At 66.0% G+C, this 54,450-nt stretch carries 61 protein-coding genes and 1 tRNA gene (2 of these 62 running past the window's edge); 38 read left to right on the forward strand and 24 right to left on the reverse strand.

Features of this window, described 5'->3' with window-relative positions:
* The 4 genes from ilvC to miaA form a co-directional block, all read right to left on the reverse strand.
* Positions 1-488, reverse strand: the beginning of a protein-coding gene (gene ilvC, locus AC0QC4_RS13050; protein WP_483660351.1) for a ketol-acid reductoisomerase. The gene continues 559 nt to the left of window position 1, outside the view; the window shows 488 of its 1,047 coding nt (coding positions 1-488); it begins with the start codon at positions 486-488; its stop codon lies off the left edge, out of view.
* Between the two features lie 95 nt (positions 489-583).
* A complete protein-coding gene (ilvN, locus tag AC0QC4_RS13055; protein ID WP_483660352.1) occupies positions 584-1,099 on the reverse strand; it encodes an acetolactate synthase small subunit in 516 nt (171 codons plus the stop codon).
* A 5-nt stretch (positions 1,100-1,104) separates the two neighbouring features.
* Positions 1,105-2,901, reverse strand: a complete 1,797-nt coding sequence (locus AC0QC4_RS13060; protein ID WP_483660353.1) for an acetolactate synthase 3 large subunit — start codon at positions 2,899-2,901, stop codon at positions 1,105-1,107.
* A 79-nt stretch (positions 2,902-2,980) separates the two neighbouring features.
* Positions 2,981-3,955, reverse strand: coding sequence for a tRNA (adenosine(37)-N6)-dimethylallyltransferase MiaA (miaA, locus tag AC0QC4_RS13065; RefSeq protein ID WP_483660354.1), 975 nt, complete (start codon positions 3,953-3,955; stop codon positions 2,981-2,983).
* Between miaA and serB the strand changes: the two genes are divergently transcribed.
* Positions 3,915-4,829, forward strand: a complete 915-nt coding sequence (gene serB, locus AC0QC4_RS13070; protein ID WP_483660355.1) for a phosphoserine phosphatase SerB — start codon at positions 3,915-3,917, stop codon at positions 4,827-4,829. The genes miaA and serB overlap by 41 nt on opposite strands.
* Positions 4,830-4,835: 6 nt before the next feature.
* Here the strand turns inward: serB and AC0QC4_RS13075 are convergent, their stop codons facing one another.
* On the reverse strand, positions 4,836-5,303 hold the full coding sequence (locus AC0QC4_RS13075) for a TlpA disulfide reductase family protein (protein ID WP_483660356.1): 468 nt from the start codon (positions 5,301-5,303) through the stop codon (positions 4,836-4,838).
* Between the two features lie 98 nt (positions 5,304-5,401).
* Here AC0QC4_RS13075 and AC0QC4_RS13080 point away from each other — a divergent pair, with 98 nt between their 5' ends.
* Positions 5,402-7,360, forward strand: coding sequence for an energy transducer TonB (locus AC0QC4_RS13080; protein WP_483660357.1), 1,959 nt, complete (start codon positions 5,402-5,404; stop codon positions 7,358-7,360).
* A gap of 36 nt (positions 7,361-7,396) precedes the next feature.
* On the opposite strand, the gene AC0QC4_RS13085 is transcribed toward AC0QC4_RS13080, so the two are convergent.
* Positions 7,397-8,659 carry an SPOR domain-containing protein gene (locus AC0QC4_RS13085; protein WP_483660358.1) on the reverse strand — a complete coding sequence of 421 codons (1,263 nt, stop codon included), beginning with the start codon at positions 8,657-8,659 and terminating at the stop codon, positions 7,397-7,399.
* A gap of 176 nt (positions 8,660-8,835) precedes the next feature.
* On the opposite strand from AC0QC4_RS13085, the gene AC0QC4_RS13090 reads away from it, so the two are divergent.
* The 8 genes from AC0QC4_RS13090 to AC0QC4_RS13125 all read left to right on the forward strand — a co-directional run bounded on the left by AC0QC4_RS13090 (position 8,836) and on the right by AC0QC4_RS13125 (position 16,169).
* Positions 8,836-9,558, forward strand: coding sequence for an AAA family ATPase (locus tag AC0QC4_RS13090; protein WP_483660359.1), 723 nt, complete (start codon positions 8,836-8,838; stop codon positions 9,556-9,558).
* Between the two features lie 13 nt (positions 9,559-9,571).
* On the forward strand, positions 9,572-10,234 hold the full coding sequence (locus tag AC0QC4_RS13095; protein WP_483660360.1) for a hypothetical protein: 663 nt from the start codon (positions 9,572-9,574) through the stop codon (positions 10,232-10,234).
* Positions 10,235-10,265: 31 nt separating this feature from the next.
* Positions 10,266-11,765: an SPOR domain-containing protein gene (locus AC0QC4_RS13100; RefSeq protein ID WP_483660361.1), complete on the forward strand. Its 1,500-nt coding sequence runs from the start codon at positions 10,266-10,268 to the stop codon at positions 11,763-11,765.
* A 126-nt stretch (positions 11,766-11,891) separates the two neighbouring features.
* Entirely contained in the window at positions 11,892-13,316 is a 1,425-nt protein-coding gene (locus AC0QC4_RS13105) for a circularly permuted type 2 ATP-grasp protein (RefSeq protein WP_483660362.1), read from the forward strand.
* A 157-nt stretch (positions 13,317-13,473) separates the two neighbouring features.
* The gene (locus tag AC0QC4_RS13110; protein ID WP_483660363.1) at positions 13,474-14,403 is read left to right on the forward strand and encodes an alpha-E domain-containing protein; all 930 of its coding nucleotides are present in this window, start codon (positions 13,474-13,476) and stop codon (positions 14,401-14,403) included.
* A 31-nt stretch (positions 14,404-14,434) separates the two neighbouring features.
* Positions 14,435-14,815 carry a transglutaminase N-terminal domain-containing protein gene (locus AC0QC4_RS13115; protein ID WP_483660462.1) on the forward strand — a complete coding sequence of 127 codons (381 nt, stop codon included), beginning with the start codon at positions 14,435-14,437 and terminating at the stop codon, positions 14,813-14,815.
* A gap of 12 nt (positions 14,816-14,827) precedes the next feature.
* Positions 14,828-15,316 (forward strand): transglutaminase-like domain-containing protein, encoded by a 489-nt coding sequence (locus AC0QC4_RS13120; RefSeq protein ID WP_483660364.1) that lies wholly within the window; start codon positions 14,828-14,830, stop codon positions 15,314-15,316.
* A gap of 115 nt (positions 15,317-15,431) precedes the next feature.
* Positions 15,432-16,169: a proteasome-type protease gene (locus tag AC0QC4_RS13125; protein ID WP_483660365.1), complete on the forward strand. Its 738-nt coding sequence runs from the start codon at positions 15,432-15,434 to the stop codon at positions 16,167-16,169.
* 5 nt (positions 16,170-16,174) lie between these two features.
* On the opposite strand, the gene AC0QC4_RS13130 is transcribed toward AC0QC4_RS13125, so the two are convergent.
* The gene (locus tag AC0QC4_RS13130; protein WP_483660366.1) at positions 16,175-17,374 is read right to left on the reverse strand and encodes an alpha/beta hydrolase; all 1,200 of its coding nucleotides are present in this window, start codon (positions 17,372-17,374) and stop codon (positions 16,175-16,177) included.
* 109 nt (positions 17,375-17,483) lie between these two features.
* Between AC0QC4_RS13130 and trxB the strand changes: the two genes are divergently transcribed.
* Positions 17,484-18,449, forward strand: a complete 966-nt coding sequence (trxB, locus tag AC0QC4_RS13135) for a thioredoxin-disulfide reductase (RefSeq protein ID WP_483660367.1) — start codon at positions 17,484-17,486, stop codon at positions 18,447-18,449.
* Between the two features lie 12 nt (positions 18,450-18,461).
* Here trxB and AC0QC4_RS13140 read toward each other — a convergent pair whose 3' ends face one another.
* The gene (locus AC0QC4_RS13140; RefSeq protein ID WP_483660368.1) at positions 18,462-19,010 is read right to left on the reverse strand and encodes an MOSC domain-containing protein; all 549 of its coding nucleotides are present in this window, start codon (positions 19,008-19,010) and stop codon (positions 18,462-18,464) included.
* 56 nt (positions 19,011-19,066) lie between these two features.
* Between AC0QC4_RS13140 and AC0QC4_RS13145 the strand changes: the two genes are divergently transcribed.
* A tRNA-Ala gene (locus AC0QC4_RS13145) sits at positions 19,067-19,142 on the forward strand.
* A 148-nt stretch (positions 19,143-19,290) separates the two neighbouring features.
* Here the strand turns inward: AC0QC4_RS13145 and AC0QC4_RS13150 are convergent.
* The gene (locus AC0QC4_RS13150) at positions 19,291-20,310 is read right to left on the reverse strand and encodes an aldo/keto reductase (RefSeq protein ID WP_483660369.1); all 1,020 of its coding nucleotides are present in this window, start codon (positions 20,308-20,310) and stop codon (positions 19,291-19,293) included.
* A gap of 134 nt (positions 20,311-20,444) precedes the next feature.
* On the reverse strand, positions 20,445-21,050 hold the full coding sequence (locus AC0QC4_RS13155) for a trypsin-like serine peptidase (RefSeq protein ID WP_483660370.1): 606 nt from the start codon (positions 21,048-21,050) through the stop codon (positions 20,445-20,447).
* Positions 21,051-21,214: 164 nt separating this feature from the next.
* Between AC0QC4_RS13155 and AC0QC4_RS13160 the strand changes: the two genes are divergently transcribed.
* Positions 21,215-21,421 (forward strand): hypothetical protein, encoded by a 207-nt coding sequence (locus AC0QC4_RS13160; protein WP_483660371.1) that lies wholly within the window; start codon positions 21,215-21,217, stop codon positions 21,419-21,421.
* 50 nt (positions 21,422-21,471) lie between these two features.
* Here AC0QC4_RS13160 and AC0QC4_RS13165 read toward each other — a convergent pair whose 3' ends face one another.
* The 3 genes from AC0QC4_RS13165 to AC0QC4_RS13175 all read right to left on the reverse strand — a co-directional run bounded on the left by AC0QC4_RS13165 (position 21,472) and on the right by AC0QC4_RS13175 (position 23,966).
* Entirely contained in the window at positions 21,472-22,614 is a 1,143-nt protein-coding gene (locus AC0QC4_RS13165; RefSeq protein ID WP_483660372.1) for a hypothetical protein, read from the reverse strand.
* Between the two features lie 71 nt (positions 22,615-22,685).
* The gene (locus AC0QC4_RS13170; RefSeq protein WP_483660373.1) at positions 22,686-23,270 is read right to left on the reverse strand and encodes an N-acetyltransferase family protein; all 585 of its coding nucleotides are present in this window, start codon (positions 23,268-23,270) and stop codon (positions 22,686-22,688) included.
* Positions 23,271-23,315: 45 nt separating this feature from the next.
* Positions 23,316-23,966 carry a LysE family translocator gene (locus AC0QC4_RS13175; protein ID WP_483660374.1) on the reverse strand — a complete coding sequence of 217 codons (651 nt, stop codon included), beginning with the start codon at positions 23,964-23,966 and terminating at the stop codon, positions 23,316-23,318.
* 2 nt (positions 23,967-23,968) lie between these two features.
* Here AC0QC4_RS13175 and AC0QC4_RS13180 point away from each other — a divergent pair, with 2 nt between their 5' ends.
* Complete coding sequence (locus AC0QC4_RS13180) at positions 23,969-24,439, forward strand: Lrp/AsnC family transcriptional regulator (RefSeq protein ID WP_483660375.1); 471 nt, start codon at positions 23,969-23,971, stop codon at positions 24,437-24,439.
* Between the two features lie 190 nt (positions 24,440-24,629).
* On the opposite strand, the gene AC0QC4_RS13185 is transcribed toward AC0QC4_RS13180, so the two are convergent.
* The gene (locus AC0QC4_RS13185; RefSeq protein ID WP_483660376.1) at positions 24,630-25,505 is read right to left on the reverse strand and encodes a heme-binding protein; all 876 of its coding nucleotides are present in this window, start codon (positions 25,503-25,505) and stop codon (positions 24,630-24,632) included.
* A gap of 190 nt (positions 25,506-25,695) precedes the next feature.
* On the opposite strand from AC0QC4_RS13185, the gene AC0QC4_RS13190 reads away from it, so the two are divergent.
* The 3 genes from AC0QC4_RS13190 to AC0QC4_RS13200 all read left to right on the forward strand — a co-directional run bounded on the left by AC0QC4_RS13190 (position 25,696) and on the right by AC0QC4_RS13200 (position 27,596).
* On the forward strand, positions 25,696-26,238 hold the full coding sequence (locus AC0QC4_RS13190; protein WP_483660377.1) for a hemerythrin domain-containing protein: 543 nt from the start codon (positions 25,696-25,698) through the stop codon (positions 26,236-26,238).
* Positions 26,239-26,330: 92 nt separating this feature from the next.
* On the forward strand, positions 26,331-26,561 hold the full coding sequence (locus AC0QC4_RS13195) for a hypothetical protein (RefSeq protein ID WP_483660378.1): 231 nt from the start codon (positions 26,331-26,333) through the stop codon (positions 26,559-26,561).
* 45 nt (positions 26,562-26,606) lie between these two features.
* A complete protein-coding gene (locus AC0QC4_RS13200; protein WP_483660379.1) occupies positions 26,607-27,596 on the forward strand; it encodes an LLM class flavin-dependent oxidoreductase in 990 nt (329 codons plus the stop codon).
* Positions 27,597-27,697: 101 nt separating this feature from the next.
* Here the strand turns inward: AC0QC4_RS13200 and AC0QC4_RS13205 are convergent, their stop codons facing one another.
* A complete protein-coding gene (locus AC0QC4_RS13205; protein ID WP_483660380.1) occupies positions 27,698-28,309 on the reverse strand; it encodes a hypothetical protein in 612 nt (203 codons plus the stop codon).
* Positions 28,310-28,791: 482 nt separating this feature from the next.
* Between AC0QC4_RS13205 and AC0QC4_RS13210 the strand changes: the two genes are divergently transcribed.
* From AC0QC4_RS13210 to queE, 7 genes are all read left to right on the forward strand, one after another.
* On the forward strand, positions 28,792-29,979 hold the full coding sequence (locus tag AC0QC4_RS13210) for an acetylornithine transaminase (RefSeq protein ID WP_483660381.1): 1,188 nt from the start codon (positions 28,792-28,794) through the stop codon (positions 29,977-29,979).
* Positions 29,980-30,136: 157 nt separating this feature from the next.
* Entirely contained in the window at positions 30,137-31,066 is a 930-nt protein-coding gene (gene argF / locus AC0QC4_RS13215; RefSeq protein ID WP_483660382.1) for an ornithine carbamoyltransferase, read from the forward strand.
* A 107-nt stretch (positions 31,067-31,173) separates the two neighbouring features.
* The gene (gene hslO / locus AC0QC4_RS13220; protein ID WP_483660383.1) at positions 31,174-32,103 is read left to right on the forward strand and encodes an Hsp33 family molecular chaperone HslO; all 930 of its coding nucleotides are present in this window, start codon (positions 31,174-31,176) and stop codon (positions 32,101-32,103) included.
* A gap of 176 nt (positions 32,104-32,279) precedes the next feature.
* Positions 32,280-32,687 carry a DUF3617 domain-containing protein gene (locus tag AC0QC4_RS13225; RefSeq protein ID WP_483660384.1) on the forward strand — a complete coding sequence of 136 codons (408 nt, stop codon included), beginning with the start codon at positions 32,280-32,282 and terminating at the stop codon, positions 32,685-32,687.
* A 246-nt stretch (positions 32,688-32,933) separates the two neighbouring features.
* Complete coding sequence (locus AC0QC4_RS13230) at positions 32,934-33,503, forward strand: hypothetical protein (protein WP_483660385.1); 570 nt, start codon at positions 32,934-32,936, stop codon at positions 33,501-33,503.
* Positions 33,504-33,546: 43 nt separating this feature from the next.
* Positions 33,547-34,242 (forward strand): 7-cyano-7-deazaguanine synthase QueC, encoded by a 696-nt coding sequence (gene queC / locus AC0QC4_RS13235; RefSeq protein ID WP_483660386.1) that lies wholly within the window; start codon positions 33,547-33,549, stop codon positions 34,240-34,242.
* Positions 34,243-34,261: 19 nt separating this feature from the next.
* Positions 34,262-34,894 (forward strand): 7-carboxy-7-deazaguanine synthase, encoded by a 633-nt coding sequence (gene queE, locus AC0QC4_RS13240; RefSeq protein WP_483660387.1) that lies wholly within the window; start codon positions 34,262-34,264, stop codon positions 34,892-34,894.
* Positions 34,895-35,021: 127 nt separating this feature from the next.
* Here the strand turns inward: queE and AC0QC4_RS13245 are convergent, their stop codons facing one another.
* Both AC0QC4_RS13245 and lipB read right to left on the reverse strand, forming a co-directional pair.
* Positions 35,022-35,393, reverse strand: coding sequence for a hypothetical protein (locus AC0QC4_RS13245; protein ID WP_483660388.1), 372 nt, complete (start codon positions 35,391-35,393; stop codon positions 35,022-35,024).
* Positions 35,390-36,082 carry a lipoyl(octanoyl) transferase LipB gene (lipB, locus tag AC0QC4_RS13250; RefSeq protein ID WP_483660389.1) on the reverse strand — a complete coding sequence of 231 codons (693 nt, stop codon included), beginning with the start codon at positions 36,080-36,082 and terminating at the stop codon, positions 35,390-35,392. The genes AC0QC4_RS13245 and lipB overlap by 4 nt, the downstream gene beginning before the upstream one ends.
* Positions 36,083-36,197: 115 nt before the next feature.
* Here lipB and AC0QC4_RS13255 point away from each other — a divergent pair, with 115 nt between their 5' ends.
* Together AC0QC4_RS13255 and AC0QC4_RS13260 are read left to right on the forward strand one after the other, a co-directional pair.
* Positions 36,198-37,025: a hypothetical protein gene (locus tag AC0QC4_RS13255; protein ID WP_483660390.1), complete on the forward strand. Its 828-nt coding sequence runs from the start codon at positions 36,198-36,200 to the stop codon at positions 37,023-37,025.
* A 26-nt stretch (positions 37,026-37,051) separates the two neighbouring features.
* Entirely contained in the window at positions 37,052-37,951 is a 900-nt protein-coding gene (locus AC0QC4_RS13260) for a hypothetical protein (RefSeq protein WP_483660391.1), read from the forward strand.
* Positions 37,952-37,972: 21 nt separating this feature from the next.
* Here the strand turns inward: AC0QC4_RS13260 and hemF are convergent, their stop codons facing one another.
* Positions 37,973-38,845, reverse strand: a complete 873-nt coding sequence (gene hemF / locus AC0QC4_RS13265) for an oxygen-dependent coproporphyrinogen oxidase (RefSeq protein ID WP_483660392.1) — start codon at positions 38,843-38,845, stop codon at positions 37,973-37,975.
* Positions 38,842-39,306, reverse strand: a complete 465-nt coding sequence (locus AC0QC4_RS13270; protein ID WP_483660393.1) for a tRNA (cytidine(34)-2'-O)-methyltransferase — start codon at positions 39,304-39,306, stop codon at positions 38,842-38,844. Before AC0QC4_RS13270 ends, hemF begins: the two co-directional genes overlap by 4 nt.
* Before the next feature lie 221 nt (positions 39,307-39,527).
* On the opposite strand from AC0QC4_RS13270, the gene petA reads away from it, so the two are divergent.
* From petA to AC0QC4_RS13295, 5 genes are all read left to right on the forward strand, one after another.
* A complete protein-coding gene (gene petA, locus AC0QC4_RS13275; protein ID WP_483660394.1) occupies positions 39,528-40,097 on the forward strand; it encodes a ubiquinol-cytochrome c reductase iron-sulfur subunit in 570 nt (189 codons plus the stop codon).
* A gap of 11 nt (positions 40,098-40,108) precedes the next feature.
* Positions 40,109-41,413: a cytochrome b gene (locus AC0QC4_RS13280; RefSeq protein WP_483660395.1), complete on the forward strand. Its 1,305-nt coding sequence runs from the start codon at positions 40,109-40,111 to the stop codon at positions 41,411-41,413.
* A 21-nt stretch (positions 41,414-41,434) separates the two neighbouring features.
* Positions 41,435-42,271, forward strand: coding sequence for a cytochrome c1 (locus AC0QC4_RS13285; RefSeq protein ID WP_483660396.1), 837 nt, complete (start codon positions 41,435-41,437; stop codon positions 42,269-42,271).
* Between the two features lie 116 nt (positions 42,272-42,387).
* Complete coding sequence (locus AC0QC4_RS13290) at positions 42,388-42,735, forward strand: hypothetical protein (RefSeq protein ID WP_483660397.1); 348 nt, start codon at positions 42,388-42,390, stop codon at positions 42,733-42,735.
* Between the two features lie 82 nt (positions 42,736-42,817).
* Positions 42,818-43,126: a hypothetical protein gene (locus AC0QC4_RS13295; RefSeq protein WP_483660398.1), complete on the forward strand. Its 309-nt coding sequence runs from the start codon at positions 42,818-42,820 to the stop codon at positions 43,124-43,126.
* Positions 43,127-43,342: 216 nt separating this feature from the next.
* On the opposite strand, the gene AC0QC4_RS13300 is transcribed toward AC0QC4_RS13295, so the two are convergent.
* From AC0QC4_RS13300 to serS, 4 genes are all read right to left on the reverse strand, one after another.
* Positions 43,343-44,110 (reverse strand): DUF1134 domain-containing protein, encoded by a 768-nt coding sequence (locus AC0QC4_RS13300; RefSeq protein WP_483660463.1) that lies wholly within the window; start codon positions 44,108-44,110, stop codon positions 43,343-43,345.
* A 163-nt stretch (positions 44,111-44,273) separates the two neighbouring features.
* A complete protein-coding gene (locus AC0QC4_RS13305) occupies positions 44,274-45,335 on the reverse strand; it encodes a peptidoglycan DD-metalloendopeptidase family protein (protein ID WP_483660399.1) in 1,062 nt (353 codons plus the stop codon).
* A 126-nt stretch (positions 45,336-45,461) separates the two neighbouring features.
* Complete coding sequence (gene surE / locus AC0QC4_RS13310) at positions 45,462-46,238, reverse strand: 5'/3'-nucleotidase SurE (protein ID WP_483660400.1); 777 nt, start codon at positions 46,236-46,238, stop codon at positions 45,462-45,464.
* A gap of 101 nt (positions 46,239-46,339) precedes the next feature.
* The gene (gene serS / locus AC0QC4_RS13315; protein WP_483660401.1) at positions 46,340-47,614 is read right to left on the reverse strand and encodes a serine--tRNA ligase; all 1,275 of its coding nucleotides are present in this window, start codon (positions 47,612-47,614) and stop codon (positions 46,340-46,342) included.
* Between the two features lie 189 nt (positions 47,615-47,803).
* Between serS and AC0QC4_RS13320 the strand changes: the two genes are divergently transcribed.
* The 3 genes from AC0QC4_RS13320 to AC0QC4_RS13330 all read left to right on the forward strand — a co-directional run bounded on the left by AC0QC4_RS13320 (position 47,804) and on the right by AC0QC4_RS13330 (position 50,568).
* On the forward strand, positions 47,804-48,826 hold the full coding sequence (locus tag AC0QC4_RS13320; RefSeq protein ID WP_483660402.1) for a hypothetical protein: 1,023 nt from the start codon (positions 47,804-47,806) through the stop codon (positions 48,824-48,826).
* A gap of 716 nt (positions 48,827-49,542) precedes the next feature.
* Positions 49,543-50,025, forward strand: a complete 483-nt coding sequence (gene dksA / locus AC0QC4_RS13325; protein ID WP_483660403.1) for an RNA polymerase-binding protein DksA — start codon at positions 49,543-49,545, stop codon at positions 50,023-50,025.
* A 147-nt stretch (positions 50,026-50,172) separates the two neighbouring features.
* Positions 50,173-50,568 carry a PilZ domain-containing protein gene (locus AC0QC4_RS13330; RefSeq protein WP_483660404.1) on the forward strand — a complete coding sequence of 132 codons (396 nt, stop codon included), beginning with the start codon at positions 50,173-50,175 and terminating at the stop codon, positions 50,566-50,568.
* Positions 50,569-50,702: 134 nt separating this feature from the next.
* Here AC0QC4_RS13330 and AC0QC4_RS13335 read toward each other — a convergent pair whose 3' ends face one another.
* Complete coding sequence (locus AC0QC4_RS13335) at positions 50,703-50,879, reverse strand: DUF465 domain-containing protein (protein ID WP_483660405.1); 177 nt, start codon at positions 50,877-50,879, stop codon at positions 50,703-50,705.
* Between the two features lie 188 nt (positions 50,880-51,067).
* Between AC0QC4_RS13335 and AC0QC4_RS13340 the strand changes: the two genes are divergently transcribed.
* The 4 genes from AC0QC4_RS13340 to AC0QC4_RS13355 form a co-directional block, all read left to right on the forward strand.
* Positions 51,068-51,265 (forward strand): YdcH family protein, encoded by a 198-nt coding sequence (locus AC0QC4_RS13340; RefSeq protein WP_483660406.1) that lies wholly within the window; start codon positions 51,068-51,070, stop codon positions 51,263-51,265.
* Positions 51,266-51,392: 127 nt separating this feature from the next.
* Positions 51,393-51,899, forward strand: a complete 507-nt coding sequence (locus AC0QC4_RS13345) for a DUF1465 family protein (protein WP_483660407.1) — start codon at positions 51,393-51,395, stop codon at positions 51,897-51,899.
* A gap of 110 nt (positions 51,900-52,009) precedes the next feature.
* The gene (locus AC0QC4_RS13350) at positions 52,010-54,142 is read left to right on the forward strand and encodes an autotransporter assembly complex protein TamA (protein ID WP_483660408.1); all 2,133 of its coding nucleotides are present in this window, start codon (positions 52,010-52,012) and stop codon (positions 54,140-54,142) included.
* Positions 54,142-54,450, forward strand: partial view of a translocation/assembly module TamB domain-containing protein gene (locus AC0QC4_RS13355; RefSeq protein ID WP_483660409.1) — the beginning only. Its footprint extends 3,879 nt past the window's final position; only the first 309 of its 4,188 coding nucleotides appear in the window; it begins with the start codon at positions 54,142-54,144; its stop codon lies beyond the right edge, outside the window. Before AC0QC4_RS13350 ends, AC0QC4_RS13355 begins: the two co-directional genes overlap by 1 nt.

Below are 54,450 nucleotides of genomic sequence, written 5' to 3' on the forward strand. Positions count from 1 at the left end.
GCGCTGCCTTCGCCGCTGGCTTCCTGCGCAACGGCAATCAGGCAGGGGACGCCGCCGCCCTTCTGATACTCGCTGCGCACGGTGTGGCCGGGGCCCTTGGGCGCGACCATGAACACGTCGATGTCGCTGCGCGGATCGATCAGGCCGAAGTGGATGTTGAGGCCATGGGCAAAGGCAAGCGCGCTGCCCGGCTTCATGTGCGCGGCGAGATCGTCGGCATAGATTTTGGCCTGATGCTCGTCGGGCGCAAGGACCATGATGACGTCGGCCCATTCGGCGGCTTCGCGGTTGCTGAGCACCTTGAAGCCAGCGCCTTCCGCCTTCTGCGCGGTGGCGGAGCCGGGTCGCAGCGCGATGGCGACATCCTTGACGCCGCTGTCGCGCAGATTCTGCGCATGGGCGTGGCCCTGGCTGCCGTAGCCGACGATGGCGACCTTCTTGTCCTTGATCAGTTGCTGATCGGCGTCGGCGTCGTAATAGACTTGCATTGGTAGTTCCTGCCCTGCTGTTCGTGTTCCCCTGCGAAGGCAGGGGTCCAACTGATGACTTCGGTGATGGGCCCCTGCCTGCGCAGGGGAACAGGTTACGCCCCCTCGGCCCCCCGCCCGATGGCGACCACGCCGGTACGCCCCACTTCGACCAGCCCGCACTCGCGCATCAGCGTGATGAAGCTGTCCACCTTGTCGGACGTACCGGTAATCTCGAAGATGAAGCTGGTCAGCGTGGTATCGACCACCTTGGCGCGGAACACGTCGGCCATCCGCAGCGCCTCGATGCGCTTCTCGCCCGTGCCCGCCACCTTGACCAGCGCCAGCTCGCGTTCGACATGCGCGCCGGTTTCTGTGAGATCGGTGACGCTGTGGACGGGCACCAGCCGGTCGAGCTGGGCGATGATCTGGTCGATCACAGCGGGTGGCCCGCTGGTCACGATGGTGATGCGGCTGAGTGCATGGTCGGCGCTGATGTCCGCCACCGTCAGGCTCTCGATATTGTAGCCGCGCGCCGAAAACAGCCCGGTGATCTTGGCGAGGATGCCGGCTTCATTGTCGACGGTGACGGCGAGGACGTGGCGTTCCGCCTTGGCTTGGGTGATTTTCATGTCGCTTACACCAGCGCCTTCGCTTCGTCGTCCATCGTGCCGGTGACCTCGGCGGCCTGCAGCAGCATTTCGGTATGCGCCGCGCCCGAGGGGATCATCGGGAAGCAGTTGGCCTGTTTCGACACGCGGCAGTCGACGATCACCGGCCCCGGCGTGTCGATCATCCGCTGGATTGCGCCGTCGAGTTCGCCGAGCGTGTCGATGCGGATGCCGGTCCAGCCATAGGCCTCAGCCAGTTTGACGAAATCGGGCAGGCTGTCGGAGTAGCTGTTGGAATAGCGGCTTTCATAGGTCAGCTCCTGCCATTGGCGGACCATGCCCATCCATTCATTGTTGAGGATGAAGATTTTCACCGGCAGACGATACTGGCTGACCGTGCCCATCTCCTGGATGTTCATCTGCAGGCTCGCTTCGCCCGCGATGCAGATCACCAGCCGGTCGGGGAAGGCGACCTGCGCGCCATTGGCGGCGGGGAAGCCATAGCCCATGGTGCCGAGCCCGCCGCTGGTCAGCCAGCGGTTGGGGCCGTCGAATCCGAAATGCTGTGCCGCCCACATCTGGTGCTGTCCGACTTCGGTGGTGACGATCGGGTCGAGATGGCGGGTCGCGTCATAGAGCGCCTTGACCGCGCGCTGCGGCATGATTTCCGCCGACGGGTCCGTCTTCTCCGGGAAGTCGAGGCAGCGCGTCGCGCGCCAGCCATCGATGCGCCGCCACCATTCGCCGAGGTCGTTGGCCTTGTGCCCCTGCGCCTTCCATTCGGCGATCATGGCTGCGAGCGCGCGGCTGGCGTCGCCGACGATGCCGACGTCGACGGGCACGATCTTGTTGATCGAGCTGCGGTCGATGTCGATGTGGATCTTCTTCGAGTTCGGCGCAAAGGCATCAAGCCGCCCGGTGACGCGATCGTCGAAGCGCGCGCCGACCGCGATGATCAGGTCGGCGCGGTTCATCGCGAAATTGGCTTCATAGGTGCCGTGCATGCCCAGCATGCCGAGCCAGTTGGCATCGGTCGAGGGAAATGCGCCAAGGCCCATCAGCGTCGAGGTGACCGGTGCGCCGGTCAGCGCCACCAGTTCGCGCAAGCGCTCGCTCGCCTCCGGGCCGGCATTGATGACGCCGCCGCCGGTGTAGAATACCGGCTGCTTGGCTGCCGCGATCAGCGCGACCGCATCGGCGATGGCCGTGGCATCCGGCTCGACCTGCGGGCGGTAGCTGCGGTGCTCGATCTGTTCGGGCACGACATATTCTGCTGTGGCGACCTGCACATTCTTGGGGATGTCGATCACCACCGGGCCGGGGCGGCCGTTGGTGGCGATGTAGAAAGCCTCATGCATCACCGGGCCGAGCCGGGCCGGGTCCATCACCAGATAGTTATGCTTGGTGCAGTGCCGGGTGATGCCGACAGTATCGCATTCCTGGAAGGCATCGGTGCCGATCAGCGTCGTCGGCACCTGCCCGGTCAGCACGACCATCGGGATCGAATCCATCAGTGCATCGGTGATGCCGGTGACGGCATTGGTCGCGCCGGGGCCGGAGGTGACCAGCACCACGCCGGGCTTGCCGGTGGCACGGGCATAACCCTCTGCCGCATGGGTCGCCGCCTGCTCGTGGCGGACGAGGATGTGCTTGATCTGCGGATGCTCGAACAGCGCATCATAGATCGGCAACACTGCGCCGCCTGGATAGCCGAACACGGTGTCGACGCCCAGATCCACCAGCGCCTGCACGACGATGTCCGCACCCGACAGTTCGCGCGGGGGTGCCGTATCGGTGGTGGGAGCGGGGAAAGGGGCGGTCATCGTAGAAACACTGTACCTATGTGCGGCGGTGGCGGGAGCGCCTTAGCACCGGTTGGGCGGGGCGGATAGGCGGTAGAATCTATCCTGTCAACAGCTTATCGCGTAATTTAGTTACAATATGACCTACGTCTTGATTATTTAATGCGTGTTCCACGCGATCCCACGCTGACGGGAACTGGCCGCGGAAAAAAGTATACTGCCGCTTGGCATATTGGCGCGTGGCACGCTGGCTGTCGGCGAGCGGCCAGGCGGTGCCGTCCTGCGGGGCGAATTCGCCGGTCAGCCAGGCGGCAATCTGGGGCACGCCGATGGCATTCATCGCCGGCAGTGTCGGGTCGAGGCGCCGGTCGAGCAGCGCCTGCACTTCTTCCACCGCCCCGCCCGCGAACATCGTCTCCAGCCGCGCATCGCAGCGCGCGCGCAGCCAGTCGCGCGGCGGCAGCAGCAAGAGGGACGTGAGTGCGATGCGGTCGCCGATGCCGCCGACGGTCTGCTGCTGCCATGCACCGAGCGGACGCCCGGTGCCCAGCATGACTTCGAGCGCCCGCTGCACGCGGGTTGTATCGGTCGGGCGCAGCCGTGCCGCAGAGGCAGGATCGACGGTCGACAGTCGCGCATGCGCAGCGCGTGCGGACAGCGCCCGCACAGCGGCGCGGACCTCGGCGGGAATGTCCGGCACCGGCGCGATGCCTTCCAGCAATGTCTTGATATAAAGGCCGGTCCCGCCGGCGATGATCGGGATGACGCCGTGCGCCGTGGCGGAATCGATCGCGGTGCGTGCCTCTTCGACCCAGCGGGCGGCATTGCAGCTGTCGGCGGCATCGATGTGCCCGACCAGCGCGTGCGGCACTTCGGCCTGGTCGGCGCGGCTGGGCTGTGCCGACAGGACGGGGATATCGCGATAGACACCGCTCGCGTCGGCATTGACGATCAGCGCCTCGCGCCCGGCCGCGCGCAGGCTCCGCGCCAGCGCCATCGCCATTGCGCTCTTGCCGCTGGCGGTCGGCCCTGCAATGAGCGCCACCGCAGGGAGAGTGTTCGTGTCCGCATTCATCGCAACGCTGGTAGCACCGCAGAGGCTGGGTCCGGGAGATATTTCGGCAGCGTGCGATCTTGTCGGCGGGACGGGGGGGCCGGTAATCGACGGCATGGCTTGCCAGATAGCCTTCGGTCGCACGGCCTCGCCACCGGGCCGCGGGGCGGCCGATGTGCGGGAGCGGCTGGAAGCGGCCTTGCCGCATCTCGATGTCATCATCCGTCCCGCCGACGCGCCGTTGCCGCGCCTGCTGGTCGCCGACATGGATTCGACGATGATCACTGTCGAATGCATCGACGAACTGGCCGACTATGCCGGGATCAAGCCGCAGATTGCCGCCATCACCGAACGCGCGATGCGGGGCGAGCTGGATTTTGCGGCGGCGCTGACCGAGCGGGTGGCGTGCCTCGCCGGGCTCGACGAGAGCGTGATCGACCGATGCCTGGCCGAGCGGGTCCGCCCGATGCCGGGCGCACAGGCGCTCATCCGCACGCTGGCCGCGCATGGCACCCGCTGCGTGCTGGTGTCAGGCGGCTTCACCCGCTTCGCCGAACCGGTGGCGGAGCTGATCGGCTTTCACCGGGCGGTGGCCAATGTGCTGGCGATAGAAAACGGCAAGCTGAGCGGCCGGGTGCTGCCGCCGATCGTCGACAGCGCCACCAAGCTGAGCGTGCTGCAAGCCGAAGCCGCGGCGCTCGGCATCGGCATGGAAGACTGCATCGCCATAGGCGATGGTGCCAACGACATCCCGATGATCGCCGCAGCAGGGCTGGGCATCGCCTATCACGGCCACCCCAAGGCGGTCGCAGCAGCCGATGCAGCGGTGCGCGTCGGCGACCACCGCAGTCTGCTTTATGCGCTGGGGCTCAAGTCCGGTGAGCGGTCGGTCTGACTGGCCCTAGTTGCCGCAAATAGTGCGCCATCGCTCGAGAAGGGCTGCCGTCACGCCGACGTAATGGATTGCGCAAATCCGGCCATCGGCATCGACTGCGATCGACACCGGCAACGCAGCGCGGCCCCCTGTCAACCGCTGCAGCATGGTCATGCCACCTTCGGGAGGGAGGTACATTTGATCGGGTCGCAGTGAGCGGAGCAGGGGCTGCCACTGCCTGCGCGGCTCGATAGGAATAATGACCACGCGCAGCGGTGCGGCGGCGCGCTCAAGCTCAGCGATATCCCTGACTTCGGCTTGGCAAGGGGCACACCATGATGCCCAGAAAAGCAGGACCGCCGATGGTGGCAGCGGAACGCCGCTTTCCGCCTGTGCGGGTGTGGTATGCGACAGACCGAATGGCAGCGCCGTGGCCGCAAACATGGCAACCACTATGTAACGCAGTCCAACAGACAGTTTATCGAAAGTTTTCATCGCGATACTTGCGTCGCCTACCGGTTCAATTATTGATGGACATTATCAACAGATTGGTCTGGCTGCCAGTCATGTGAATATTGGGTGACGGAGAATCAATGGTGTTGATCGCAGCTCTGCTCCTGCAGTCGGGGGCCGCCGATGCTCCGCCAGTAGCCGTCGAATCGATGACGGTTCAGCAGCAGTTTGACGCAGCTTCGGCCGACGCCGCGCAAGGCCGTTGCGCCGAGGCCGTGACGATGTTCGAAACATTGGAAGCGCGCCTGACCCCGCGCAGCAGCACGCTGGTCAGAGGGACGATCGGCGTTCGAAAAGGCATTTGCCAAGAGGCCCTGTTTCGGGACGGCGAGGCCATATCCTCCCTTGAGCAGGGCATGGCGATTCTTCCCGCAGACAATTCCGTCACGCAAGCCGATCGCTATTCTGCCTATCTGGCACTGGGCCGCCTGTATGGACGCCGGCTGGATTACACACGTGCGCGCGTTGCGTTCAGGGCGGCGTTGGCGCTGGCACCGCAGGAAAACCGTTTCGAACCTTTGGTGAGATTGGCACGGGCAAGCAGTTTTGAAGATCAGGCCGCGGGTCTGGCATATGCTGACGAGGCACTGGCCCTTGCTTTGGCAGGTGGACGCGACAACCGGATCAACATCGCCTCGGCGAGGGCGGCGCGCGCCCGAATCTTGTTGAACCAGGGGGATTATCGCGGCGCCAATGTCGAGTTGCGCCAAGCTGTGGCGGACCAAGGCGGGCTGGATCGGTCGGTAACCGCGAGTGAGCTTGTGACCCGAGCCGATTTGGCCATCGCAGCGACGCTGTCCGGCGACACGGATACTGCCAGGCGCTATTTTGCCTTCACCGGTACCGGGCGTTTGGGAGATGGCGTATTCGGCAGCGCTGCCGACATGGCGCCCCCGCCGTGCGGCGGCCCGACAGGTCTTGCGCCAGACGACAGGGCGGTCGTCGAATTCGGCATCGCCGAGACGGGGGCCGTCAGTTATGCGACGCCGGTCTATGTCTCGCGCGGTGGTGATGCCGCCGCGCGGACATTTGCCGATGCAGTAATGCTATGGTCATGGCGACCTGAGGACGTCGTCAATATGCAGCCGCTGCTGCGAGCATTTGTCCGTGTGGAGTTGCGTTGCTCGACCGCGGGCGGCGCGCCGCCCATCGATGCATTTCTGTGGTCGGAGGTTGGTGCCTGGGTCAATGCGCAGGCCATCGAGCCATTCGATGCCGGCGATTCACAGGCCGGCGTTCTGATGCAGGCGCGTGCCGAACTGGCCCGTCGCAGGGCCGGACAGACAGGGATCGGCCTTATTCCGGTGCTGATGGCCATCACCACCAACAAAATTGCCACGACGGAAGAATCGATTGCCGCTGGGGAAGAGGCGATCGCCCTTGCGCGGGCGGCGCAGGCGCCTGCGACGGTCCTGGCGGGTCTTGAGCTGGCTGTACCCCGTTACGATACGACCGACGCCCGAGCCTTGCTCGTCCAGAGCCGCAGTCTGCTGGATCGCCCCGAGTTTGCCAACGATTCCACGGTCTCTTCGGTCCTGCGGATCCAGATTGCAGAAGCGCTTATTGCGCGGCGGCGCAACGTCGACGCGCTGCCGGTATTGCAAGCGGTCGTCGATGACGCCCGGCTTTCCCGAGACCATCCATTGCGGGTGGCTGCTTTGGTCAGGTTGGCGAATGTTCAGGCAGCATCCGGCACGCTCGAGGCAGCGCGCGCCAGTTACGCGGCAACCGGGATCGACGCGCAGCAATGTTCGCTTGTCGACGCACAGCCGACCCGAACGCGCACGGGCGCCTCGTCAGCCGATTATCCGCAAGCTGCCCTCAACTGGGGCTTCGAAGGCTGGGCGCGGGTAGAATATGATATTCGTCCCGATGGCCGGACCGAACGCCAGCGGGCTGTTATCAGCTATCCCCCGTTCGTCTTCAATGATGCCGCAGAGGGCGTCGCACGCGATGCGCGATACACGCAAAGCTATCGTCCGGGCGGAGACCCCGGCTGCGGTGGAGCAAGCAGCACGGTCATCTTCCAGATACCTTGAAAATCGCGGCGCGGCGCTGGCGAGAGGCGCGCGGTTTCACCGCGCAACAACGAAACAATCCGGCGAATCTGCGCGCACTGCGGCGCAGGCCTGCGTGGCTGCGGCGCGGCTGGGGTAGCCGCCGGCTTGCAGGCGGACGACATTGCCGACGCTGGTGTAGCTGGGCGATGCGCCGGAGAGGCGGGCCTGCACCCGGGCCCAGCGCTGTTCGGCACCGCGGCGGTTGCTGAAGGCGCCGAGCTGGATGCGCCAGCTGCCGCCGCTGCTTTCCGCTGCGCCGGGGCTGGCGGGCGCGGGCCGCGCCGCTGGCGGGACGGCCGGGGCCGCCCGTGCGGTACGAACCGGCGGCACTGGCGCAGGTGCAGGTGCGGCTTCGGGCGCAGTGCCGCTGCCGAGCGAGGCCGAGAGGCCGGGGCGCAGGCCGTCATCGGAGGGCGCGGCAGCGGCCGCCGTGGCAGCGCTGCGGGGATCCATGCTCCGGGTAACCGCTGGCGGAGCGACAATGGGTGCCGGTGGCGGGGGCGGGCCGAGGCGCTGGTCGGGGGCGACGGCGGTTGCCGCCTCCGCCACGTGGACCGGCGCGGGCAGCGGCTCGATCGGCGGCGGGGTGTAGCTGGTGCCCGGCTGCGAGGGTGGCAGATCGGCGGTGCGGATGGTCGGCGTGCCGGCGGCGCGCGGCGGGGCGGCGCTCGACATGGCCGCTAGCCGCGCCTGCGGTTCGCTTGCCTCCATCGCTGCCGCCATCTGCAGGCCCTGCTGCCGCTGCTCGAGCGGGATGATGCCATCCATCTGCACCAGCGCGCCTGCAGCGCGTTGCAGCCCGGCATCGCTGGCGCGCTTCATGAAGGCATAGGCGCGCGGCCAATCGCGCGAGATGCGTTCGCCATTGAACAGCTCCGCGCCCATCACGAACTGGGCGCGCGGTTCGCCACGCGCGGCGGACTGCTGCAGCCACGGCAAGGCGTCGGCGCGGTTGCCCATATCATAGAGCACGAGGCCGAGATTGTCCTGCGCCTGCAGATGGTTCTGCCGGGCAGCGCGGCCGAACCAGTCGGCTGCCTGGGCCAGATCCTGCGGCACGCCGCGCCCGAGCTTGTAGGCCTGGCCCAGATTGAACTGGGCGTCGGCATCGCCGGCAACCGCCAGCGGCCGCCATTCGCGCACGGCACGGTCGAAATCCCCCGCTTCCCAAGCGGTGACGCCGGCAAGGACATCGGCCATCGCCGGACTGGCTGGCGCGAGCGCTCCCAGCATCAGGCAGGCCGTGGTCAGCAGCAGGGCAGGGCGGGTACGGGGCATAGATTTTGTCGTCCGGTCGCTGGAACAAGGAGCGGCTTTCCTAGCAGTGTAGTGGTGAATGCAATGTTAGCAATGTCGTGCGCATTGTTCCGCCCCGTCGCAACTTGTTAACCAGATTTTAGGGCGGAAATGAAAAACAGGCTCCCGGATTACTGCATTTCGCAAGGGGACCGGGTTTGCGCGTTCTGGCATTGGCATCGCAAAAGGGTGGATCGGGCAAGACGACCCTGTCCGGCCATCTTGCCGTTCAGGCCCAGCGCGCCGGGGCTGGCCCCGTCGTTCTGATCGACATCGACCCGCAGGGCAGTCTGGCCGACTGGTGGAACGAGCGCGAAAGCGAATATCCCGCCTTTGCCCAGACCACCGTCGCGCGGCTGGCCTCCGACCTCGACGTTCTGCGGCAGCAGGGCTTCAAGCTCGCGGTCATCGATACGCCGCCGGCGATCACCATGGCGATCCAGAGCGTCATCTCGGTTGCCGAGCTTATCGTCGTTCCGACTCGGCCGAGCCCGCACGATCTGCGTGCCGTCGGCGCCACTGTCGATCTGTGCGATCGCGCCGGCAAACCGCTGATCTTTGTCGTCAACGCCGCGACGCCCAAGGCAAAGATCACCAGCGAGGCCGCTGTCGCGCTTTCCCAGCATGGCACGGTCGCTCCCGTCACGCTGCACCACCGCACCGATTATGCCGCGTCGATGATCGATGGCCGCACGGTGATGGAAGTCGACCCCAACGGTCGCTCGGCGCAGGAAGTCGAAGGGCTGTGGGAGTATATCTCCGACCGGCTCGAGAAGAATTTCCGCCGCACCATCTTCAGCGCCCCGGCGATGCAGCAGGCCGCGATGCCTGGCGCCATCCGTCCGCTCGGTGGCGGCTTCGGCCGCCGCGTGGCTGGCTGAGGAGGGCGCAACCATGGCCGAATCCAAGCCGCTCGCTTCCCTTTCCGCCGGTCTGCTCGCCCGCAAGGGCAGCGCCCGCCCCGCGATGCGCCGTCAGACGGCGCCGGGCGTGGGTGCGGGTTTCCATGGCCATGACGATCTTGGCTGGAACGACATGGGCTATGACGTCAATCCGCATCATCTGGCGGTGGAGCCGCCGCGCGGAGCAAGCCACGGCCTCTCGCCGATGCTGAGCTCTGTCGACCCGGCAGCCGATGAGGTCGATGCCATCGACGCGCTCGCCGACGCCGTCGAGCGGGCGATGCCCGAGCCCGAACCTGCGGTTTCGGCGAGTGTCGCCCCTTTCGTGGCCGACGCGCCCTTGCCGGCCGCCAGCGAACCGCCGCTGGTGGTGCGCCAGCGGGCGATGATTGCCGCCGCGGTCGAAGAGATGGCCGAGCCCGCGCCCCGCCGCCCGCAGCGCAAGCCCGCAGCGCGTGCGCAGGCCGGCACGCGCGGCAACTATGCCTTCACGCTGCGTCTGGACCCCGATCGCCACCTCAGGCTGCGGCTCGCCAGCGCGACCTCCAATCGTTCCGCCCAGCAGATACTGATCGCGCTGGTCGACGAGTTTCTGTCCACCCAGCCTGAAATCGATGCCTTCGCCGCCCGGCTCCCGGCGAATGCCCGTTGCTGATGCAGAGCCTGCCCACAGGGAATAGACTGTCATGACCCGCTCAGTTTCGTTCAAATTCGCTGCCTTCGGCCTGACCATGCTGGCCGGTATCGCCGTGCCGCAGGCGGGCGCGATCGCCGACGATGGCGCCAGCCAGCAGAGCAACCCGGCGCGCGCTGCCCGCGCTGCCGAACGTGCCAGCGAAGCGCTGGAGCGCGGCCGGCATGAGCGCGCCGTGCGCTTTGCGGAAGAGGCGGTCGCCGCGGCGCCCGTCAACGCCGAATATCGGGTGCTGCTGGGCCAGGTCTATATGGCGGACGGGCGCTTTGCCTCGGCCGAGGCAAGCTTCGATGCGGCGCGCCAGCTCGGCGCCGATCATCCGCGTGTCATCATCGGCCATGCGCTGGCGCTGATCGCCACCGGCCGCAACCAGCAGGCGCTCGACCTGATCGATGCCAATGCCGGGACGCTGCCCGCGTCCGACTTCGGTCTGGCGCTGGCGCTGGCCGGACAGGCCGAGCGCGGGGCGCTGGTGCTGACCGACGTGGTCCGCGCCGGCGATTCGACTCCGCGTGACCGCCAGAATCTGGCGCTGGCTTATGCGCTGGCCGGTCGCTGGCTCGAAGCACGGCTGATCGGCGCGCAGGACATCGGCCCCGCCCGCATCGCGGAGCGCATGCAGCAGTGGGCAGCGATGGCCCAAGCCGGCGATCCGCGGCATCGCATCGCCGGGCTGATCGGCGCGGACATCGTCGAAGATCCCGGCATGCCGGTGCGGCTCGCGCTGGGCAGCAGCCCGGCGATGCAGATGGCAGCGGCACCCGTTGCCGATCCCGCCCCGCTCGCCGAATTTGCGCCCGCGCCGCTCGAAAGCGGGGCGCAGCTTGTTGCCGAATTGCTCGACGAGGCCGAACCGGCAGCCCAGCCGGCGCCGACCCCGGCCGTCGCGGTGGCGGCTGCCGAAACCGCTGCTCCCGCCGCGGCCCCGGCCGCGCAGCAGGGTGTGATGCACGACGGCATCCTGTTCGTCTCCAATCCGATCATCCAGCCTTTGCGCGGCGTGGTGGCGATGGTTGCGCCGCTGGCCGAGCCTTCGGCGAATGCCGCCGCAGCGCCTGCGCCTGCGCCCCGCCCGGTGCGCGTTGCCGGCCGCGCGAGCGTTGCGCCGGCAGCCCCGGCTGGTCAGGCAGCCACCGCTCCTGCCGCTGCACCCGCTCCGGCAGCCGCGCCGAGCGGCCCGGTGCGCACGTCCGGCTGGGCGATCCAGCTCGGCGCATTCGACAGCGTCGGCGTTGCCCGCAACGGCTGGACCAGCCATGCGCGTCGCTACAGCCAGTTGGCCGGTCATGACGGCGTCAGCGTTTCGGCGACGGTGGGCGGGCGCACCGTCTATCGGCTGGTCGCCACCGGTTTCGACAGCCGTGCCGATGCGCAGGCGACCTGCAGCGCGATGCGCCGCCAGGGCAGCGATTGCTTCGTGCGCAATGTCGCGCCGAACGAGCCGGTGCGCTGGGCATCGCGCCAGACCCCGACCCGGGTGGCTGCGCGCTGACAAGGCTACTGCGGTTCCGATGTTGCCAAAAGGCCACCGACGCCACGTCGGTGGCCTTTTTGTTACGCTCCCCTTGCACTGCAGCAAAAACCCTTGCCATAACCCGCCTGAGCAGCGGGAGCGGGCATGGCCTTCGACGAATATCGCGATACCGACGGGACGATCCGCGCCGCCTATGCCGAGGTCGGCCGCTGGATCGAGGCCAACGGGCTCGACGCGCTGGCGCAGCGGCGGGAAGAGGCCGAGGCCATCTTCCGCCGCATCGGCATTACCTTTGCGGTCTATGGCGAGGGTGGCGATCCAGAGCGGCTGATCCCGTTCGATCTGATTCCGCGGGTGTTTTCAGCGCCCGAATGGGCCGTGCTCGATCGCGGCATTCGCCAGCGGGCGCGGGCGTTGAACGCCTTTCTGCACGACGTCTACCACCGCGGCGAAATCATCCGCGCCGGCATCGTCCCCGCCGAGCTGGTCTATGGCAACGCTGCCTTCGTGCCGCAGATGCTGGGGTTCGATCCGCCGGGCGGGGTGTACAGCCACATCGTCGGCATCGACATCGTCCGCACCGGCGAGCGGGAATTCGCGGTGCTGGAGGATAATTGCCGCACGCCGTCGGGCGTTTCCTACATGCTGGAGAACCGGGCGATCATGCAGCGCATGTTCCCGCGCCTGTTCACCGGCGGGATGGTGCGCCCGGTCGAGACCTATCCGCAGATGCTGTTCGATACGCTGCGCGAGGTCGCGCCGCCCGCCGCCAAGGGCGAGCCGATGGCGGTGGTGCTGACGCCCGGGCCGTTCAATTCGGCCTATTACGAGCATAGCTATCTGGCCGACCTGATGGGTGTCGAGCTGGTCGAATCGGCGGATCTGTTCGTCGATGCCGAGGGCGTGTGGATGAAGACCACGGCGGGGCCGCGCCGGGTCGATGTCATCTACCGCCGGGTCGACGACGATTATCTCGATCCGCTGGCCTTCCGGCCCGATTCGCTGCTGGGCGTGCCGGGGCTGTTCCACGCCTATCGCGCCGGGCAGGTGACCATCGTTTCGGCACCGGGCGCGGGCATCGCCGACGACAAGGCGATTTACGTGTTCGTGCCGCAGATGATCAAATTCTACCTGGGCGAGGAGGCGATCCTGCCCAATGTGCAGACGTGGCGCTGCGCGCTGCCCGATGAGCGCGCCTATGTGCTCGATCATCTGCACGAGCTGGTCGCCAAGGAGGTCCATGGATCGGGCGGTTATGGCATGCTGATCGGCCCCAAGGCGACGAAGGACGAGATCGACGCCTATGCCCGGCGCATCAAGGCCAATCCGGCCGACTTCATCGCGCAGCCGACGCTGGCGCTGTCCACCGCGCCGACGCTGGGCGGCGAGGGCGTGACCGACGTCGAACTGGCCGGGCGCCACGTCGATTTCCGCCCCTATTGCCTGGTCGGCAAGGAAGTGCGGCTGGTGCCCGGCGGTCTCACCCGCGTGGCGCTGACGCCGGGATCGCTGGTGGTCAACTCCAGCCAGGGCGGCGGCGTGAAGGACAGTTGGGTGCTGGAAGGATGACGGGGGTGAGCGAAGCGGTCCTGCCCGAAACGGGGAGTGAGGCCAGCGAAGCTGGTGAAGGGGCAGGCGCGCCAACCCGGTTCGTTGCGTTTTGCCGCACCGGCCCATCCACCATCCTTCGGATGGTCCCCCTCCCCGTTCCGGGGAGGACCGCGGCGTGCTGAGCCGTACTGCCGAATCGCTCTACTGGCTGGCGCGCTATGCCGAGCGTGCGGACGCGACCGGGCGGTTGCTGATGCTTGGCCGCCGGCTCGCCATGCTGCCCGATGGCGTGTCGGGCGATGACTGGCGTTCGGTGTTGCGGGTGGCGGGTTCCGAGGGGTTCGTCGAGCCGCACAGCGAGGTAACCGAGAGCGACGCCGTGGCCGTGCTGCTGCTCGACCCCGACAATCCGTCCTCGATCCGCGCCAGCCTCGATCGCGCGCGCGCCAATGGCAAGGCGGTGCGCACGGCGCTGACGCTGGAGATGTGGGAGGCGCTCAACGAGGGCTGGCGCCGGCTCGAGCGAATGCCGGTCGACCGCGCGGTGCGCGAGCTGCCGACGCTGATCGACTGGGTGCGCGGCTATGTCGCGCGGTTCCGCGGGGCTGTCTCGACATCGATGCTGCGCAACGAAGGGCATGATTTCCTGCGCATCGGCGGCGCGGTCGAGCGGGCCGGGATCACGCTGAGGCTGCTCGACGTCAACTACCACCTGCTGTTGCCCGAAGGCGATGGGGTGGGCGGACACCGCGACCATTATCGCTGGAACGCGCTGTTGCAGACGCTGTCCGGCCTGCGCGCCTATTATCATGTCTATCGTGACAATGTGCGGCCCTGGCACATCGCCGACTTCCTGCTGACCAACCGCGTCTTTCCGCGCAGTCTGGCATTCAGCGTCGGGCAGTTGCGCTACCATCTGGGGCGGCTGGCCCGCGAGCATGACCGCGAGATGGCCTGCCACAGGTCGGTCGAACTGTTCGACGACCGGCTGGCGCGGATGGGCGAGGGCGATATCTTCCAATATGGCCTGCACGAATTCGTGCTGGAGTCGCTGGCCGAACTCGACCGGGTCAGCCAGGAGATAGGGGAGGCCTACTATTTCTAACGCCGCTCCGTCTCCTGCCCGCCTGCGGCTGCTGGTCTCGCACCGGACCAGCTATCATTTCCCGCAAGGCGCGGCGCGCCTGCTGCTGCTGCTGCGCCTGTGGCCGGAACCGCACGCCGGGCAGGTGGTGCGCAAGTGGCAGGTCAGCGTCAACGGGCAGGGCGTCAAGCCGGGCGCGCGCACCGGGCATGGCGATCGCATGGCGCTGTGGTCTGCTGCGGCCAGCCCTGGCGACATCGTGATCGAGGCGATGGGCATCATCGAAGCGGAGGACAGGGCTGGCCTCGTCACCGGACTGACCGTGCGTCCCAATCCGGCGATCTTCCTGCGCGCCACGGACCGCACCCGCGCGGACAAGGCGATTGCGGCGTTGATGCCTGCGCCGCCTGCGGCCGATTCGCCGATTCCCTGACTGCACGAACTGATGCAGGTGATCCATCGCCGCCTGCCCTATGTTTCGGGATCGACCACCATCGAGACCACGGCGATCGAGGCGCTGAAGGCGGGCAGCGGCGTCTGTCAGGACCATAGCCATGTCTTCATTGCCGCCTGCCGCGCGCATGGCATCCCGGCGCGCTACGTCTGCGGCTATCTGCTGACGGGGGACGGGGCGGAGGGCCTGCTGCATGAAACCCACGCCTGGGCGGAAGCCTGGGTAGAGGGGCTGGGCTGGGTGGCGTTCGACCCGACGTCGATGATCTGCGCTACCCAGCGCTACGTCCGCCTGTCGACCGGCCTCGACGCCTTCGACGCGGCACCGATCCGCGGCCATGCCGTCGGTGGCGGTGCACTGGGCGTCCATGCCGATGTCCGCATCGCCCCGTCGCTGGGCGCGGGCGCGGCGGAGACGGCACTCGAGGCACAGTTGAGATCGCACCAGCTGGAGCAGCAGCAACAACAGCAACAACAATGACCCGGCCAGGCGCCCGTCCCGCACCGGCGTGCGGGCAGGGGGCACTGCAAACGGGCTCGAGGGGGTCGGTGAATTGGAGTATGGCGGTTTCTCACCACCGGGAGGGGCAGACAGGATGACCTATTGCGTCGCGATCAATGTCGAGGAAGGGCTGATCATGCTCGCCGACACGCGCACCAATGCGGGCGTCGACAATATCAGCCGCTTTCGCAAGATGTTCACCTGGGAAGAGCCCGGCGAACGCGCGCTGAGCCTGATGACGTCGGGCAATCTGTCGATCACCCAGGGCGTGCTGACCAAGCTGCAGACCGCGCTGGACCGCAGCGTGCTTGGCGATGACATCGAAACCATCATGAACGCGCCGTCGCTCTATCGATCGGCCGAGCTGGTGGGGGAGGCGATGCGCTACATGGCCGTCACCCACGGCGAATCGATCAAGGCGCAGGGCGTCGCGGCCGGGGCGTCGTGCATCCTCGCCGGCCAGCGCAAGGGCGGGCGACCGCGCATCTTCCTGATCTACGCCGCGGGCAATTTCATCGAGGCGACCCGCGACACGCCGTTCCTGCAGATCGGCGAGCATAAATATGGCAAGCCGATCCTCGACCGCGTCATCGACCCGCAGACGCCGCTCAAGGACGCGCTGAAGGCGGCGATCGTTTCGATGGATTCGACGCTGCGCTCGAACCTCTCCGTCGGCATGCCGCTCGATCTCGCGGTCATCCGCAAGAACCAGTATCGTTTCGACCAACGGCGGCGCATCGAACAGGGCGACGCCCAATTCACCCAGGTCTCGGGCGCATGGGGCGCGGCGCTGAAGCATGCGTTCGACGAACTGCCGGATTTTGCGGGGTAGAGCGCTCAGCCTGGCGGATTGGAGCAGGGTTGTGGTGCCTCACCGGCGATTAGCCCGGCGTCGGCCAGCTGGCGCCGAAAGCGTTCATGCTGGACATAGCTCGAAAAGCCATGCGCGCGCATCGGCTGGGTGAATTCGTACGCGCACATCCAAGGGTATATGGAAGCTAAGCGCTCCGCAATTTCCATCCGCAAGCCCAACCGTGTCGGATTGAAGTAAGCACCCAATCCCACAAATTTGTTCAAAACAGGATCGCGCCGGTTGACGGTGAAGCGCAACGATTGGACCGAAGGACCAAAGGTACGGTACTCGTGACACTGCTCGTTGTCGATTGTGGGCCTAACCGCAGGCGCACAGAAATCGACGATGTCGATCGCCGGAGCAGCAAATAGCAGATGATAGCTGTTTCCGTTATCGGGCAAAGGATCGGGAGCCAAAAATGCGTCGACACGGTCCGGACGCCATCCCCACCCTTCTACCACCTGGCGCGTGGCGGTTTCAAAAGCGGGATCAAAGGGCGGATTGCTCAGCGCACTCAGCACAACTGAAGCGCCGCGGCTGTGCGCGATCAAATAGACCTGCTGGCCGTGCAATCTGGCAAGGATACGCCGCAATCCGCGTGTTCCGGCCAGTTGGCTGTAGCCAACGGCATTGAACCAGATTCTGCCCGCGCCGATGCCGCTGCCACGCAGACCATCCCAATGAAACCGTATCACTGCGTCGTCGACCCCGGGGCGGATTAATGTCTCGACCTGTTCGAAAGGGCGCTCGCTCTCTGCCGGCGTGGCGTTGAACCCGTGGACGAGGATGAACACGCGACGCTTGCCATGGGCAAACTCCTCGAGTTCGCCGAGCTGTCGTTCTTCCTCGCGGGAGAGCATGTCTATCGCTCTTGGATCGCGTTGTAGCTGGTTTAGCAGGCTGTGCTGTGGCCAAGGCGAGCGGGGTAATCCGAATTCTGGCCAACCGTCCGGATAGAAGGTGCCATTGGCGTCAACTGATACCTGACGGACATAGCTAGGCAATGGTGCCTCGACAGTGCCGAGCGGGAAGGAGCGCGCGACGGGAAAATTGTGGCTGTAACAGCCGCCAAGCAGCATCAGCGCTACAACCGCCGTCAGCCTTGCCATCATGCCCAAGCGTTCAACCTCCTTGTCGCTTGAATCCTGGCAGGACTCTCTTTCGCAATGCGTGATTTTAGTCACGTGGAACTCGAATTGCCTATCGACGCTGCTTGCCTTGAGCGGCCAACATCATCAGATAGCGCTGCCCGACCATTGCGAATATGCACCGCTTTTCCATCGAAAGACCACCATGCCCACCACCCATGAAACCCGCATGCTCATCATTGGCTCCGGCCCGGCCGGCCTCACTGCCGCCATCTATGCCGCGCGCGCGGGGATGCAGCCGATTGTGGTGCAGGGCATGCAGCCGGGCGGGCAGTTGACCATCACCACCGATGTCGAGAATTACCCCGGCTTTCGCGATGTGGTGCAGGGCCCGTGGCTGATGGAAGAGATGCAGGCGCAGGCCGAACATGTCGGTACGCGGATGATCTGGGACCAGATCGTCGATATCGACCTGACGCAGCGGCCGTTCCGCGCAGTCGGCGACGGCGGCGATGTCTATGTCGCCGATACGCTGGTGATCGCCACCGGTGCACAGGCCAAATGGCTGGGCGTGCCGGGCGAACAGGAGCTGGGCGGCAAGGGCGTTTCGGCTTGTGCGACCTGCGACGGCTTCTTCTATCGCGGCAAGAAGGTGGTGGTGATCGGCGGCGGCAACACCGCGGTCGAAGAAGCGCTCTACCTCACCAACCACAGCAACGATGTGACGCTGATCCACCGGCGCGATTCGCTGCGTGCCGAGAAGATTTTGCAGGACCGGTTGCTGGCCAATCCCAAGATTTCGGTGCTGTGGAACAAGGCGGTCGACCGGTTCGTCGGCGGCGAGGGGGTGGCCGGGCTGGTCGGTGTCGATCTGACCGACACGGTGACCGGCGAGAAGAGCCACATTGCCACCGACGGGGCGTTTGTCGCCATCGGCCACAAGCCGTCGACGGAGATTTTCCAGGGCAAGCTGGCGATGGATGGCGAGGGCTATCTGATCGTCGAGCAGGGCACGCCCAAGACCGCGATCCCCGGCGTGTTCGCCGCGGGCGACGTGGCGGACAAAGTCTATCGTCAGGCGGTGACGGCGGCGGGCATGGGCTGCATGGCCGCGCTCGATGCCGAGCGTTTCCTGGCGCACCACAGCTTTGCCGGTGCCGCCACCTGGTGACGGCAGAGGCGGTCAGACCGGCCTGAGCGGCAGGTGCGGGCCGGCTGGCAACTCCACGCGCACATCATCCCCCGGCACCACTTCGCCGCCATCGACGACCACGCCCATCACGCCGGTCAGGCGATTGAGGTTGCCGTCGGCATCGCGGTCGAGACTGGCTGCCATCAGCCCGGGCATGAAGCGGTCCATCTGGATGCAGGGGTTGCGCAGACCGGTGGTGCGCACCACCGCGCCATCGCTGCCCAGATGCAGCCGCGTATCCTGCGGCAGCGCGATGAGGTCGATGCCGTCGACCAGGATATTCTCGCCGATGTCGCCGGGCGCGAGAGTAAAGCCGCGCGCCGCCATCAGCGCGACATAGCCGCTGTCGATGAGATGCACCTGCCTGAGATTGGGCAGGCTGGGGTCGAACCGCGCCCGCGAGCGATGCTTGACCCGCTCGCCCATATGCCCGTCGCCCTCCACCCCCAAGCCTGCGAGCAGGCGGATCGACAGCTGCGGCATCTTGCTGAAATGATGCCCACGGCGAGCGCTGACCGAAAGGATGCGGGACTGTGGCATGCAAGAAATCCGTTGCGAGGCGCGAAGTCGATGCGTATGTCGCCTCCACCATCGATGGGGCCTTAGCTCAGCTGGGAGAGCGCGTCGTTCGCAATGACGAGGTCAGGGGTTCGATCCCCCTAGGCTCCACCATTCCCGTTTCCCGTTCAATGCTCCGCTTTCACACGCCGGTCGTGCGCTGCCTGAGGTCGTGGGCGTTTGAGAGCCCTCTTCCGGTGGCGGTTGAATTTGCCCGGATCGGGCAAGCATCCACAGGCGACCGGCGGTCGATGCCGGTGCTTCACCCCATCGGGTAAAGGATCTCCTTGGTCACCTTGTGGATGGCCTTCATCAGATCGGCGGGCAGGTCTAGGTCTGCGGCGGCGAAGATCGGGTCGAGTTGGTCGCTGTGCGTGGCGCCGACGATGGTCGAGGCGACGAAGTCATGCTGTTTCGACCAGGCGGTGGCCATGGTGATCGGCTGCAGGCCGGCGTCGGCTGCCAGCTTGAGGAAACGCTCGGTGCTGGCGAGTGCGCGCTCCCCGGCGAAACGCTGCGCCATGACCGCCTGGCGCGAGCCGGGGTTGGCGAGATAGGCAGAGAAGCGGGCGCCTTCCGGCCGCGCGCCAGCCTGATATTTGCCCGAGAGCACGCCGCCGCCCAGCGGGGAGTAGGGGATGAGGCTGACGCCTTCTTCGCGGCAGACCTGCGCCAGTTCGTCCTCGAAGCGGCGGTTGTTCATGCTGAAATTATTCTGGATGGTCTGATAGCTTGCAGTGCCGAGCTTCTCCGACGCAGCCAGCGATTTCATCAGGCCCCAGCTCGTCTCGTTCGAGCAGCCGAGGATGCGCACCTTGCCCGCGCGGACCAGCTCGTCGAGCACCTCCATCGTTTCTTCATAGGCGGTGCCATGGTCGGGCCAGTGGGTCTGGTAGAGATCGACATAGTCGGTCTGCAGGCGGCGCAGGCTGCCCTCGATCGCGGTGGTGATGTTGTGGCGGTCGAGCGCGGTCATGCCGTTGCGGCAGGGCGATTTGAACCAGACATGGCTGGGGCCGGACACTTTGGTCGCCATGATGATAGCATCGCGCGGCTTGGTCTTCATCCAGCGGCCGACGATCTCCTCGGTCAGGCCGACATATTTGACATCCGGCGGCACCGGATAGCCTTCCGCGGTATCGAAGAAGTTGATCCCCGCATCATAGCTCATGTCGAGGATGCGGTGCGCCATCGCTTCATCGGCCTGATTGCCGAAGGTCATCGTCCCCATGCAGATGGCGGACACGGTGATGGCGCTCTTGCCGAGGCGACGGTTCTGCATGGCTGGTCTCTCCCGGAAGCTGTTGGTCGACACGTTGCCTCGGTTACGCATTTCGGGCAACCATCGTTTGATATCAGACTTGAGGCCGACGCTGCAGCCTCTGGCGGCACGAGCAAGTCTGACGCGAACTGCGTTCAAGCAGAAGGGGCGGCAGCATTGGCGATGCCGCGGGATATCCATTTGAGTATTGGCGCGGTAAAGCGGATGGCACTCGACCATTGCATCTCTAGCGCGGTCCCAACTTTATCCAAACCACGCTTGTGTAGGCCAACGACGATGTACTCGCCGGAGCCGGTTGCATCTGGCCTGATTATTGGGCCACCGCTTTGACCATCCTCTGTCGTATGAGGATAGAAGATGCGGTCTATAGTGGTTTCGGCGATTGGGCCGGACTGCTCGCTGGCGATGGCATGCTGCTTGCGAAACCCTATGATGCGAACCGTACTGCGATATGTATCCTCCATCGCTTCGAGGCGGAAGATCGGTCTGAATTTGCGTATCGGCTGCTTGAGTTCCAGCAGAGCTAGATCGGTCTGCCCATTGGCGTCGGAAAACGCCCCTTCACTGAAGCAACGCACCGATCGGACCAGGCTATATACCCCGGAGGCGCTCGACGCTTGGCCGAGCCTTCTAGCAGAAGCTAAGCGGACGTTTGCCGCTTCACTGCACGCTGGGACATTGTGCGCAACCGTCAGGACCAGTGTCGGAGCAACGACGATACCGGTTCCGTTTCGCGTCATGGAGGTACCGGGATCGCCGTGTATGATTTTGACTATAGCGTCGGCTATTCCGAAACTCGGGTCGTTCGGTTTATAGTTCAGTCTGACCCAACGCGACGTTAGGGTTGACCGAGCGGTACCCTCGGCTTTGGCCAGAGCCGTGGCTTCTGCTATCGTCGGGGCAGATGCTGTCGCTTGGGCAGATGTTGTCGTCGGGGCAGATGTTGTCGTCGGGGCAGATGTTGTCGTCGGGGCAGATGTTGTCGCCGGGGCAGATGCTGTCGCCGGGCCAGATGCTGTCGCCGGGGCAGATGTTGTCGCCGGGGCAGATACTGTCGCCGGGGCAGATGCTGTCGCCGGAGCAGATGCTGTCGCCAGGGCAGGGAAGCTGATTGCTGCGGCCAACAGTGCCACGTGCAAGACATTGTAGAGCCTAGCCACCCTATTCACACCCGCCAGCCGGTCGTCTGAATTGCCGGATGGGAATGGTCGGGCTGATGCAGGTAACTACCCCGCTGCTGACGATTTGCCCGTTGGTAGGATCGACCATGCTGTAATCGACCGCAAAGCCGCTGTTAACAAATGCCGCTTCAGCGCCGATGAGTGTGAGGAAATTAGTTCGGACCACACTTTGTCCACCAATGTTGGAGAGGTTCACACGCATAACCAAGCTGTTGTCGAGATTGAGCGGTGGGGTCTGCAAAGCCCTCGTCAGCAGCGCAGTATTGGCGCCCGACTGGTCGGTTGATGCGGCACCTTCCTCCTCCGCTTGTCCAGCTTCCTCTTTCTCCTCCTCCTCCTCTGCCTGATTGCCAGCCGATGCGTTGGTCAGCTGATGGACGGCGCGGCGTACTTCGTCCAACAAGCTCGCAATCTCGGCATCATCGCTGCAACTGTTAGGGAAATTGCCGGCTGTGTGGCTGATCGCCAGCAATCGAGCTAAAACCGGGTGGGGTCCCAATTGTTCATTCGGGCTTACCCACGCGATGCCTTGTGCAAAGCGCATTGACATCAACGCATTGCGCATAGCGTCGTCATTGATGCTAATCTGAACCGAGTCTATGACGGTGGAGTGAGAAACAAAATCAATTGCTGCCTTAATGATGTCGGCAGCAGCACCTGAAACCAGACCAGATTGGTTGCTGTCTGCATCCGCCGTTTCCTGTTCTAACAACCGCTGGCACAGCGCTGATGAGCGAAGCAACAGACTGTCGATACGGTCGAACTCCAGCTCGACCTGATAGCGTGCAGATAGATCGATCCGCTGGCGACCAGAAAGAAGGATGATGCGCCTGGTGCCTTCGGGGATATCCGCGCCTGCGAGGCGTAGGCGGAGCGTTTCACCGGCGCGATTGAGCATCGCGTAGGCCAACAGGTTACCCTCGAACTGCCCGGCGGAATCCTGGAGTGTTGTCTTCCCGTCCTGGCGGGAGACACCCAAAGCCGCCGACGCTGTTGGTATATCTCGCTCTTGATCGTTCTCTTCGTTCGACGGCTGGGGGTCGTCCTCTTGCGCCGCAATCGTCGGGACCGAAGCGACGAGCGCCAATGCCGAAGTCATGACAGCCAGATGCCGGAACCACATAAACCCTCTCCCCTATCAATGTGCGCCTGCAAGCGATAAAACAGGCCGTTGTTGACGGAGCGTGATGATTTTCACATTCCGAAAAGACCAACGATCTGCGCGCAGGCGCGGGCCTTGCCGAGATTGGTGAGGGCGGTGTCGAGCGGGAGGTGCAGGCGGACGGTGCCATCCTCATGACCGACGGTCGCCGCGCCGATATGGCTGAACAGGGTGAGCGCGCCAGCGTTGCTGCCGAGGACGAGGATGTCGACATTCTCCACGCCCGCCGCGCGATTGTCTGCCAGCAATGCGGAGAGCAGCAGGCGGGCGAGACCGCGACCGTGCCAGGCGTCGAGCACCGCGATGGAGAGTTCGCCGGTTGCGTCGCCGCACGGTTCGCGCACGACATGCGCGGCGGCAATGGCGGGCTGGGCCGGATCGGCGGCGTGGATCGCACCCCAGCCGATATGGCAATCCGGATCGGCATCGGTGAGCCGGGCGATGACGGCATCGGGCACGCGGTGCGCGAAAGAGAAGAATCGCCGATAGCGCGATTCGGGCGAAAGCTCCGCGACGCCCCCGCGCAGCCGATCGGCATCGTCGGCGCGGATGCGGCGCAGGCACACCGGTGTGCCGTCGGTCAGCGTCGCGTCGATTTCCGGTGTGCCAGCGTGCATCCGCCCATCCTGTCGGGGCCAAGGTGCGGTTGCCGCTGCGGTGCGTCAAGGCATCAGCAATGGGACCATCGATGCCACCAGCAGCAGGGCCATGGTCCAGTTGAAGAGCCGCAGCCGTGTCGGGCTGGCAAGCCATCCGCTGAGCGCCTGACCCATCACCGCCCACAGGCTGGTCGAAGGCAGGTTGACGATGCCGAAGACAATGGCAACCAGCACGACCGCGCCAAGATTACGGTCGGGCGCATAGAGCGCGATGGCCGTCAGTGCCATCGACCATGCCTTGGGATTGACCCACTGGAACAGCATGGCCTGGACAAAGCCCATCGGTCGGGCGGTGCCTGGCTTCGCGCTGTCCGGGGGCGCGGCGTTGGCAATTTTCCAGGCCAGCCACAGCAGATAGACGATACTGACGATCTTCAGCACGCTGTTGAGCCAGGGAAAGACATCGAACAGACCCATCAGCCCGATTCCGACCAGCACGATCATCAGGGTGAAGCCGATGCCCACGCCCAGCGCGTGCGGCACGGTGCGCCGAAGGCCGAAGTTCGCGCCTGAGGCCATCAACATCATGTTGTTCGGCCCCGGCGTGATCGAGGAGACGAGGGCGAAGCTGGAGAGAGCGGCGAGCGAGGCAAGTTCCATGCGATGCAGCATATTGCAGTTTACGGTGCGATTGGTTGCAAATCGCTCTGTCATTCGTGACGTTAGTGCAATATGTCGCGGTGATGGACCGCATAGACCGCATGATATTGCAACAGCTTTCGGCCGAAGGTCGCCTGTCCAATATCGAGCTGGCCGACCGTGTCGGCCTGTCGCCCTCCGCGTGCTTGCGCCGGGTTCAGGAACTCGAGCGCAGCGGCGTGATTTCCGGCTATCGCGCGCGCATCGACCCGTCCAAGCTCGGCATCACCTTCATGGCCTATGTCACCGTCGGTCTCTCCCGCCATACCAAGGAGGCGCAGGCGGGGTTCGAGGCGGCGATGGCGCTCGCGCCGGAGGTGCGTGAATGCCACAACATCACGGGCGCGATCGAATATCTGTTGCGGGTCGAATGCAGCGATCTTGCCGCTTACAAGCATTTCCACACCGAAGTGTTGGGCGTTGTCCCCGAGGTCAATTCAATCACCACCTATGTGCTGATGCACTCGCCCAAGGATGAACGGGCGTAAGAGGGTTGCGCGCATCCGGTTGAGGCGGGGAGCAATCGGCCCAGCCTTCCCGCGCATTGCACCCTCGCGGGCGAAGATGCCCTTATGCCTCCCGCTTGCGGAATATCACCGGCTCGGTGCCTTGCGGAGCGCAGCGCAGATTGTCGGGGCCGTACAGGGGCAAATGCGGATGTCGCTCGGACCCGCCTGCTTACCCCTGCAGCGTCAGCGTGTTGATGTTGATGTGCGGCCAGACGATGGTCTGGCCCGGCGTGTCGCTGCTGATCGGGAAGCTCATCAGCGTGCGCTGGCTGTATTGCAGCTGCGTGGTCTGGTTGCCCTGGGCGTCGACCAGCGTTTCGATCCACCAGGTCGCGTCGAACTGGGTGGTCGGTGTATTGTCCTGCACCATCGCGATGTTGGTGATACCGCCCTGGTTGAGCGTGCTGATCGCAAGCTGGGTGGTGCTGATGATTCGCGTGCCGGCTGCCTGCTGCTGATCGAGCACATAGGCCAGATAATGGTTGGGGTAGCCCGGGCTGTAGTTGGCGAATTCGAATGGCGGGCCATAGACATCGAGATAGCCGTTGGTCTGCGGCAGCGCGCCGGTCGGCTGTCCGCTCAGCGACACGTCGATGGTCGGCGGGCCGTCGATGATCGTCGCATTGCCCATCGCGGTCAGTGCATCGCCATGCGGGATGGTGGCGAGGCGGAAGATGTCGAAGCCGCCATTGTCTGCCGCCGGCATGGTTTCCCAGAAGCCGGCCTCGACATGCATCAGCGCGCCGTCGCGCGAATCGGAAATGCTGGTGGCATATTGCAGCGTCGGGATCTGGACGATGCTGTTGAGGCCGCGATCCGGGGTGGTGGCGGGAACTGCGGTGATCGTCAGTGTTTCGGTGTAAGGCGCGACGAGCAGGCCGAACCCGCCCTGCTGGTTGGGCAGCGCCACCATGTTGAACCCCTGGTTGCCGACCCAGGTGCCGATCAGCCCGCTGAGCGGGCCATAGTCGATGCCGCTGCTGATCTGCACCTCGCCGGTGGTGGCAAGCCGGGTTGCGGAAGCGGTGGTGGCTGCGGTGTCCATGATCTGCCCCTGTAACGATGGTCGATGCCAGGCGCTTACTGTCCGCAACACTTGCGGCGCGTGACGCTGGTCACGTCGGAGCGGCAGGCATGCTGAAGCGTGGGTGAGAATCGCTCGCAACCGGAACCTGCGCAGTGGCGGGGCGCTTGTCCGGGATGGCGGCGGGCCTTTGCAGAATCGGAGAAGTGCGATGTCGTTTCTGGACAAAGTGGTGGCGGCAATCACGCCGCCCGAAAGCGATGAAACCCGCATGGAGGCGCGCGCCAAGGCGCGACAAGCAGCCGAGCCTGGCGACTGGCTGAGCCAGGTGCTCGATCATCACGACCAGATCGAGGCGGCCTTCGAAACGGCGCGGCGGGAAACAAGCGACGGTGGCCGGACGACGGCGATGAAACAGCTTGGCCTGCTGCTGACCGGGCACAGCAATGCCGAGGAAAGCGTACTCTATCCGTCAGTGGCCGACAGCGGGCACAAGACGCATGCCGGCATGGCGTATGAAGAGCAGGCGATGGCCAAGATCGAGATGGCGCTGCTCGAAAAGCTCGATCCGATGAGCCAGGAATGGCTCGACAAGCTGGAGCATATCCGCGGCGCCGTGACCCACCATATGTATTCGGAGGAAAGCAACTGGTTCCTTGAACTCAAGCGCGAGGTGCCTGCGGACGAGCAGGCGATGATGACCAAGCGCTACCGGCAGGAAATAGCGCGTTACGCTGCCGACGAACTTGCCTGAACCCCGGTGGCCGGCCGGCCATCTGCGCTGGCCGGCCACTCTCGCGCTGGCGAAAGACGCATGATAGCGTCGGTCCGGGAAAGGGGGGGGCGATGATTCAGCTAATCGGGTATCTGATCCTTGCGTGGATCGGTTTCCATATTGTCCGCAGGCTGTTCGCCCGTACCGGGAGGGGCTCGGGCGGGCCGGACAATGCAGTCTATGTCGACAGTGGCGGTGACAGCGGCGGCGCCGGCTGGTTCGGCGGTTCTTCCGACAGCGACAGCGATGATGGCGGCAGCGATGGCGGCGACGGCGGCGGGGGCGATGGCGGTGGCGATTGACGCGATGCCCTTGCCGGTGACCGTTGGCGGCGCCATCTCCCGGCCATGACCAAGCTATCGCTACTCGATCTCGTCCCCGTCGTGCAGGGCGGCAGCATTCCGCAGGCTTTGGCGAACGCTGCCGATCTCGCCGCGCATGCCGAAGCGCTCGGGTTCCACCGCTATTGGGTGGCCGAACATCATGGCATGGCCGGCGTGGCCGGTGGCGCGACCAGTGTGGTGCTGGCGCATGTCGGCGCGGCAACGGCGCGGATCCGTATCGGCGCGGGCGGCATCATGCTGCCCAACCATGCGCCGCTGCAGATTGCCGAACAGTTCGGCACGCTCGACGCGCTGTTTCCGGGGCGGATCGATCTGGGGCTGGGGCGCGCGCCCGGCTCTGACGGGCGGGTGGCGCAGGCGATGCGGCGCAATCTCAACAGCGATGAACAGCAGTTCCCGCGCGATGTCGTCGAGCTGATGGCCTATTTTGCCGGCGATCCGCGGGTGGTGCCGGCAACGCCGGGCGCGGGCGCGCGTCCGGACATGTGGATCCTGGGGTCGAGCCTGTTCGGCGCGCAACTGGCGGCGATGCTCGGGCTGAAATTCGCCTTCGCCTCGCACTTCGCGCCCGATGCGCTGATGCAGGCGCTCGATGTCTATCGCCGGGGCTTCCAGCCGTCGGAGACATTGGATGCGCCCTATTGCGCGGCGGCGTTCAATGTCTTTGCCGCCAATACGCGCGCGGAGGCGGAACTGCTGGCGACATCGATGCAGCAGAGCTTCGTCGCGCTGCGCACCGGCAATCCCGGCCGCATGCCGCCGCCGGTGAAAGGCTATCGCGAGACATTGCCAGAACAGGCGCGCGCGATGCTCGACCATGTGCTGCAATATAGCGCCATCGGCACCGGCAAGGATGTGGCGCGCGGGCTGGAGGCCTTCGTTGCGCGGACCGGCGTCGACGAGGTGATCTTAGCATCGTCGATCTACGACCACGACGCGCGCAAACATTCGCTGACGTTGGCGGCGGAGGCGTTCGCCGGGGCAGCGGCCTAGGGCGGTTCGCTGGGTCGACGAGCAGTCGTCAATGGACAAGAAAAGAGCCCCGCCGTCGGCACGGCGGGGCTCTATGCTTGCTTAGCCAGTCAAGGCTCGGATCAGTTGCCGCTGCGCGGAACGACGCCCTGGCCCTCGATGCCCTGACGGACGTCCTCGCCCACCTCGGCATTATGGGCTGCGACGGTCGAGATGACTTCGCCGTCCTTGTTGAGCAGGACAGGCTCTTCGTTGGAGCCGACCGGGACCAGACGCACATAGACCGGGTTAGGGTACAGACGGTTCGACGAGCCGTTCGACCCATCGACGACCGCGCCGATGCCGCCGCCGAGGATGATGTTGCCGAAGGTCGAACCGCCGAGGCGGCTCTGGATGTACACGGTCACCGGCTTGAAGCCGGGCTTGTTGATTTCGACGCTGGCATCATCGCCGCGCCGCATGCTGAACGTGCACGGCGTCACGCAATTCTGGCCGGTGTGCAGCGCAATGACCGCACCCTGCGGTTCCGAATTGAAATCGACGTCCTGGCTGGTGCCATTGAGAACGGTGGCGCAGCCAGAAAGCGACATGCCTGCGAGCGCAAGCGCTGCTGCTAATTGCTTGGAAAGCATGAAATCGGTCCCCCTTGTTCGATCTGTTTTTCGCAAAATTGCTTTCGCGTCCTGCAAAAGATTCGCGCAACAATCAACAAGTAAGAAAAAGCGCATCAGCAAGCGCGGTTGTCGCCATGGCAAAACCAACGGCTGCTATGTTCCTCAGAGAAAATGGCGCAAAGTTCCGCTACTTCGTGCGCGCCTCAGTGCTCCGACCAGGCTGGTCACTATTGTGGGGAAGAGAAGGCTGGCTTCCGGACGGCACCGGTGTGGAGGATGCGGTGCCGCCCGGACCAGATTCCGCTGTGCGACCCGAAGGGATATGCGGAATATGTTCCGGCAGACGGCGCTCGAGGGGGGAGGGATGCGCTTGTCCGTCTGCCGATGGATGGCGTTTAGCGCAGCCTATTAATCGACACCAATACAGACTTTGGTCCACTCTAATCGGTAAAGGCGATTAGACATGCGCCATGTCCAGTGCGTCGATTGATTATGTGGCGCCGCTCCTCTATGACGAGAGACGTCGGCGGCCCGGGTGGGGTCGCCGTTTTGCGTTGGCGGCGCAGAGGCGCGTCGCTGTTGCTGGAAAGGGGAATATCGTCATGGCCATTACGCCGCTCATGCCCGTCTATCCGCGCTGCGGATTCCGGCCGGTGCGAGGCGAGGGGGCCTATCTGATTTCCGATGACGGCCGCCGCGCGCTCGATTTCGCCAGCGGCATCGCCGTCAACCTGCTCGGCCACGGCCACCCGCACCTGACCAAGGCGATCCAGGAGCAGGCGGCGACGCTGATGCATGTCTCCAACCTCTACGGCTCTCCGCAGGGTGAGGCGTTTGCGCAGCGGCTGGTCGACAACAGCTTTGCCGACACGGTGTTCTTCACCAATTCGGGTGCCGAAGCGGTCGAGTGCGCGATCAAGACGGTGCGCGCCTATCACCAGTCGCAGGGCAGTGACCGGTTCGAGATCATCACCTTCAAGAATGCCTTCCACGGGCGGACGATGGCGACCATCTCGGCGAGCAACCAGGAGAAGATGCACAAGGGCTTTTCGCCTCTGCTCAATGGCTTCCGCTATGTCGACTTCGACGATCTCGAAGGCGCGGCTGCGGCGATCAACGACAAGACCGCCGCTTTTCTGGTCGAGCCGATCCAGGGCGAGGGCGGGGTGCGGCCGGCATCGGACGCTTTCATCCAGGGGTTGCGCAGGCTCGCCGACGAGCATGGCATCCTGCTCGCGCTCGACGAGGTGCAGTGCGGCGTGGCGCGCACCGGCAAGCTCTATGCCTATGAGCATTATGGCATCGTGCCGGACGTGCTGGCGAGCGCCAAGGGCATTGGCGGCGGTTTCCCGATGGGCGCCTGCCTTGCCACCGAGAGTGCGGCGCGGGGCATGGTGGTCGGCACGCATGGATCGACCTACGGCGGCAACCCGCTGGCGATGGCAGCGGGCAGCGCGGTGTTCGACGTGATCCTGGAAGAGGGCTTCATGGAGAATGTCACCGCGCTTGGCGCCAAGCTGGAGCAGGCGCTGCACCAGTTCATCGGCAACTACCCCGAGCTGTTCACCGGCGTGCGCGGCAAGGGGCTGATGCTGGGCCTGATGATGACGCACGAGACGCGCAATTTCGTGGCGCACCTGCGCGACAATCATGGCCTGCTGACCGTCGCGGCGGGGGACAATACGCTGCGCGTACTGCCGCCGCTCAACATCGAGCAGGCGCATATCGACGAGTTTGTCGAGAAGCTTTCGGCGGGTGCTGCCAGCTATCAGGTGCCGGTGGCGGCGTGATCTAACCCTCTCCCGCTTAGGGGAGAGGGACAGCCGCGAAGCGGCAGGGTGAGGGTATGCCAGCAATCGTCGCTAGCCCTCACCGCTGCGACCAGTTCGCTTCGCTCTCAAGTCTCGCTCCTCTCCCGCAGGCGGGAGAGGGGAAGGGGGATCAGATATGAGACATTTCCTCAATCTCTCCGACGCCGGTGGCGATGCCATCGCTGCGATGATCGCCGATGCCATCGATCGCAAGGCGGCCCGCGCGGGCTGGCCCAAGGGCAGGGCTGATGCCGACGCCCCGCTCGCGGGGCATGTGCTGGGCATGATCTTCGAAAAGAATTCGACGCGGACCCGCGTCAGCTTCGACATGGCGATCCGCCAGCTCGGCGGTACCAGCATCGTCATGGATTCGGGCGGCATGCAGCTCGGCCGCGGCGAGACGGTGGCGGATACCGCGCGGGTGCTGTCCCGCTATGTCGATGCCATCATGATCCGCACCGACGATCATGCCAAGATCGAGGAAATGGCGGCGCATGCCAGCGTGCCGATCATCAACGGACTTACCGACCTGTCGCACCCCTGCCAGATCGTCGCCGACCTGCTGACCCTGGTCGAGCACGGCCACGCGCTGCCTGGGCTGGAAGTGGCCTGGCTGGGCGACGGCAACAATGTGCTGAACTCGATCGTCGAGGCGGCGGGGCTCATGAAGTTCAACGTCCGCATCGGCGGCCCGCAGGGCTATGACAGCGACCCCGCCTTCATCGAGGCAGCGCGCGCGGCGGGCGCCACTATCACCGTCCATCGCGATGCGACGGCAGCGGCAGCCGGTGCCAATGTCCTGGTCACCGATACCTGGGTGTCGATGGGCCAGGAGCATGCGCACAACAAGCTGGCGGCGATGGCGCCCTATCAGGTCGACGAGGCGCTGCTTGCGCTTGCCGCCCCCAATGCCCATTTCCTGCATTGCCTGCCCGCGCACCGCGGCGAGGAAGTGACCGACGCGGTGATCGATGGACCGGCATCGCTGATCTGGGACGAGGCCGAGAACCGGCTGCATGCACAAAAGTCCGTCCTGCTGTGGGCGTTCGGGCTGCTGGGACAGTAACTTCCCTCGTCACTCCCGCGAAGACGCGACTCCATCTGACGGTGGCGCGATACGAAACCAATGATGGTTCCCGCCTGTGCGGGAATGACGCATAGCTGGATGTGATGATGACCGACCTTGCCGAAACCCATTTCGACCGCCCGCTGGTGTTCACGCTGGCCGAGCAGGACGCGCGCGGGCGGGTGGTGCGGCTGGGGCCGATGCTCGACACGATATTGTCGGCCCATGCCTACCCGCCGGTCGCGGAAAAGCTGCTGGCCGAGGCGCTGGTGCTGACGGCTTTGCTCGGATCGACCCTCAAGGACGGCGGCAGCCAGATGACGCTGCAGGCGCAGACCGAAAATGGCGCGGTCGGCATGCTGGTGTGCGACTATGTGTCCGGGCAGATGCGCGGTTATCTCTCCTTCGATGCCGAGCGGCTGGCAATGATCGGCCCGGAGCCGAGCCTGTTCGCGCTGTTCGGCAAGGGCTATCTGGCGCTGACCTTCGATCAGGGTGCGACCGGGCAGCGTTATCAGGGCATCGTGCCGCTGGAGGGCGAAAGTCTGGCCGATGCGGTGCAGGATTATTTCCGCCAGTCCGAGCAGTTGCCGACGGTGATCCGCATCGCCACGCGCCATGATGCCGGGGCCGGCTGCATCGCCGGCGGCGTGATGATCCAGCGGCTGGCGTCCGGCGAACTGGGCGGCGAGCGGTTGGAGGTGCGCGGCGAGCGTACCCACGCGCATGAAGCGTGGGACCATATCGCGACGCTGGCCGAGACCATCACCCCCACCGAGCTGACCGACCCGGCACTGAGCATGGAGGCGCTGGTGTGGCGGCTCTATCATGACGAGGCCGAAGTGCGGGTCAGCCAGGGCGATGCTCTGGCACGCGGTTGCCGTTGCGACCCGGCCTATCTTGCGTCGGTGATTGCCCGCTTCCCGGCGGACGAGCAGGCGGAGATGGCCGACGAAAACGGCAAGATCGTGATTGACTGCGCCTTCTGCTCCACGCAATTTGCCATCGATCCGGCGGATGTGCCGCGGGCGCATTGAGCGCATCGCCGGACCAGTCAACGGTTTGTCGCTGTAAAGCCACTGTTCATCGCTGGTTGCCTAGAGGTGTGACGGATAGCGCGGCGCCAGTGACGGTGAAGGGTCATTGCGCTGCGATGCTTTGCGGCAAGGCTGACGGGATGGTCCGTCGCGCTGCGCAGAAAGGACAGACGGTCTTGGCTTACTCGGCATTGCGCACCGCGGCGATGGCAACGGTGGCGATTCTCGCAGCGACGATGCCCGCAGCCGGGCAGACGCCGACGCTCGCCATGCTCGACGGGCTCGAACGTGGTCAGTGGCTGCTGCGCGACCGCGACGATGCTTCGTCGACCCGCAGCTATTGCGTCACCGACTGGCGCCAGCTGCTGCAACTGCAGCATCAGCGCAGCCAGTGCACCCGCACCGTGCTGGAAAATAGCGCGACCACCGTGCGCGTGCATTACAGCTGCGGCAGCGCCGGGCATGGGCAGACCACCATCCGCCGTGAAACCAACCGGCTGATCCAGCTCGAAACGCAGGGGATCGCGGGCGGTGCGCCGTTCAGCCTGGCCTATGAGGGCCGACGCACCGGCGCTTGCAACTAGGCCGCGATCCCAAATAGCTGCCCTAACCGATTGTTAACCATCTTGCGCTAGACGGAAGGCCGTGAACCTTCGTGGCTCACTTCCTCCCTAGCAGATCCTGATGGATCACACTGGGCCGCCCATCCTGCGATGAGGCGGCCCTGTTTTTTGCTCAGCCAGATTAGCGTCATGCCCGCGTCGCGAAAGCAGCTCGCGGCGCGTTGGTTGCCATGCGTGCAGCATCTTTCGCACGCGAGGAGACGAGCAATGAGCGACGAGCAACGGCAGAGCTATGGCGGGCAGGGCAATCTTTCCACCCAAGGCAATCAGCGCCCCGGCGGCGACCGCAACCCCACCGACACACTGCGCGGCGACGCCGGGCAGGACCGGCAACGCCAGCAGGGACAGCAAGGGCAGGCCGATTACGGCAGCGCCGGCCAGCAGGAACGAGAAGAACGCGACGTGCAGGCCGGGCTCGGATCGCAGTCGCAGCGCGAGCAGGAGGCCGGCGGCAACAGCATGTCAGGCGATGCCGCGACCGGCGAGCGCGGCAGCGGCTCCGGTGGCGATGGCGAGCAACATGGCTCTGGCATCGTCGACGGCGGCTTCGGCAATGGATCGCCCTCGATGCAGGAAGGCGACGCCGAGATGCGCGACGAGGGCGACGACGCTCTCGATGGCAATGAGGAGCTCGACGAAGAAGATCTCGACGACGAGGATCTCGATGACGAGATGGACGAAGAGCGGCTCGACGAGGAGGATGGCGGCGCACAGGGCGGCGGGATGGGGCGTGGCCTGAGCGGCGAGCGCGGCGCCAGCGGCGCAGGGGCGCTCTAACGCGGCGCTTTTGATGATCGGCATTGCCCGCTAAAGGCGGGCGATGCTCGATTCTGCTGCTGCTGTCGTCCTCCTATCGGGCGGACTCGACTCGATGGTCTGCACCGCGCTGGCGCGCGAGGCGGGGCATCGCGTGATCGCCCTCACTGTCGACTATAACCAGCGCCACCGCTGCGAGCTGGAGGCGGCCGGGCGCGTCGCCGCTGCGCTGGGTGTGGCGGAGCATATCGTGCTGCCGCTCAACCTGCGCAGCTTCGGCGGATCGGCGCTGACCAGCGACACCGCGGTGCCCAAGGATGGTGTGCAGCCGGGTATCCCGGTCACCTATGTGCCGGCGCGCAACACGATTTTCCTCAGTCTGGCGCTCGGTCTTGCCGAGGCGCGTGCGGCCAAGCACATTTATGTTGGCGTCAATGCGCTCGATTATTCGGGCTATCCCGATTGCCGCCCGGCCTTTGTCGAGAGCTTTGCCGAGACGGCCAATCTCGCGACCAAGGCCGGGGTGGAGGGCGATCCTTTCCTGTTCGAAACGCCGCTGCTGCACATGACCAAGGCTGACATCGCGCGCGAGGCGCACCGGCTGGGCATCGATGCCGGGCTGAGCTGGACCTGCTACGATCCGACGCCCGATGGCCTGCATTGCGGGGCATGCGATGCCTGCCGCCTGAGGGCCAAGGGGTTTGTCGAGGCCGGTCTGCCAGACCCGACCGTCTATGCACGGGAACCGCTCGCCCCATGAGCGATGCGGGCGCCGATCAATGACCTATTCGGTCAAGGAAATCTTCCTGACGCTGCAGGGAGAGGGTGCGCAGGCGGGGCGACGCGCGGTGTTCTGCCGCTTTGCCGGCTGCAACCTGTGGAGCGGGCGCGAGGCGGACCGGGCGACCGCGCAGTGCCGTTTTTGCGACACCGATTTTGTCGGCACCGATGGCGAGGGCGGCGGCAAGTTCCCCGATGCCACGGCGCTGGCAGCAGCGATCGCCGCCTGCTGGGGCGCAGGGTTCGAGCGGCGATATGTGGTGCTGACCGGTGGCGAGCCGATGCTGCAGGTCGATGATGCGCTGGTCGAGGCGTTGCACGCGGCGGGCTTCGAGATCGCCATCGAGAGCAACGGCACCCTGCCGGTGCATCCCGGCATCGACTGGGTGTGCATCAGCCCCAAGGCGGGGACGCGCGTGGTGCAGCGCAGCGGCGACGAGCTGAAGCTGGTCTGGCCGCAGCAGGGCATCGACCTGGCCGAACTGGCGGAATGGGACTTCACCCACCGTCTGGTGCAGCCGCTCGACCGCCGAGACGGGTCACGGGACGAGGCAGCGGCATTGGCGCTGGCGTTCGACGATCCGCGCTGGCGACTGTCGCTGCAGACCCACAAGCTGCTGGGGCTGGCCTGACCCAGCCGAGAAGCTGTCCCGCGAATACCGAACCGTAGTGCTGAGCTTGTCGAAGCACGCCTCTGCGACAGGCGCCCTTCGACAGGCTCAGGGCTATGGTTTCACTCTGGGTCGAACAGGGCGAACATCATTTCTTGGCGGGCGCATCGCCCTCGGCGCGGCCGGCGGGTGGGCGGATGACGACGTCGCCGGGACGGGTTTCGGCTTCGGCATCGCCGGCCGCGGCCGGAGCGTCAGGATCGGCGGCGGCGTCCGCTCCGGCGTCTTCGTCGCTCGTAGGCTCGCCGGGCAGGGCCGGGCCGATCGCGGTGCTGGTGTCGATCGCCGTACCGTCGCCGCTCGCCGCATCGAGCGTTACCATCTCGTCGCTGGCGGTGCCGGGCTGGATTTCGACATTGGTCATTTGCGTGTCGGCGCTGCTGCCGCCACCGATCAGATCGCAGCCGGCAAGGGCGAAGGCGGTGACGATGCAGGCGGCGGCAAGGCGATGGCGGGTCATGCTGGGCTCTCCGGTGATTGCGCGGCCATAGCCGGTCCGACCGCCTGCAGGAAATCCCCGAAATGGCGGTGCAAGGCGGCATCGACATCGGCCATGGTCGCCGCGATCCCCAGCGCGGCCAGGCTGGTGACCGGATAATCGGCGATGCCGCACGGCACGATGCCGCCGAAATGTGCCAGATCCGGGTCGACGTTGATGGAGAGGCCATGCAGCGTCACCCAGCGGCGCACGCGCACGCCGATTGCGCCGATCTTGGCTTCGCGGCCCGAGGCATCGTCGCACCAGATGCCGATGCGCCCCTCTGCGCGCCGCGCGGCGAGGCCGAAATCGGCGAGCGTGGCGATCACCCAGCCTTCGATGGCATGGACGAACCGGCGCACGTCGCGCCCGCGCCGCCCCAGGTCGAGCTGGACATAAGCCACGCGCTGGCCGGGGCCATGATAGGTGTAGCGCCCGCCGCGCCCGGCATCGAAGACGGGGAAGCGGCGGTCGATCAACTCGGCGGGGTCGGCGCTGGTGCCTGCAGTGTAGAGCGGCGGATGCTCGAGCAGCCAGATGCGCTCGGGCGCAGCGGCGGCATGGATGGCGGCGGCGCGATCCTCCATCTCGGCAAGCGCCTGTGGATAGGGGGTCAGGCCCGGCGATACCTGCCAGTCGGGTGCTGCGCTCAAGGGGGCGGGGTCGGCCATCGCCCGTCCCTGCGACAGCGCATCAGCGCTGGCAAGTGGCGGCGCTGTATTGGTGCTGGACAAGTAGGAAACTGCCCGTCACTTTGCCCGCCGGGTCTGAACAAGGGGCGACAGAATGAACAATTTCACCATCGGCGAAGCCTGGTCGCTCGCCGTCGATTTCCTCAACCGTAATCTGCAGATGCTGGCGATACTGGTCGGCGGCGCGGTGGTGGCGTTCGGGTTGATCCAGTTGATACTGATCGGCGGCGATCAGCAAGCCATGGCGCAGCGGCTGGCTGCGGCGATGCAGAGCGGCGATTTTTCCGGGCTGTCCCAGGCGGCCGGTGGCGCAGGCTTGGGTCTGATCGGCGTGATTGCCGCCATCGCCCAGTCGGCCACCCAATATGCGGCCTTCCGGATCGGGCTGGGGCATGGCGACACCATCTCCGAGGCGCTGATCTATGGCGTCAAGGCCGCTATCCTGTTCCTGCTGTTCATGATCGGGGTCGGGATCGTCATCGGCGGCATTGCGTTCGCACTCATCTTCACCGTCGGTGCCGGGCTGTTCGCAGCGGGCGGCGGTGCCGGGGCCGCCGTGGCGGTGTTGCTGCTGATTGTGCCGCTGCTTCTGCTGGTGCTCTGGCTGGCCGCCCGCTTGACGGTCGTGACCCCGGCGATGGCCGATGCGGGGTCGATCAATCCGCTATACGGCATCGCCCAATCGTGGCGGCTGACCGCGGCCAACCAGTGGTCGATCCTGGGCTATCTGCTGCTGCTGATAGTCGTCGCCATCGTGATCTCGGCCGTTGCCGGCATTATCGCCACGCTGTTCGGTGCAACCGTCGGGGGCGTCGTTTCGCTGGTGCTGATCGAAGCGCCGATAGCGATCGTTTCGGTCGGGGTGGCGGCCGGCATCTATCTGGCGGTGGCGCCGCGCGACGCGGGCGATGTTTTCGCCTGAATGACAGCCACCAGGGGGATTGACGCATGCAGCGCATGACGATCGGCGGCGCCTTTGCCGCGATGTTCGATTTCATCCGCACGAGCTGGCACATCGTCATCGGGTCGATGCTGGTGACGGTGCTGATTGCCGCCGGTGCAGTGTTTGCGCTGGTCGGCGGCGATTTCGCCAGCTTCAACAGCCAGGACCCGTCGGTGGTGCTGGCGCTTTTCGGCGGTCTGACGCTGGCGATGGTGCTGGCCGGGGTTTTTTACTTTGCCGGCAGCTTCCTGAGCTGGCGCCATGCACTGACCGGCGGCAGCGAGCCGGTGCTATCGAACCTCGGCTGGGCGCTGGGGGCGAGCGCGATGTCGCTGCTGGCGATGATCGCGATCACCATCATTCTCTATGTCGTGCTTGCCGTGGTGATGCTGCTTATCTTCGCGATTCTCGGGCTCGGCGGCGGGCTGGCCGGGGGCTTGGCCTCGCCTGATGCGGGACTGGCCGGGGCCGGCGTGGGCATCGTCATCGGCATCGTCCTGCTATATGTGGGAATGATCGTCGGTTTTTACTGGGTCTATGGGCGGTTCATGGCCGCCGGGCCGGTGATGGCGGCGCTGCGCACCGTCAATCCCATCACCGGGCTGACCGAAAGCTGGCGGCTGACCCGACAGTCGCAGTGGGTCATCGTCGGCTTCCAGTTGCTGGTGGCCATCATGAGCTTTGTCCTGACCTTTGTGTTTACGCTGGTGCTCGGCGCAGCCACCGCCGGTTTTGCAGCCGGTTTCGATTCGGGCGGGGACGCCAATGCAGCCGCCGGCGTGATTTCGCTGGTGATTGTCCTGCTGGTTTACGTGCCGTTTCTGGTGGTCGCAGTGGCGATGCCAGCCGCGGTCTATCGGCAGGTGTCGGAAGGCGACATGCAGTCGGGCGAGATTTTCGCCTGAGCCCTCAAGGGCTGGCCCCGCTCACTCCCACGCAGCGAGCGGGGGCAGGCTCATCAGGATCGCATCGATGTTGCCACCGGTCTTGAGGCCGAACAGCGTGCCGCGATCGTGGACCAGGTTGAATTCGGCATAGCGGCCGCGCCACACGCGCATCGTGCGAACATCCTCGTCGGTGTAAGCGGACTCCATCCGCCGCCGCACGATCGGCGGATAGGCGGCCAGGAAGGCCTCTCCCACCGCCTTGGTCAGCGCGAAATGGCGCTCGAACATGGTCTCGCTGTCGGCATCGAGATGGTCGTAGAAGATGCCGCCCACGCCGCGCGGCACGCCGCGATGGGGGATGAAGAAATACTCATCGGCCCATTTGGCGTAGCGCTCATAGACGTCCGGGCCATAGGGCTGCAGCGCGGCGCGGAACTGGGCGTGAAAGCTCTCGGTATCCTGCGCATAGGGAATCGGCGGGTTGAGGTCCGCCCCGCCGCCGAACCAGCGCTTGGTGGTGACGAGGAAGCGGGTGTTCATGTGCACCGCGGGAACATGCGGGTTGGCCATGTGTGCGACGAGGCTGATGCCGGTGGCAAAGAAGCGCGGGTCTTCGGCTGCGCCATTGATCTGCCCGGCAAAGTCGGGGGCGAATTCGCCGCCGACGGTCGAGACGTTGACGCCGACCTTTTCGAACACCTTGCCCTTCATGCCCGCACGCACCCCGCCGCCGCCGCCGCCTTCGCTCAAGGGGCCGGGGGTGACGCCGGGTCCCTCCCGGTCCCACGCGACATATTCAAAGCTGGCGTCGCTGCCCGCCTCGCGCTCGATGGCCTCGAACGCAGCGCAAATGCGGGTGCGCAGCGATTCGAACCAGTCGCGTGCGGCCTGTTGCTGTTCGTCGAGAGTCATTCGGCAAATCCTTGTGTCTGTCGCAGCGCCTCCGCCAGCGCGATGCCGCCTGCCGTCGCAACATTCAGGCTGCGTCGGCCCGATGCAAGCGGAATGCGCACGCACAGCGCTGCCGCTGCATGGATGTCGGCCGGCGCGCCGGCGCTTTCGCTGCCGAGCATCAGTACATCGGCGGGTGAAAAGCGTGCATCGGGCAGGCGAATGTCGCCGCTGGTGGTCAGCAGCACCAGCCGCCGACCTGCCGACGTCATGGCGGCACAAAAGGCCGCGCGATCGGCATGGCGGGTCAGGTCGGCCGCTGCGGCATAGTCCATCCCCGCCCGGCGCAATGCCCGGTCGGAGAAGGCAAAGCCGCACGGTTCGACCAGATGCACCGCCACATCGAAGCAGGCAGCGGTCCGCAAAAGGGTGCCGACATTGCCGGCAATCTCAGGCTCGATCAGGGCGAGAGCGGGGCGCATTCGCTGCGCCTAGCCCGCGCGGGAGGCCGCAGGCAATGATTGTGCGATTTTCTCCATGAAAGTTGCGTGACTTTGCCATTGGCAGACGCATCGACCGCCGCTATCAGGCCGCCAAATCGGCGCTGCGGGGGCGGCGACGATGGCGTGCAAGCGCTCCGTCCGCCTGGCCCCCATACGATGGTTTCACTCCCGCACCGTGCGGGCTAGACGAAGGTTTTGGCATGGCAACTGATGCTGCGACGGTTCCTGCGGATGCAGGCCATAGCGGAGACGGCGTTCGCCGCCGCGACTTCATCCATATTGCAGCGGTGAGCTTTGCCGGTGTCGGCGGTGTCGCCGCGGTGGCGCCGCTGGTGTTCCAGATGGCGCCGTCGGCCGACGTGCTGGCGCTGTCGACCACCGAGCTGGATGTCGGCGCGATTCCGGAAGGCTCCGCGATCAAGACCACCTGGCGCAAGCAGCCGGTGTTCGTCCGCCACCTGACCGCGGCCGAAATCGCTGCGGCCAATGCCGTGTCGACCAGCGACCTGCGCGATCCGCAGACACTGGCCGAGCGCACCAAGCCCGGCAAGGAACAGTGGCTGATCACCCTGGGCGTCTGCACCCACCTGGGTTGCGTGCCGCTCGGCGCTGCGGAAGGTGAAAGCAAGGGCGAATTCGGGGGCTATTTCTGCCCCTGCCATGGTTCGCACTACGACACCGCCGCGCGTGTCCGCAAAGGTCCGGCCCCGGCCAATCTGGTCGTGCCGCCGTATGAATTCACCACCGATACCGCTGTGCGGATCGGCTGAGGAGGACCAGCATGAGCTTCCCCTGGGCCCAGGAATATAAGCCGCAGAACCCGCTGATGGTGTGGCTGGACGAGCGCCTGCCGATGCCGCGGCTCGTCTACAACGCCGTCGGTGCCGGATATCCGGTGCCGCGCAACCTCAACTATTTCTGGAATTTCGGCGTGCTCGCCGGGTTTGCGCTGGTCATCCAGATCGTCACCGGCATCGTGCTGGCGATGCATTATGCGGCCAATTCGGCGATCGCGTTCAACAGCGTCGAGCACATCATGCGCGACGTGAACGCCGGCTGGATGATCCGCTATCTGCACATGAACGGCGCCAGCTTCTTCTTCATCGTCGTCTACATCCACATCTTCCGCGGCCTCTATTACGGTTCCTACAAGGCGCCGCGCGAGATGATCTGGCTGCTCGGCGTGGTCATCTTCCTCCTCATGATGGCAACCGCCTTCATGGGCTATGTGCTGCCGTGGGGCCAGATGAGCTTCTGGGGCGCACAGGTGATCACCGGCTTCTTCTCGGCCATCCCGCTGGTCGGCGAGCCGCTGCGCGAGTGGCTGCTGGGCGGTTTCGTGCCGGACAATGCCGCGCTCAACCGCTTCTTCTCGCTGCACTATCTGCTGCCGTTCGTTATCGCGGGCGTCATCATCCTGCACATTTGGGCGCTGCACATTCCGGGTTCGAACAACCCGACCGGCCTCGACGTGAAGTCGGAGCAGGATACGGTGCCTTTCCATCCCTATTACACGTCTAAGGACGGTTTCGGGCTGGGCGTGTTCCTGATCGCCTTCTGCGCCATCACCTTCTTTGCGCCGAACATGCTGGGGCACCCGGACAATTACATTCCGGCCAACCCGCTGTCGACGCCGGCGCACATCGTGCCCGAATGGTATTTCCTGCCCTTCTACGCGATCCTGAAGGCCTTCACCTTCAACTTCCTGTGGATCGATGCGAAGCTGTGGGGCGTCATCGCCATGTTCGGATCGATCGCGCTGCTGTTCTTCCTGCCGTGGCTCGACAAGTCGCCGATCCGCTCGTCCAACTATCGCCCGCTATACCGCAAGTTCTTCTGGGTGCTGGTGGTCGACGTACTGGTGCTGGGCGTCGTCGGTGCGAAGCCGGCGGAAGGCCTGTGGGTGCCGCTCGGCCAGTTTGCGGCGATGTATTATTTCGCCCACTTCCTGATCATCGTGCCGCTGCTCAGCGCGTTCGAAAAGCCCCTGCCGATGCCCAACTCGATCACCGAGGCGGTGCTGAACAAGGCCAGCGGCGCAACAGTCTCCACCAGCGCCGCGGCGCCGGCGGCCGCCACCGCCTGATCGAGGGAAAAGGATAAGACCATGGTTCGCCCGATCGGAATACTCGTCGGCCTGGGATTCGTCGCCGCGCTGCTGCTGGCGCTCGGCACCACGCTGTACGGGATGGCCACCACCCCGCAGGAAGACCCGGTCAACACGACCGCCTACTGGCACAAGCATGCCCGCCCGGCCAATCTGCCGTCGAGCGGCCCGTTTGGCCATTTCGACCGGGCGCAGCTACAGCGCGGCCTGAAAGTCTATCAGGAAGTCTGCGCGGCCTGCCACGGCCTGTCGCTGGTCGCGTTCCGCGATCTGGAAGCGCTGGGCTACAACCCCAATCAGGTGAAGACCGTCGCGGCCGCGTTCCAGGTGCCGTCGGTCAATGCCGACACGGGTGAGCCCGAAACGCGCCCCGGCCAGCCGACCGACCGCTTCCCCTCGCCCTTCGCCAACGAAATCGCAGCCAAGGCCGCGAACAATGGCGCCGTGCCGCCGGACCTGTCGCTGATCGTCAAGGCGCGTGAGGGGCATGAGGATTATGTCTATTCGCTGCTGACCGGCTATCAGCAGCCCCCGGCCGACCTGCCGCAGGCGCTGCGCCCGAGCGGCACGCTGAACTACAACCCCTATTTCCACAGCCTCAACATCGCCATGGCGCCGCCGCTGATCAGCGAAGGCCAGGTGACCTATGACGATGGCACCAAGTCGACCGTCGACCAGATGGCGCGCGACGTGACCGCCTTCCTCGTCTGGGCCGGCGAACCGAAGCTCGAGAACCGCTTGACGACCGGATGGGCAGTGCTCGGCTTCCTGCTGGTGTTCACCATCCTCGCCTTCATGTCGTACAAGACGATCTGGGCGGACAAGAAGAAGGGCTGACGCAGCCTTTCTGACGATGCTGAAAGGGGCGGGAACCGGGAGGCCGGTTCCCGCCCTTTTGTTTTGCCTGGCAACCGTCGCTCGACGCGCGGTGATGGATGGGTTAAATCCGGGCGGTGATGCGTGAAACTATTGTCTTGTGGCGACCGGTTGGTCCCGCCGAACTGCGCTTGATCGAGGAAAGCGGCATGCGCGCGTTTCCACCAAGGTTGCCCGAACAACCCATTTTTTATCCGGTGACGACCGAAGACTATGCCATCAAGATCGCCCGGGACTGGAACGTGCCTGCCAGCGGCGCAGGCTTCGTGACCCGCTTCGAGGTTCGCAGCGATTATCTCGCCAACCACCCCGTCCAGGACGCAGGAGGCCGCGCGCATCAGGAATATTGGATCCCCGCAGAGGATATGGACGCATTCAATGCTGCAATCGTCGGGGTAATCGAGGTTGTTCGTTCCTATCCCTGATCGCGTCCTGTTGCTGTGCTTCGTGGCGGCCGGACTCGCCGGATGCGATCCGGCGTGCAGCAACGACGAGATTGCTTCCTCGATGTCGCCCGATAGTCGGCATCGCGCTGTCCTGTTTCAGCGCGATTGTGGCGCGACCACCGGCTTTTCAACGCAGATTGCGGTACTGGCCGCAGGAGAGACGCTGCCGGGGCATGGCGCTGCCTTCATTGCCGACATTGGCGGAGGCGAGGTGGCGTCGAGCGCGTGGTGCGGACCATGGGCGGAGATGCGCTGGCAATCGCCCGATCGACTGGCGGTGCGCTATGCGCGCGGGGCGCGGATAATCGAACAACGCAGCGCCGTAGGGCGTGTCGGTATCAGCTACGCGATCGCCGAAGCGGGTCGCTGAGCCGTATCCGCCATTGTCGCCCAGGACAGGACTCAGCGTGGCTTCAGTGGGTGTCCCGTCCAAACTGATCTGTAGCCCGGAGCTTGTCGAAGGGCGCCTGTCGGCAAGGCGTGCTTCGACAGGCTCGGCACTACGGGTCAATCAAGTCTGAACAGACCGTAGACTGCGGACGTCACCGAGAGCGGCCCCGGATCATGTCCGGGGCGACGGACCGGTTCAGAAGGGCAGCCAGCGCTGGCGCTTGGAGAATTTCATGTAGCCGACATTGACGCCGACACGCGCGCCAACGCCGAGGCGGATCGGAATCAGCACGACATCGCCGCGGCGCATGTAGCTCGCGTTGAAGCCGCCGACCAGATAGGCCGCGCCTTCGCCCGCAGGATAGCGGCGGAACAGGTCTTCGGTATCGTGCAGATTGTAGACGAGAACGAAGGTGCTGGCGGTGTTGGCCCCGAAATCGAAGCCTGCCGAGGGGCCGGTCCAATAGGCGGGCATCTCGCCTTCGATGCGGTGGTGCAGCGTGCCCGAGCCGTAGCGCAGGCCGAAGATGAACGAACCGCCGAGCTCGCGCCCGACGATATAGCCATTGGGCTCACCCTGATCGCGCAGGATATCCTCGATGATGCGGGCAAGACCCTCTGCACCTCGGCCGAAAACGCCTTCGGCCGCACCAATGATGTCATCGCGCTGGTAGGTGCGCGGCGCGGCGTCGACGCGAATGTCCGGGTTGGTCGCCGCAGCGGCATCGGGCAGTGTGCCGGCGGGCGATGCTTCGGCAACGGCGCCTGCCTGCTCGTCGGTGGCAAGCCCTTCGGTGGTCCAGCCGCCGCCGGTGTCGGCCGCGGGCGGCGGCGGTGGAGCGGGGGCGTCGAGATCGGCATCGATCACCGTGTTGGGATCGACGCTGGTGACCTGTGCCTGCGCTGCCAGAGGTGCGTTTACGGCCAGCACGGCGAGCGCCGCCCATAGCCATGTCCTGATCATCCCGCTCATTGCCACCGCTCCCGCTCGGACCCAGGGCGAAGGAAAGCTCCGCCGAGCGCAGCATGAATCATCCACCTGTCTGCACAATGAATCGCGCGACGAGGCGAGTCCGATTCGCGGTGAGGCGAGTCGCACGCGCCCGTACAACCGCGCCTCGGGGCGGTCAGCGTGGCGGCAGCTGGCTCAGCGGATTGACCGGGCGCTGATTCTGGCGAAGCTCGAAGTGCAGTTGCGGCTCCTGCACCTGTCCGCTGTCGCCGACGGTGGCGATCACCGCGCCACGGCGGACGCGATCGCCCATCCGCACCGCGACGCGGTCCAGATGGCCATAGGCGCTCATCCAGCCATCGCCATGATCGACGAGGATGAGCCCGCCCAGCAGTGGCACTTCGGTTCCGGCATAGGCGATGGTGCCATCGCCGGCTGCGAGCACCGGCGTGCCGCGCGCGGCGGCGATTTTTATCCCGTCATTGATCCGGCCGCTGCCCGCCGGGCCGAAGCGTGCGAGCAGCCGGCCCTCGACCGGCCAGACGAAGCGGGTGCGCCCGGCGGCTGGCGGGGGCGCGGGGCGGGGGGTGATGGCGGCCGCGGTCGCAGCAGCCGGCGCGCTGCCGGTGACGATGTCGTCGATGTCGAGCGTGAAGGCGCGGGCGCGCTCCTCGGGCGTCGGCGGGCGCGACGGGGCGGCGCCTGCCGGCAGACGCAGCCGCTGGCCGAGGCGCAGCGCATAGGGCGGCTCGAGCCGGTTCTCGGCCACGATCGCCGACCAGTCGGTGCGATAGGCACGCGCGATGGCGATGCCGGTCTCGCCTGCCTGCACCTCATGGTAGCGGCCGCCGGGAATGACGAGCTGCTGGCCGGGGCGGATCACATAGGGCGGCACCAGCGCATTGGCGATGGCTATCGCCTCCGACCCCGCGCCGGTGCGGTTGCCGATGCCGCGCAGCGTGTCTCCGGCACGCACGGTATAGGTGCGCGCCGCCACTTCCTGCGCATTGGGGACGATGGCGGTAGCGGCGCTGGTCTGCGCGGGCGTGGGCAGCGGGCGCAGCTCGATACCGGCGAGCAGATCGTCCGGATTGCCGTCACTGACGGTGCGCGCGGGCGCGGGCGCGGGTGCCGGGGTGGCTGCGGGCGGCGGGTTCAGTGGCCGGCCGAACAGGTCGGTATCGGCAGCACGCGGCGCGGCGCAGGCGGACAGCGCCAGCGCGACGGCCAGCGCCATCCCGCAAAGCGCTGAGTCTGTAGACCTTTTCCCCGCCTGTCGTCCCATGGCATGGTTAATGCCGCAAGTCGGCGCGTCGCGCCAGTGCGGCGTGACAGCGAAATGACCGGCCTAGGGGCCCTGACCCTAGCCGGCGCTGAGCCTGGCGTAGCGGTCTGCCAGCCGGCCCAGCGAATGATAGTGGGTCAGGTCGACCTGCAGCGGCGTGACGCTGATATAGCCATCGCCGGTCGCCTCCAGATCGGTGTCGTTGCCCGGCGTATGTTCGATGCCGTGCAGGCCGAACCAGTAATAGGGGTAGCCGCGCGGATCGGTGCCCTTGACGATGCTGCCGCGCCCATAATCGTGGAACCCCTGCCGCACCACGCGCACACCCTTCACCTCTTCGGCAGCCAGTGCCGGGAAGTTGATGTTGATGAGCGTGCGTTCGGCAAATTCCATGTCGAGGAGCGGCGCCAGCACCCGCGCGCCCCACGCTTCGGCTGCGGCAAAGGGCACGGCATCGCCCATGCCCTCGCGGCTGTAGAGCTGGCTGAGTGCGACCGAGCGAATGCCGGCCAGCGCACCCTCCATCGCCGCCGAGACGGTGCCCGAATAGGTGACATCGTCGCCCAGATTTGCCCCGCGGTTGACCCCTGACAGGATCAGGTCGGGCGGGCCATCCATGATTACGCCCATCGCCATCATCACCGAATCGGTCGGCGTGCCGCTGACCGAGAAGCGGCGCGGACCATGCTCGCGCACGCGCACCGGGCGGGAGAGGGTAAGCGAATGGCCCGCGCCCGACTGCTCCTCCGCTGGCGCGCACACCCAGACATCGTCGGAGAGCTGCGCTGCAATGCTTTCGAGCACGGCGAGGCCGGGGGCGTGGTAGCCGTCGTCGTTGGTGAGGAGGATGCGCATGATGCTCGCCTTTGTATCGGTCCGTAAGCCCTGAGCTTGTCGAAGGGCGCTTTGCCAAGAGGATAGACGCCCTTCGACAAGCTCAGGGCTGCGGCGTTAAATCAGGGGGTCAGCCGCTCGATTCCGCCCATATAGGGCAGCAACGCGGTCGGCACGGTGACGCTGCCGTCGGCCTGCTGGTAATTTTCCAATACCGCCACCAGCGTGCGCCCGACCGCGAGGCCGGAGCCGTTGAGCGTGTGGACGAAGGTGGTGCCCTTCTCGCCCGCCGCCCGGTAGCGCGCATCCATCCGCCGCGCCTGGAAGTCGCCGCAGTTGGAGCAGGAGCTGATCTCGCGATAGGCGCCCTGGCCCGGCAGCCATACCTCCAGGTCGAAGGTCTTGCGCGCGGCGAAGCCCATGTCGCCGGCGCACAGCAGCATCCGGCGATAGGGCAACTCCAGAGCCTCCAGCACCGCTTCGGCAGCCAGCGTCATCCGCTCATGCTCGGCGTCCGACTGGTCGGGCGTGGCGATACTGACCAGCTCGACCTTGTTGAACTGGTGCTGGCGGATGTAGCCGCGCGTGTCGCGCCCGGCGGCGCCGGCTTCGGACCGGAAGCAAGGGGTCAGCGCGGTCAGGCGGATGGGCAGGTCGGCTTCGGCGAGGATCTGCTCGCGCACGGAGTTGGTCAGGCTCATTTCCGCGGTCGAGATCAGCCAGCGCCCGTCGGTGGTCTGGAACAGGTCCTCGCGGAACTTGGGCAACTGGGTGGTGCCGAACGCTGCATCGTCACGCACCAGCAGCGGGGTGACGCATTCGGTATAGTCCTGTTGCTGCGTCTGCATGTCGAGCATGAAGGCACCCAGCGCCCGCTCAAGCCGCGCCATCTGCCCGCGCAGGAAGGTAAAGCGCGCACCGGACATCTTCGCAGCCGTCTCAAAATCGAGGCCGAGCGCCGGGGCGAAATCGGCATGTTCGCGCGGGGTGAAGTCGAAGCTGCGCGGGGTGCCCCAGCGCTTCAGCTCGACATTGCCCGATTCGTCCTCGCCATCGGGCACATCGTCGGCGGGCAGGTTGGGGATGGCGGAGAGGGTATCGCGCAGCGCGTCGCCCAGGGCTGCGGCATCGGCCTCCAGCGCGGGCAGCCGGGTCTTGAGCTCGGCGACTTCGGCCATCAGCGCCGTCGCGGTGGCCTCATCCTTCTGTGCCTTGGCCGCGCCAATTGCCTTCGATGCCTCGTTGCGCCGCGCCTGGGCGGCCTGCGCCTCGGTGGTCAGCGCGCGGTAACGGCTGTCGTCGGCAAGGATGGCGTCAGCCATCGGCGCCAGCCCGCGGCGGGCAAGGCCGGCGTCGAAGGCGGCAGGGTTTTCGCGGATCAGGCGGATATCGTGCATGCCCGCGCGCTATCGGGCAGGGGCCGGAAAGGCAACCGGGAAGGCGTCGCAATGACGGGTGAGGGCCGCTCCCCCAAATGAAATGGGGGCGACCACCCCCCGATGGTCGCCCCCGTGCCAGGCCGCTAGGGCCGGATCGCAGCCGGTCAAGCGGCGCGATTATTCTCTTCTGCCTGATTATCGTTACGCTTGGCAAGCCTTCTGCGTGCAACCAGCGCTGCGGCGGCTGCACCGAACAGCAACACCATCGGCGGCGCCGGCACGTCGGTCGGCGGGCCGCCAGAGCTGCTGCTGCCGCCCGACGACGAACTGCTGCTCGACGAGGAGGAGCTGCTCGACGAGGACGACGAGGTCGTGCCGCTGCTGGTGCCACTGCTCGTCGAGCTGCCGCCCGACGACGACGAGGAGCTGCTGCTGCTCGACGACGAGCTGCTGCTCGATCCGCCGAAGCTCGACGATCCGCCGAAGCTCGACGACCCGCCCGACGAGGAACTGGACGAGGACGAGCTGGACGAGCTCGACGACGAGGAACTGCTCGACGAGGAGGAAGAAACGCCCGACGAGGTGCTGACACCGGAGGAGGTGCTGACACCGGAGGAGGTGCTGACCCCCGAGGAGGTGCTGACGCCGGACGAGGTGCTGACACCGGACGAGGTCGAAACGCCGCCGCTGGAGGTCGATACACCCGACGAGGTCGAGACGCCGCCGGTCGACGTCGACACGCCCGAGGAGGTGGAAACGCCGCCCGTAGAGCTGCTCACGCCGCCGGTCGAGGTGCTGACGCCCGAAGAGGTCGAGACGCCGCCGGTCGATGTCGAGACTCCGCCGGTCGACGTCGAGACTCCACCGGTCGAGCTGGAAACGCCGCCGGTCGAGGTGCTGACGCCGCCCGAGGTCGACGAGGATGTCGAGGACACGCCGCCCGACGTGGAGGACACGCCCCCCGTCGAGGTGGAGCTGCTGCCGCCGGTCGACGAGAAGCCGCCGGTCGAGGTCGAGCTGCCGCCGGAGGTCGAGGACACGCCACCGGTCGAGGTCGAGCTGCCGCCCGAACCACCGCTCGAGGTGGAGGTGCTGCCGCCGGTGGATGTCGACGAAATGACGATGCTGCCGCTCGATCCGCCGCCGCTGCTGCCGCCGAAGAAGCCGCCGAAGAAGCCGCCGCCGAAACCGCCGCCAAAGCCGCCGCTGCCGCCGATCACGATCGGGTAGCCGCCACCGCCGCCGCCGCCTTCGAACCCGCCCTGGACCGGACGGGCGAACGGCTGCTGCTGGGTGATAATGGTCGGCTGGCCGGGGATGATGGTGCGGCGGGTGACCACGCGCCGGACGCGCTGCACGGCGCGGGCGCGGGTGACGCGATGCGCACGCTGACGGTGCACGACGCGGCTGCGCATCTTGGGTACGCTGCGCACCTGTTGCACTTCATGCGACCGCGAGGGAGCTTGCGAGACCTGCACGGCACCGCCGCCGATCAGCGCGCCGCCGCAGGTGCAGGCGCAGAGTTTCGCCAAGGCCATCCGTACCGACATACATTCTTCCTGTCTTCACGCGGACCCGCCCGATCCGCCCGGTGTATCTGCACGGCGATGCGGCGACAGCCGACCGACGAACAAAGCCTGCCGGATGCAAACTGCTCCGGTCAGCGTCACATGTCGCCAATCGCGACATGGATGCAATGGCTTTAACCATGCCTTGGCTTACCAAAAGGCTTTTGCGGCAGCGATTTGCCGCATTTGCCGGTTTCTGTCCCGAATCAGAACGTAATCGGCGCCGTGCCGCTTTTTCGAAAGACCGCTTTCAACTGCTTGCGGGCCGGTTCCGCTCTGCTATAGGCGCGCCTCAACCGACCGGCCTTCTGTCTGACTGCCCGCGACGGCTGTTGAGCGAAGGACTGAGCGGTACCGCACTCCGGGAGCGAATCGCGCATGCCGTCGACTGTTAGCACCGAAGCCGCCACGCCACGCAGGGCCGCCATCGACGGTCCGTCACCGGTTTCGGCGCAGGGGCCGGACGGGTATCTTCCGAGCGAAGACGAAGAGTTCATGAACCCCCGGCAGCAGGCCTTCTTTCGCCGCCTGCTGGTCGAATGGAAGCGCAGCATCGTCGCCGAATCGGAAACGACGCTGGCGAGCCTGCAGGACGGGCCGATCCGTGAGCCCGACCTGACCGATCGCGCGTCGAGCGAGACCGACTGGGCCATCGAACTGCGCACCCGCGATCGTCAGCGCAAGCTCATTTCCAAGATCGATGCCGCGCTGCGCCGTCTGGATGAGGGCGAATATGGTTTTTGCGAAGTCACCGGCGAGCCGATCTCGCTGGGCCGGCTGATCGCCCGTCCAATCGCCACCATGACCCTGGAGGCGCAGGAACGGCACGAGCGCAACGAGCGGGTGTCGCGCGACGACTGAACATCCGCGCTTTGGCCTCCCGCGCCCGGCGTTTAACCTTCTCCTAAATACCCACCGCTATCGTCCGCCGAGTCAGGCGTCCCGCCGCATGTTCGCGGCTGGGGCACCACGGGCTTGCGACAGGACAGGACGGTAGCGGCAATGAAGATGGATTGGCCGAGCATCGATCGCGATGTGGATGCAGTGGCGCTGCGTGGCAACAGGCGCGACAGCATGTTCCTCAAGGCCAGCCTCTACTGTCCGCGTACCGATCACCGCTTCGACATCGTCGTCCGCAACGTCTCTGCAGGCGGTCTGCTCGCCGATACCCCCCAGGAACTGCCGGTCGGGGAAGAAGTGCGCGTGGCGCTGCGCAAGGTGGGCGAGGTCCCCGGGCGCGTGGTGTGGAGCCAGCCCGCCCGATTCGGCATCGCCTTCGAAGTCGCGATCGACCCGCAGGCCGTGCGCCAGCCGGTCAAGGCACCCAAGCCGCGGGTCGCGCAGCATGCCGCCCCGATCGGCACCGTGCCGAGAGGCCGGCGCTCGCCGATCGTGCGTATCTGACATCGTCCGGACTGTCGCGAGCCGGCCGCGCCGGTGCGCCTGTTGAAGTGCGCCGTATCGATGGACGCTCCATCGACAAGCGGGCAGGCTATGCTCTCAATTCAGTCAGGCTGGCACCGCCACCGCGCGCGGCGCTAGCTTGCGTTGAGTTCGTCCTTGATCTTGAGCTTGGCCTTCTTGAGCGCGGCAATTTCGGCAAGATCGGGCAAGGGGCGCTGCGATTCGCGTTCCAGCTTGGCATCGAGCGCCGCGTGGCGGGCATACAGTGCCGAAACATGCGAGGAACGGGCGGAAGCAGCGGTCTCACTCATGACGCGATCTCCTTTTCGCAAGGCGGGTCATTGCGACTCGGCAGCGACCCGGTTGACAAGTGCAACACAGGAAAAGTGCGAAGTCTTCTAAAAGTTGCGGTTATCACGCCGAACGCTGTTCCTGCCGAGCCAGGATGAAGCGCCGCGATGCGCTTGCGCTGGCCGGGCAATGCGATAGCATCGCGGCGATGACCCGGGACGAAATGACGCGCAGGCTGGAATTCCTGAAGATCGAGCATCGCGATCTCGACAGTGCGATTGCCGCTTTGACCCAGCTTCCGGTGCCCGACATGCTGGCCATCGCCCGGCTGAAGAAGCGCAAGCTGCGGCTGCGCGACGAGATCGCCTGGATCGAGGACCGGCTCATTCCGGACATTATCGCATAATTGCTTTCCTGAATCGATTTGGGACAGATTAACCCTGCTTGCATGTGGCCGGGTGGAGGAGCGGGGTCTATGCCGTCCGCGCGCTGGGTGACGAGGGCGGGTCCACCGGCAGGCAGGTGGAACACGGATGCAGGACCAGACCGAACAGCGCCGGATCGGCTTGGCGCCAGACCTCATCGATTCGATCTATACCGAAGCGTTGCTGCTTGCGGACGAGGCGCGCGGCTGGTTCGACCGTCATCGTGCCGGAGAGGGGGCGGGCGCGCAGGATGACGATCCGCTGACCGACTGGGCAGCACGGCACGATCCGACGCTGCGCATCGCGCTGTCCTGCGAATCGCTGCGGCTGACCACGCGGCTGATGCATGTCATTGCCTGGCTGCTGCACCAGCGCGCCATCGCCTGCGGGGAGATTAGCGGCAGCGCCGCCGATCCGGCCGGTCGTCTGGGCCCGTCGCCCGAATGCGACCTTGCTAATCTGGATCAACTGCCGGTCGCGGTGCGCCATCTGGTGCAGGCCAGCCTAGCACTTTACGAGCGGGTCGCGGCGCTGGAAGCCGTGCAGGTCGAGCAGCCGGCCGGCGGTCAGGTGCCGGTCCATGCGATGATCGAACGGCTGCGCGCCGCCGTCTGAGCGATTGTTTCGCGACTGCTGCTTGTTTATCGCCCGGTTTTGCGGAAAGGCGAGGCTGCGGCCCGGGACGGGCGTGGAAGAAGTGTGGCGGTTTGCGAATTCGTCCGGCCTTGTGGACAATCCTCGGCAGCGTAGCGGCTATCGGTCTTGCCGGGCCGCTGGCCGCGCAACCGGCGACCGATCCCGAACTGGAGGCGCTGGACACTCTGCCGCCGCTCGCCCCGATCGACGAAAACCTGCCCGACACGCCGGCGCCGATCGACGAGACACCGGGCGACGATGCTGTCGATGACTGGGGCGTTGCCTGGCCCGACCTAGGCACCCCGCTGCCGCCGCTCGACGCCCTGCCGCCGGTAGAGGTCGTCGCCGGAGACGAGGATGTCCCGGCCACCGAGCCCGCGCCCGAGCTTGCCAGCGAGGGCGAAGACAGCGGCCCTGCGATGCCCGAACGGGTGCGCATCGCCAACGGCCAGACCGACTATCGGGTCGAGCTCGCCGGGGTCGAGAGCATCGCCGACGACCGCTTCAATGCCCGCTTCGATGCCTTGTCCGAGCTGCGCCAGAATGACGGGGAGCCGGCCAACCGCGCCCAGATCGGCGCACGCCTGCGCGCCGACATCGACCTGCTCGACCAGCTCGTGCGCGGCACCGGCCATTATGACGCAACGGTGACCTCCGCCTTCGAACGCGACGGGGAGCGGTTGCTGGTGCGCCTCTCGGTCGATCCGGGGCCGGTCTACGCCTATGACGCGATCCGCCTGACCGGGCTCGACGGACTGGGCAGCGGCGAAGCCGACCGGCTGCGCGCCGCGTTCGCCGCGCCCGAAACCTCGCTGCCGGGCAGTCCGCTGCGCCCGCTGACCGTCGGCGATCCGGTGGTGGCCGACACGCTGGTCGCCGCGCAGGTCAATCTCACGACCGAGATGCGCGAGACCGGCTACCCGTTCGGCGCGGTCGGCGAGGAACTGGTGACCATCGATCACGACCGGCGCTCGGGCACGCTCGAACAGCCGGTGGCGCCTGGTGACCGGTTGCGCTTCGGCGCGATCATCGCCGACGATGGCGGGATGCTGGGCGCGCGGCACATCGGCCGCATCGCCCGCTTCCGCCCCGGCCAATGGTATCGCGCATCGGATACCGAGGATCTGCGTCGCGCGCTGATTGCCACCGGGCTGGTCGGTTCGGTCGATATCGCGCCGCGTGCCAATGCCGATGGCGAGACGGTCGATGTCGCCGTGGCCGTCACCCCCGCGCCCCCGCGCACCATCTCCGGCCAGCTCGGCTTTTCGAGCGGGCAGGGCATTCGTGCCGAAGTGGCGTGGGAGCATCGCAACCTGTTCCCGCCCGAAGGCGCGCTGATCCTGCGCGGCATCGCGGGCACGCGCGAGCAGCTGGGCAGCGTCACCTATCGCCGCAACAACTGGCTGGCGCGCGACCGGGTGCTGACCGCGCAGGCGCTGGCCAGCAACACCGATACCGACGCGTTCGAGGCGCGCACCATCACCCTCAACGCGCGCGTCGAGCGGGCCAGCACGCTGATCTACCAGAAGGTCTGGTCATGGGCGGTCGGTGCGGAGATCATCGGCACGGACGAGCTCGCCTTCGTGCCCGCGCGCAATGCCGATGTGCGCGAACGCTATCTGATCGGCGGCGTGTTCGGGCTATTGTCCTACGACCGGTCGAACGACTTGCTCGATCCGGTGCGCGGCTTCCGCCTGACCGCGCGCATCGCGCCGGAGGTGTCGTTCAATGGCGGCACCATGCCCTATGTCCGCGGTCAGTTCGACGCGACCGGTTATCTGCCGCTCTCGCCGCGCATCGTGCTGGCCGGGCTGGCGCGGATCGGTGCGATTGTCGGCGCCGAGCGCGACGATATCGCGCCGTCCCGCCGCTTCTACGCCGGCGGCGGCGGATCGGTGCGCGGCTATGGCTATCAGCGTATCGGCCCGCGGTCGGTGGACAATGATCCGCTGGGCGGCACCGGCCTGTTCGAGCTGGCGGCCGAAGCGCGCATCAAGGCGTTCGGCGCGTTCAGCGTGGTGCCCTTCGTCGATGCGGGCAATGTCTATCCCACCAGCTTCCCCGACCTCACCGATTTCAGCAACCTCAGGATCGGTGCCGGGGTTGGCATTCGCTATGCCACCAACTTCGGCCCGCTGCGCGTCGATGTCGGCACCCCGCTCAACCCGCGCCCGGGGGACAGCCGCATCGCCGTCTATGTCAGCCTGGGGCAGGCCTTCTGATGGCGTCCGGCAACGCGGCCGATCCCCCGGCGCCGGCCCGCCGCTTTCCCCGCCCGCTGCGCTGGCTCGCCACGCTGCTGCTCGCGCTGGTGGCGCTGGCCGCGATCGGCGCGCTGGTCCTCGACAGTCCGGCGGGGCGGCGCTTCATCATCGACCGGGTCGAGCGGCTGGCCCCCGAAAGCGGGCTGCGCATCCGCATCGGGCGGATCGACGGGTCGATCTATGGCGCTGCGGTGGTGCGCGACTTGCGGCTGCTCGATACCAAGGGCGAGTTCCTGCGCGTGCCCGAGGCGCGGCTCGACTGGCGG

Source organism: Sphingomonas sp. jy18, from assembly GCF_056931895.1.

Bases quoted from the DNA above. Each gene is read 5' to 3' on its own strand.
- AC0QC4_RS13260 (WP_483660391.1), top strand. From the start codon at position 37,052: ATGCAGCGCATGACGATCGGCGGCGCCTTTGCCGCGATGTTCGATTTC.
- argF (WP_483660382.1), top strand. From the start codon at position 30,137: ATGAGACATTTCCTCAATCTCTCCGACGCCGGTGGCGATGCCATCGCT.
- AC0QC4_RS13120 (WP_483660364.1), top strand. From the start codon at position 14,828: ATGCAGGTGATCCATCGCCGCCTGCCCTATGTTTCGGGATCGACCACC.
- AC0QC4_RS13305 (WP_483660399.1), bottom strand. From the start codon at position 45,335: ATGGCGCTGGCCGTCGCGCTGGCGCTGTCCGCCTGCGCCGCGCCGCGT.
- AC0QC4_RS13345 (WP_483660407.1), top strand. From the start codon at position 51,393: ATGCAGGACCAGACCGAACAGCGCCGGATCGGCTTGGCGCCAGACCTC.
- AC0QC4_RS13255 (WP_483660390.1), top strand. From the start codon at position 36,198: ATGAACAATTTCACCATCGGCGAAGCCTGGTCGCTCGCCGTCGATTTC.
- serB (WP_483660355.1), top strand. From the start codon at position 3,915: ATGAGCGCCACCGCAGGGAGAGTGTTCGTGTCCGCATTCATCGCAACG.
- AC0QC4_RS13245 (WP_483660388.1), bottom strand. From the start codon at position 35,393: ATGACCCGCCATCGCCTTGCCGCCGCCTGCATCGTCACCGCCTTCGCC.
- ilvN (WP_483660352.1), bottom strand. From the start codon at position 1,099: ATGAAAATCACCCAAGCCAAGGCGGAACGCCACGTCCTCGCCGTCACC.
- AC0QC4_RS13230 (WP_483660385.1), top strand. From the start codon at position 32,934: ATGAGCGACGAGCAACGGCAGAGCTATGGCGGGCAGGGCAATCTTTCC.
- AC0QC4_RS13080 (WP_483660357.1), top strand. From the start codon at position 5,402: ATGGTGTTGATCGCAGCTCTGCTCCTGCAGTCGGGGGCCGCCGATGCT.
- AC0QC4_RS13280 (WP_483660395.1), top strand. From the start codon at position 40,109: ATGAGCTTCCCCTGGGCCCAGGAATATAAGCCGCAGAACCCGCTGATG.
- AC0QC4_RS13060 (WP_483660353.1), bottom strand. From the start codon at position 2,901: ATGACCGCCCCTTTCCCCGCTCCCACCACCGATACGGCACCCCCGCGC.
- AC0QC4_RS13300 (WP_483660463.1), bottom strand. From the start codon at position 44,110: ATGATCAGGACATGGCTATGGGCGGCGCTCGCCGTGCTGGCCGTAAAC.
- AC0QC4_RS13165 (WP_483660372.1), bottom strand. From the start codon at position 22,614: ATGTGGTTCCGGCATCTGGCTGTCATGACTTCGGCATTGGCGCTCGTC.
- AC0QC4_RS13160 (WP_483660371.1), top strand. From the start codon at position 21,215: ATGCTGTCGCTTGGGCAGATGTTGTCGTCGGGGCAGATGTTGTCGTCG.
- surE (WP_483660400.1), bottom strand. From the start codon at position 46,238: ATGCGCATCCTCCTCACCAACGACGACGGCTACCACGCCCCCGGCCTC.
- AC0QC4_RS13155 (WP_483660370.1), bottom strand. From the start codon at position 21,050: ATGACGCGAAACGGAACCGGTATCGTCGTTGCTCCGACACTGGTCCTG.
- serS (WP_483660401.1), bottom strand. From the start codon at position 47,614: ATGCACGATATCCGCCTGATCCGCGAAAACCCTGCCGCCTTCGACGCC.
- AC0QC4_RS13270 (WP_483660393.1), bottom strand. From the start codon at position 39,306: ATGCGCCCCGCTCTCGCCCTGATCGAGCCTGAGATTGCCGGCAATGTC.
- AC0QC4_RS13105 (WP_483660362.1), top strand. From the start codon at position 11,892: ATGGCCTTCGACGAATATCGCGATACCGACGGGACGATCCGCGCCGCC.
- AC0QC4_RS13095 (WP_483660360.1), top strand. From the start codon at position 9,572: ATGGCCGAATCCAAGCCGCTCGCTTCCCTTTCCGCCGGTCTGCTCGCC.
- queC (WP_483660386.1), top strand. From the start codon at position 33,547: ATGCTCGATTCTGCTGCTGCTGTCGTCCTCCTATCGGGCGGACTCGAC.
- AC0QC4_RS13175 (WP_483660374.1), bottom strand. From the start codon at position 23,966: ATGACAGAGCGATTTGCAACCAATCGCACCGTAAACTGCAATATGCTG.
- hemF (WP_483660392.1), bottom strand. From the start codon at position 38,845: ATGACTCTCGACGAACAGCAACAGGCCGCACGCGACTGGTTCGAATCG.
- AC0QC4_RS13075 (WP_483660356.1), bottom strand. From the start codon at position 5,303: ATGAAAACTTTCGATAAACTGTCTGTTGGACTGCGTTACATAGTGGTT.
- petA (WP_483660394.1), top strand. From the start codon at position 39,528: ATGGCAACTGATGCTGCGACGGTTCCTGCGGATGCAGGCCATAGCGGA.
- trxB (WP_483660367.1), top strand. From the start codon at position 17,484: ATGCCCACCACCCATGAAACCCGCATGCTCATCATTGGCTCCGGCCCG.
- AC0QC4_RS13190 (WP_483660377.1), top strand. From the start codon at position 25,696: ATGTCGTTTCTGGACAAAGTGGTGGCGGCAATCACGCCGCCCGAAAGC.
- AC0QC4_RS13295 (WP_483660398.1), top strand. From the start codon at position 42,818: ATGTCGCCCGATAGTCGGCATCGCGCTGTCCTGTTTCAGCGCGATTGT.
- AC0QC4_RS13210 (WP_483660381.1), top strand. From the start codon at position 28,792: ATGGCCATTACGCCGCTCATGCCCGTCTATCCGCGCTGCGGATTCCGG.
- AC0QC4_RS13140 (WP_483660368.1), bottom strand. From the start codon at position 19,010: ATGCCACAGTCCCGCATCCTTTCGGTCAGCGCTCGCCGTGGGCATCAT.
- AC0QC4_RS13340 (WP_483660406.1), top strand. From the start codon at position 51,068: ATGACCCGGGACGAAATGACGCGCAGGCTGGAATTCCTGAAGATCGAG.
- queE (WP_483660387.1), top strand. From the start codon at position 34,262: ATGACCTATTCGGTCAAGGAAATCTTCCTGACGCTGCAGGGAGAGGGT.
- AC0QC4_RS13200 (WP_483660379.1), top strand. From the start codon at position 26,607: ATGACCAAGCTATCGCTACTCGATCTCGTCCCCGTCGTGCAGGGCGGC.
- AC0QC4_RS13085 (WP_483660358.1), bottom strand. From the start codon at position 8,659: ATGCCCCGTACCCGCCCTGCCCTGCTGCTGACCACGGCCTGCCTGATG.
- AC0QC4_RS13335 (WP_483660405.1), bottom strand. From the start codon at position 50,879: ATGAGTGAGACCGCTGCTTCCGCCCGTTCCTCGCATGTTTCGGCACTG.
- AC0QC4_RS13285 (WP_483660396.1), top strand. From the start codon at position 41,435: ATGGTTCGCCCGATCGGAATACTCGTCGGCCTGGGATTCGTCGCCGCG.
- AC0QC4_RS13185 (WP_483660376.1), bottom strand. From the start codon at position 25,505: ATGGACACCGCAGCCACCACCGCTTCCGCAACCCGGCTTGCCACCACC.
- dksA (WP_483660403.1), top strand. From the start codon at position 49,543: ATGCCGTCGACTGTTAGCACCGAAGCCGCCACGCCACGCAGGGCCGCC.
- AC0QC4_RS13330 (WP_483660404.1), top strand. From the start codon at position 50,173: ATGGATTGGCCGAGCATCGATCGCGATGTGGATGCAGTGGCGCTGCGT.
- AC0QC4_RS13195 (WP_483660378.1), top strand. From the start codon at position 26,331: ATGATTCAGCTAATCGGGTATCTGATCCTTGCGTGGATCGGTTTCCAT.
- AC0QC4_RS13100 (WP_483660361.1), top strand. From the start codon at position 10,266: ATGACCCGCTCAGTTTCGTTCAAATTCGCTGCCTTCGGCCTGACCATG.
- lipB (WP_483660389.1), bottom strand. From the start codon at position 36,082: ATGGCCGACCCCGCCCCCTTGAGCGCAGCACCCGACTGGCAGGTATCG.
- AC0QC4_RS13150 (WP_483660369.1), bottom strand. From the start codon at position 20,310: ATGCAGAACCGTCGCCTCGGCAAGAGCGCCATCACCGTGTCCGCCATC.
- AC0QC4_RS13170 (WP_483660373.1), bottom strand. From the start codon at position 23,270: ATGCACGCTGGCACACCGGAAATCGACGCGACGCTGACCGACGGCACA.
- AC0QC4_RS13125 (WP_483660365.1), top strand. From the start codon at position 15,432: ATGACCTATTGCGTCGCGATCAATGTCGAGGAAGGGCTGATCATGCTC.
- hslO (WP_483660383.1), top strand. From the start codon at position 31,174: ATGACCGACCTTGCCGAAACCCATTTCGACCGCCCGCTGGTGTTCACG.
- miaA (WP_483660354.1), bottom strand. From the start codon at position 3,955: ATGAATGCGGACACGAACACTCTCCCTGCGGTGGCGCTCATTGCAGGG.